This is a genomic window from Chryseobacterium sp. UF-81 (genome assembly GCF_058245105.1).
Window position 1 is genome coordinate 57,672 of the sequence record NZ_JBSIBX010000015.1, and the last position, 57,671, is coordinate 115,342.

54 protein-coding genes and 1 tRNA gene (2 of these 55 cut by a window edge) are annotated in these 57,671 nt (G+C 37.6%); 15 read left to right on the top strand and 40 right to left on the bottom strand.

Going from position 1 to position 57,671, the window contains the following annotated elements:
- The 8 genes from AC4IFE_RS18170 to AC4IFE_RS18205 form a co-directional block, all read right to left on the bottom strand.
- Window positions 1–575, bottom strand: partial view of a glycoside hydrolase family protein gene (locus AC4IFE_RS18170; RefSeq protein ID WP_490758541.1) — the 5' portion only. The gene continues 526 nt to the left of window position 1, outside the view; only the first 575 of its 1,101 coding nucleotides appear in the window; its start codon is at window positions 573–575; its stop codon lies off the left edge, out of view.
- The gene (locus AC4IFE_RS18175; protein WP_490758542.1) at window positions 572–1,945 is read right to left on the bottom strand and encodes a hypothetical protein; all 1,374 of its coding nucleotides are present in this window, start codon (window positions 1,943–1,945) and stop codon (window positions 572–574) included. Before AC4IFE_RS18175 ends, AC4IFE_RS18170 begins: the two co-directional genes overlap by 4 nt.
- A 130-nt stretch (window positions 1,946–2,075) precedes the next feature.
- The gene (locus AC4IFE_RS18180; RefSeq protein WP_490758543.1) at window positions 2,076–3,368 is read right to left on the bottom strand and encodes a nucleotide sugar dehydrogenase; all 1,293 of its coding nucleotides are present in this window, start codon (window positions 3,366–3,368) and stop codon (window positions 2,076–2,078) included.
- Window positions 3,369–3,389: 21 nt separating this feature from the next.
- Window positions 3,390–4,358, bottom strand: a complete 969-nt coding sequence (locus tag AC4IFE_RS18185) for an SDR family oxidoreductase (RefSeq protein ID WP_490758544.1) — start codon at window positions 4,356–4,358, stop codon at window positions 3,390–3,392.
- A gap of 2 nt (window positions 4,359–4,360) precedes the next feature.
- Window positions 4,361–6,697: a GumC family protein gene (locus tag AC4IFE_RS18190; protein WP_490758545.1), complete on the bottom strand. Its 2,337-nt coding sequence runs from the start codon at window positions 6,695–6,697 to the stop codon at window positions 4,361–4,363.
- A 7-nt stretch (window positions 6,698–6,704) separates the two neighbouring features.
- Entirely contained in the window at window positions 6,705–7,412 is a 708-nt protein-coding gene (locus AC4IFE_RS18195) for a polysaccharide biosynthesis/export family protein (RefSeq protein ID WP_490758546.1), read from the bottom strand.
- A 320-nt stretch (window positions 7,413–7,732) separates the two neighbouring features.
- Window positions 7,733–9,652, bottom strand: coding sequence for a polysaccharide biosynthesis protein (locus AC4IFE_RS18200; RefSeq protein WP_490758547.1), 1,920 nt, complete (start codon window positions 9,650–9,652; stop codon window positions 7,733–7,735).
- A gap of 469 nt (window positions 9,653–10,121) precedes the next feature.
- The gene (locus tag AC4IFE_RS18205; protein ID WP_490758548.1) at window positions 10,122–10,571 is read right to left on the bottom strand and encodes an Hsp20/alpha crystallin family protein; all 450 of its coding nucleotides are present in this window, start codon (window positions 10,569–10,571) and stop codon (window positions 10,122–10,124) included.
- Between the two features lie 324 nt (window positions 10,572–10,895).
- Between AC4IFE_RS18205 and AC4IFE_RS18210 the strand changes: the two genes are divergently transcribed.
- Together AC4IFE_RS18210 and AC4IFE_RS18215 are read left to right on the top strand one after the other, a co-directional pair.
- Window positions 10,896–11,189 carry a hypothetical protein gene (locus AC4IFE_RS18210; RefSeq protein ID WP_490758549.1) on the top strand — a complete coding sequence of 98 codons (294 nt, stop codon included), beginning with the start codon at window positions 10,896–10,898 and terminating at the stop codon, window positions 11,187–11,189.
- A gap of 323 nt (window positions 11,190–11,512) precedes the next feature.
- Window positions 11,513–11,584 (top strand) — tRNA-Arg (locus AC4IFE_RS18215).
- Window positions 11,585–11,805: 221 nt separating this feature from the next.
- Here AC4IFE_RS18215 and AC4IFE_RS18220 read toward each other — a convergent pair.
- On the bottom strand, window positions 11,806–13,575 hold the full coding sequence (locus AC4IFE_RS18220) for a TonB-dependent receptor (RefSeq protein WP_490758550.1): 1,770 nt from the start codon (window positions 13,573–13,575) through the stop codon (window positions 11,806–11,808).
- A gap of 81 nt (window positions 13,576–13,656) precedes the next feature.
- Window positions 13,657–16,620, bottom strand: coding sequence for a tetratricopeptide repeat protein (locus tag AC4IFE_RS18225; RefSeq protein ID WP_490758551.1), 2,964 nt, complete (start codon window positions 16,618–16,620; stop codon window positions 13,657–13,659).
- A 237-nt stretch (window positions 16,621–16,857) separates the two neighbouring features.
- On the opposite strand from AC4IFE_RS18225, the gene AC4IFE_RS18230 reads away from it, so the two are divergent.
- The 3 genes from AC4IFE_RS18230 (at window position 16,858) to AC4IFE_RS18240 (ending at window position 21,369) form a co-directional block, all read left to right on the top strand.
- The gene (locus tag AC4IFE_RS18230; RefSeq protein WP_490758552.1) at window positions 16,858–19,098 is read left to right on the top strand and encodes a CocE/NonD family hydrolase; all 2,241 of its coding nucleotides are present in this window, start codon (window positions 16,858–16,860) and stop codon (window positions 19,096–19,098) included.
- Between the two features lie 112 nt (window positions 19,099–19,210).
- Complete coding sequence (locus AC4IFE_RS18235) at window positions 19,211–20,887, top strand: APC family permease (protein WP_490758553.1); 1,677 nt, start codon at window positions 19,211–19,213, stop codon at window positions 20,885–20,887.
- Window positions 20,888–21,015: 128 nt separating this feature from the next.
- A complete protein-coding gene (locus AC4IFE_RS18240) occupies window positions 21,016–21,369 on the top strand; it encodes an Mpo1-like protein (RefSeq protein ID WP_490758554.1) in 354 nt (117 codons plus the stop codon).
- A gap of 100 nt (window positions 21,370–21,469) precedes the next feature.
- On the opposite strand, the gene AC4IFE_RS18245 is transcribed toward AC4IFE_RS18240, so the two are convergent.
- Both AC4IFE_RS18245 and AC4IFE_RS18250 read right to left on the bottom strand, forming a co-directional pair.
- Window positions 21,470–21,925, bottom strand: a complete 456-nt coding sequence (locus AC4IFE_RS18245) for a lipocalin-like domain-containing protein (protein ID WP_490758555.1) — start codon at window positions 21,923–21,925, stop codon at window positions 21,470–21,472.
- A 140-nt stretch (window positions 21,926–22,065) separates the two neighbouring features.
- Window positions 22,066–24,087, bottom strand: coding sequence for a hypothetical protein (locus AC4IFE_RS18250; protein ID WP_490758556.1), 2,022 nt, complete (start codon window positions 24,085–24,087; stop codon window positions 22,066–22,068).
- A gap of 137 nt (window positions 24,088–24,224) precedes the next feature.
- Here AC4IFE_RS18250 and AC4IFE_RS18255 point away from each other — a divergent pair, with 137 nt between their 5' ends.
- Entirely contained in the window at window positions 24,225–24,572 is a 348-nt protein-coding gene (locus AC4IFE_RS18255) for a DUF4377 domain-containing protein (RefSeq protein WP_490758557.1), read from the top strand.
- A 61-nt stretch (window positions 24,573–24,633) separates the two neighbouring features.
- Here AC4IFE_RS18255 and AC4IFE_RS18260 read toward each other — a convergent pair whose 3' ends face one another.
- The gene (locus AC4IFE_RS18260; protein ID WP_490758605.1) at window positions 24,634–25,989 is read right to left on the bottom strand and encodes a deoxyguanosinetriphosphate triphosphohydrolase; all 1,356 of its coding nucleotides are present in this window, start codon (window positions 25,987–25,989) and stop codon (window positions 24,634–24,636) included.
- 70 nt (window positions 25,990–26,059) lie between these two features.
- Between AC4IFE_RS18260 and AC4IFE_RS18265 the strand changes: the two genes are divergently transcribed.
- Window positions 26,060–26,794 carry a DNA-formamidopyrimidine glycosylase family protein gene (locus tag AC4IFE_RS18265; protein ID WP_490758558.1) on the top strand — a complete coding sequence of 245 codons (735 nt, stop codon included), beginning with the start codon at window positions 26,060–26,062 and terminating at the stop codon, window positions 26,792–26,794.
- Window positions 26,795–26,969: 175 nt separating this feature from the next.
- On the top strand, window positions 26,970–27,596 hold the full coding sequence (locus tag AC4IFE_RS18270) for a class I SAM-dependent methyltransferase (protein ID WP_490758559.1): 627 nt from the start codon (window positions 26,970–26,972) through the stop codon (window positions 27,594–27,596).
- Window position 27,597: 1 nt separating this feature from the next.
- Here AC4IFE_RS18270 and AC4IFE_RS18275 read toward each other — a convergent pair whose 3' ends face one another.
- Together AC4IFE_RS18275 and AC4IFE_RS18280 are read right to left on the bottom strand one after the other, a co-directional pair.
- Window positions 27,598–28,323, bottom strand: a complete 726-nt coding sequence (locus AC4IFE_RS18275; RefSeq protein ID WP_490758560.1) for a LytR/AlgR family response regulator transcription factor — start codon at window positions 28,321–28,323, stop codon at window positions 27,598–27,600.
- Window positions 28,320–29,396: a sensor histidine kinase gene (locus AC4IFE_RS18280; RefSeq protein WP_490758561.1), complete on the bottom strand. Its 1,077-nt coding sequence runs from the start codon at window positions 29,394–29,396 to the stop codon at window positions 28,320–28,322. Before AC4IFE_RS18280 ends, AC4IFE_RS18275 begins: the two co-directional genes overlap by 4 nt.
- A gap of 147 nt (window positions 29,397–29,543) precedes the next feature.
- On the opposite strand from AC4IFE_RS18280, the gene AC4IFE_RS18285 reads away from it, so the two are divergent.
- Window positions 29,544–30,017: a hypothetical protein gene (locus AC4IFE_RS18285; protein ID WP_490758562.1), complete on the top strand. Its 474-nt coding sequence runs from the start codon at window positions 29,544–29,546 to the stop codon at window positions 30,015–30,017.
- A 52-nt stretch (window positions 30,018–30,069) separates the two neighbouring features.
- On the opposite strand, the gene AC4IFE_RS18290 is transcribed toward AC4IFE_RS18285, so the two are convergent.
- Window positions 30,070–30,405: a DMT family transporter gene (locus AC4IFE_RS18290; protein WP_490758563.1), complete on the bottom strand. Its 336-nt coding sequence runs from the start codon at window positions 30,403–30,405 to the stop codon at window positions 30,070–30,072.
- Between the two features lie 1,181 nt (window positions 30,406–31,586).
- On the opposite strand from AC4IFE_RS18290, the gene AC4IFE_RS18295 reads away from it, so the two are divergent.
- Window positions 31,587–32,303 carry an AAA family ATPase gene (locus tag AC4IFE_RS18295; RefSeq protein ID WP_490758564.1) on the top strand — a complete coding sequence of 239 codons (717 nt, stop codon included), beginning with the start codon at window positions 31,587–31,589 and terminating at the stop codon, window positions 32,301–32,303.
- A 139-nt stretch (window positions 32,304–32,442) separates the two neighbouring features.
- Window positions 32,443–32,850 (top strand): DUF4440 domain-containing protein, encoded by a 408-nt coding sequence (locus tag AC4IFE_RS18300; protein ID WP_131705330.1) that lies wholly within the window; start codon window positions 32,443–32,445, stop codon window positions 32,848–32,850.
- A 272-nt stretch (window positions 32,851–33,122) separates the two neighbouring features.
- Here AC4IFE_RS18300 and AC4IFE_RS18305 read toward each other — a convergent pair whose 3' ends face one another.
- A complete protein-coding gene (locus AC4IFE_RS18305) occupies window positions 33,123–33,473 on the bottom strand; it encodes a winged helix-turn-helix transcriptional regulator (RefSeq protein WP_490758565.1) in 351 nt (116 codons plus the stop codon).
- A gap of 125 nt (window positions 33,474–33,598) precedes the next feature.
- Here AC4IFE_RS18305 and AC4IFE_RS18310 point away from each other — a divergent pair, with 125 nt between their 5' ends.
- Together AC4IFE_RS18310 and AC4IFE_RS18315 are read left to right on the top strand one after the other, a co-directional pair.
- On the top strand, window positions 33,599–34,393 hold the full coding sequence (locus AC4IFE_RS18310; protein WP_490758566.1) for an SDR family oxidoreductase: 795 nt from the start codon (window positions 33,599–33,601) through the stop codon (window positions 34,391–34,393).
- A 75-nt stretch (window positions 34,394–34,468) separates the two neighbouring features.
- Window positions 34,469–34,786 (top strand): nuclear transport factor 2 family protein, encoded by a 318-nt coding sequence (locus AC4IFE_RS18315; RefSeq protein WP_490758567.1) that lies wholly within the window; start codon window positions 34,469–34,471, stop codon window positions 34,784–34,786.
- 410 nt (window positions 34,787–35,196) lie between these two features.
- On the opposite strand, the gene gcvP is transcribed toward AC4IFE_RS18315, so the two are convergent.
- From gcvP to tpx, 23 genes are all read right to left on the bottom strand, one after another.
- Window positions 35,197–38,055, bottom strand: a complete 2,859-nt coding sequence (gene gcvP / locus AC4IFE_RS18320; RefSeq protein WP_490758568.1) for an aminomethyl-transferring glycine dehydrogenase — start codon at window positions 38,053–38,055, stop codon at window positions 35,197–35,199.
- Window positions 38,056–38,703: 648 nt separating this feature from the next.
- The gene (locus AC4IFE_RS18325) at window positions 38,704–39,351 is read right to left on the bottom strand and encodes a J domain-containing protein (RefSeq protein ID WP_490758569.1); all 648 of its coding nucleotides are present in this window, start codon (window positions 39,349–39,351) and stop codon (window positions 38,704–38,706) included.
- 344 nt (window positions 39,352–39,695) lie between these two features.
- Window positions 39,696–39,962: a hypothetical protein gene (locus AC4IFE_RS18330; protein WP_490758570.1), complete on the bottom strand. Its 267-nt coding sequence runs from the start codon at window positions 39,960–39,962 to the stop codon at window positions 39,696–39,698.
- A 91-nt stretch (window positions 39,963–40,053) separates the two neighbouring features.
- Entirely contained in the window at window positions 40,054–40,395 is a 342-nt protein-coding gene (locus tag AC4IFE_RS18335; RefSeq protein ID WP_490758571.1) for a hypothetical protein, read from the bottom strand.
- 14 nt (window positions 40,396–40,409) lie between these two features.
- Window positions 40,410–40,988 (bottom strand): RNA polymerase sigma factor, encoded by a 579-nt coding sequence (locus tag AC4IFE_RS18340; protein ID WP_490758572.1) that lies wholly within the window; start codon window positions 40,986–40,988, stop codon window positions 40,410–40,412.
- A gap of 358 nt (window positions 40,989–41,346) precedes the next feature.
- On the bottom strand, window positions 41,347–43,353 hold the full coding sequence (locus tag AC4IFE_RS18345; RefSeq protein ID WP_490758573.1) for a S9 family peptidase: 2,007 nt from the start codon (window positions 43,351–43,353) through the stop codon (window positions 41,347–41,349).
- A gap of 143 nt (window positions 43,354–43,496) precedes the next feature.
- A complete protein-coding gene (locus AC4IFE_RS18350; RefSeq protein ID WP_490758574.1) occupies window positions 43,497–43,955 on the bottom strand; it encodes a DoxX family protein in 459 nt (152 codons plus the stop codon).
- 109 nt (window positions 43,956–44,064) lie between these two features.
- Entirely contained in the window at window positions 44,065–44,508 is a 444-nt protein-coding gene (locus AC4IFE_RS18355; RefSeq protein WP_490758575.1) for an SRPBCC family protein, read from the bottom strand.
- A 25-nt stretch (window positions 44,509–44,533) separates the two neighbouring features.
- Window positions 44,534–44,962 (bottom strand): SRPBCC family protein, encoded by a 429-nt coding sequence (locus tag AC4IFE_RS18360; protein ID WP_490758576.1) that lies wholly within the window; start codon window positions 44,960–44,962, stop codon window positions 44,534–44,536.
- A gap of 122 nt (window positions 44,963–45,084) precedes the next feature.
- The gene (locus AC4IFE_RS18365; RefSeq protein WP_490758577.1) at window positions 45,085–45,918 is read right to left on the bottom strand and encodes an SDR family oxidoreductase; all 834 of its coding nucleotides are present in this window, start codon (window positions 45,916–45,918) and stop codon (window positions 45,085–45,087) included.
- A gap of 107 nt (window positions 45,919–46,025) precedes the next feature.
- Window positions 46,026–46,892, bottom strand: coding sequence for a VOC family protein (locus AC4IFE_RS18370; protein WP_490758578.1), 867 nt, complete (start codon window positions 46,890–46,892; stop codon window positions 46,026–46,028).
- Between the two features lie 91 nt (window positions 46,893–46,983).
- Window positions 46,984–47,223 (bottom strand): helix-hairpin-helix domain-containing protein, encoded by a 240-nt coding sequence (locus tag AC4IFE_RS18375; protein ID WP_490758579.1) that lies wholly within the window; start codon window positions 47,221–47,223, stop codon window positions 46,984–46,986.
- A 35-nt stretch (window positions 47,224–47,258) separates the two neighbouring features.
- A complete protein-coding gene (locus AC4IFE_RS18380) occupies window positions 47,259–47,672 on the bottom strand; it encodes an SRPBCC family protein (RefSeq protein ID WP_490758580.1) in 414 nt (137 codons plus the stop codon).
- A 76-nt stretch (window positions 47,673–47,748) separates the two neighbouring features.
- Window positions 47,749–48,180, bottom strand: a complete 432-nt coding sequence (locus tag AC4IFE_RS18385; RefSeq protein WP_490758581.1) for a VOC family protein — start codon at window positions 48,178–48,180, stop codon at window positions 47,749–47,751.
- A 149-nt stretch (window positions 48,181–48,329) separates the two neighbouring features.
- Window positions 48,330–49,106, bottom strand: a complete 777-nt coding sequence (locus tag AC4IFE_RS18390; protein WP_490758582.1) for an alpha/beta fold hydrolase — start codon at window positions 49,104–49,106, stop codon at window positions 48,330–48,332.
- 2 nt (window positions 49,107–49,108) lie between these two features.
- A complete protein-coding gene (locus AC4IFE_RS18395; protein WP_490758583.1) occupies window positions 49,109–49,633 on the bottom strand; it encodes a DinB family protein in 525 nt (174 codons plus the stop codon).
- A 73-nt stretch (window positions 49,634–49,706) separates the two neighbouring features.
- The gene (locus tag AC4IFE_RS18400) at window positions 49,707–50,168 is read right to left on the bottom strand and encodes a hypothetical protein (protein ID WP_490758584.1); all 462 of its coding nucleotides are present in this window, start codon (window positions 50,166–50,168) and stop codon (window positions 49,707–49,709) included.
- 50 nt (window positions 50,169–50,218) lie between these two features.
- The gene (locus tag AC4IFE_RS18405) at window positions 50,219–50,629 is read right to left on the bottom strand and encodes a VOC family protein (protein ID WP_490758585.1); all 411 of its coding nucleotides are present in this window, start codon (window positions 50,627–50,629) and stop codon (window positions 50,219–50,221) included.
- Window positions 50,630–50,707: 78 nt separating this feature from the next.
- A complete protein-coding gene (locus AC4IFE_RS18410) occupies window positions 50,708–51,298 on the bottom strand; it encodes a Crp/Fnr family transcriptional regulator (RefSeq protein WP_490758586.1) in 591 nt (196 codons plus the stop codon).
- A 199-nt stretch (window positions 51,299–51,497) separates the two neighbouring features.
- Window positions 51,498–52,709, bottom strand: coding sequence for a DUF763 domain-containing protein (locus tag AC4IFE_RS18415; protein WP_490758587.1), 1,212 nt, complete (start codon window positions 52,707–52,709; stop codon window positions 51,498–51,500).
- 121 nt (window positions 52,710–52,830) lie between these two features.
- Window positions 52,831–53,238 carry a glyoxalase superfamily protein gene (locus AC4IFE_RS18420; protein ID WP_490758588.1) on the bottom strand — a complete coding sequence of 136 codons (408 nt, stop codon included), beginning with the start codon at window positions 53,236–53,238 and terminating at the stop codon, window positions 52,831–52,833.
- Window positions 53,239–53,249: 11 nt separating this feature from the next.
- A complete protein-coding gene (locus AC4IFE_RS18425; RefSeq protein WP_490758589.1) occupies window positions 53,250–53,597 on the bottom strand; it encodes a VOC family protein in 348 nt (115 codons plus the stop codon).
- Window positions 53,598–53,879: 282 nt separating this feature from the next.
- A complete protein-coding gene (gene tpx, locus AC4IFE_RS18430) occupies window positions 53,880–54,377 on the bottom strand; it encodes a thiol peroxidase (protein WP_490758590.1) in 498 nt (165 codons plus the stop codon).
- A gap of 331 nt (window positions 54,378–54,708) precedes the next feature.
- Between tpx and AC4IFE_RS18435 the strand changes: the two genes are divergently transcribed.
- Window positions 54,709–56,928 carry an NADP-dependent isocitrate dehydrogenase gene (locus tag AC4IFE_RS18435; protein WP_490758591.1) on the top strand — a complete coding sequence of 740 codons (2,220 nt, stop codon included), beginning with the start codon at window positions 54,709–54,711 and terminating at the stop codon, window positions 56,926–56,928.
- 279 nt (window positions 56,929–57,207) lie between these two features.
- Window positions 57,208–57,671 carry the start of a heme-binding domain-containing protein gene (locus tag AC4IFE_RS18440; RefSeq protein ID WP_490758592.1) on the top strand. It continues 517 nt past the right edge of the window, so only the first 464 of its 981 coding nucleotides appear in the window; the start codon lies at window positions 57,208–57,210; its stop codon lies beyond the right edge, outside the window.

Genomic DNA, 57,671 nt, shown 5'->3' on the forward strand with positions numbered 1-57,671 from the left:
AATATGGCATTCTTAATGGTGATATCTGAAGAATTGATATTATTTCTGCTTCCTATGCAAATTCCGTCTCCCCAGCTGCTTTCAATGTAAGAACCGATGATATTGATCTTACTGGAAGACAGTATATAGATTCCCATTCCCCATTCTCCGGTGGTTGACAAATGTTTATGTTTGTCTCCTGTGATATTGGCATAATATATATCTACATTCTGAATATTGAACAAATTAAGCATCCCATTGCGGTCCTTGCTGTTAGGCTTCATGATCAGTTTCGAATTCTGCTGAAAAAGTATTTTCTGATCTGATTTTAATGCCAGTCCGTTTTCATTGATCAAAACAGGAAAATCAGGCATCACAAGAGTGGAATTCTCGTTGATTCCCTTCTGAATATAGGAAGTATAATCTGTGTCTCCGTTTTTAGAATATCCTTTCGGCAGATAAACGGTAAGGTCTTTTGCATTTTTGAAATATTCGCTTTTAACTGTTGCATATCCTGAAAAACGGTCTTTAACATAAGACTGACAGCTTCCCAAAAAATATATGAATACGAAAAATAAGAATATCAGCTTTTTCATTTTGCTAGATTTAATTTGTTAATCATTGTAAAGAATGGTATAAACACAACTAAGTTGATAAATAACGTAGCGGAAAGGGAACCAATATTAATCATCATGGATGTTGAACAGCCAAAAGCTAAAATGATATATAAAAAAAATAAGACGGGGGAATTGGTAGTATAAGCTTTTGTCTCAAATTTAAAGGCTAAGACGGTTAAAACAAATATATAGATATAGAAAAAATACTTTGAGAAATGGTAGAGTCCTGCTACAGATACAGGCACAATCTGATCCCTGGAACGGCCGGCCCCGTAGATCTGATTATTGAATTTAATGTTGGTCTTATAGTTGTCATTGGAAAACTTTGACAACACAGGAATATTCTGGGTAATATCAGAAATAAAATAATAATACTTGTCAAATGGATTTACCATATTCTTCTCATAGGAGTCGTATCCTATTGCATAGTTGGCTACTCCTCCAAAATATGCATTCAGTTCATGAAGGGTGAAAAACCCGCCCACATCAGCTTTTTTTGTATTTCCGGAAAACTTAGCCAGTGAAGCCACCATCAATATAAGCCCAAAGAAAACAGTGGTATAGGTTACCACTTTTTTCCTGTAAGCCGGATAAAAATAAATCAATAAGAGTATTAAAGGAAAAGAAGCGTATACAATACTGAAACGGCTGATCCCTACAATAATGGTCGCATTGATTAATACAACCAGTATCGAAAGCATCAGTTTTGTGCCCTGCTTCAGATTAAATGAATTGATTACTGAAAAGATAAAGAGAGCGATATATGCCCTCATCACAGGGAACATAATACTTACTAACGGAGAAATATTTTCCAGATCCCCGGAAACTTTAAGCTTTAAATAAGTAGCAACATCCCAGACAAAACTTAATTTATGTAAAAAGCTCCTGTTCGTTGCAATAATCAGTACGAATAAAAGGAATAAGCCGGTAGTAATGGTATTTAACGGTAAAAAATTCAGTTTACCGGTTTTCTGTTTTGCTTCTTGTGAATAGGTACAGATATAATAAGCTATTAGGATGAATAACAGCTCAATAAGCATCATAGAAACAGCATAAGCTTCGTTGACTGTAGTGCTGCCAAATCTTAATTTGTCGCCTCCAATAAAAAGAAGAGGAATAACAATATAACGCAAAATCTGCTGAGTCGTTATAATCCAAAAGATAAAATAAGACTTAAGCTTTACAAATATGCTGGAAATAAATAAGGTAAAGAAACCTAAACCTATCGGTAAAAAGTAAACATCCTGATAAGAAGTATTGCTGACTTTCCCATAGATAAAAAAACCTATAGAGAAAAACAGAAAACTTAAAGTGAATAAAACTAATTTATATGATTTATTTCCCTCCATGCTCAATAGGCTGCTTACTTCTCAGTTAAAATAAATAGTATAATACGGTACAAACATCTCAAACCGGAATGAATTCCGGAAAACTGAGAGAAAAAGTAATCTTTACCCTTTCTCCCAGCTCTATTTTTTATTACAGCCTGGAATCACATTCTTCCAGGATTCCTTTTACATCATAGATAATCCCTTCTTCCTTCAGATAATGATTCAGGTTGATATCCATGAATTCTTTGTGAGCAACAGTAAGAATAATTGCATCAAACTTTTCATCCGGAATCTCATTAATCACATTAAGGTCGTACTCATGTTTTACTTCTTCAGGTTTAGCCCATGGATCAAAAGTAGTAACGTGCAAAGCATAATCTTCAAGTCCGCGGATTACATCTACCGCTTTGGTATTACGGACATCCGGGCAGTTCTCTTTAAAGGTAATTCCCAGGTTTAAGACTCTGGCCCCGTTGATCGTGATCTTCTTTTTAATCATCGTTTTCACAAGCTGGGAAGCCACATACTGTCCCATAGAATCGTTAAGGCGGCGTCCGGCAAGGATAATTTCAGGGTGATAACCGTTTTCCTGTGCTTTCTGAGCCAGGTAATACGGATCTACCCCGATGCAGTGACCACCTACCAATCCGGGTTTGAAAGGTAAAAAGTTCCATTTGGTTCCTGCAGCCTCCAATACAGCATGGGTATCAATTTCCAGAAGATTGAAAATTTTCGCCAGCTCATTTACAAAAGCGATGTTAATATCTCTCTGGGAGTTTTCAATAACTTTAGCTGCTTCCGCAATCTTGATAGTCGGAGCCAAATGAGTCCCGGCAATGATCACAGATTTATATAAAGCGTCAACTACTTTTCCAATTTCCGGTGTAGAACCTGAAGTAACCTTCAGGATTTTCTCTACCGTATGCTCTTTATCTCCAGGGTTAATACGCTCCGGGGAATATCCTGCAAAGAAGTCCTGATTGAACTTCAATCCTGAAACTTTTTCCAGAACAGGAATACATTCTTCCTCGGTAGCACCCGGATATACCGTAGATTCATAAATTACAATATCTCCTTTTGACAATACTTTACCCACTGTTTCCGATGATTTGTATAATGGGGTAAGATCGGGACGGTTATGTTTATCAACCGGTGTTGGAACCGTAATAATATAGATGTTTGCATCCTGGATATCGTTGATATCAGCAGAGCAGTACAATCCTTTTTCATTGGAGTGGTGAAAAGGGTTTTCCTCTTTTAATATGGCTTTCAACACTTCGTTTTCCACTTCTAAAGTATTGTCTACACCCGTATTTAATTCCTCAATCCTTTTCTGATTGATATCAAAACCTACAACCGGATACTGGGTTGCAAATAATCGTGCTAAAGGCAGACCTACGTATCCTAATCCGATAACGGCAATTTTATATTGTTTTTCCACAAAAACTCGATTTAAACTTGTTTATTTTAAATTTTCCCAATACCAGCTGATAGCTTCTTTCAATCCTTTTTCTATCGTATGGGTAGGCTGATATCCTAATAATTTTCCTGCTTTTTCAACGGATGCCAGTGAATGCGGGATATCACCGACACGGTTCGGACCGTAAATGACATTAACATCAGCAATTTTTGCATCGAATTCGCTTAAATATTTTTTAAGGTATCCAATCAGGTCATTCAGTGTTGTACGGTCACCTACTGCTGTATTGTAAACTGTATTCACCGCTTCAGGATTCTCTGTAAGCATAGCCAGTTCATTCATCTGAATGACATTATCGATATAAGTAAAATCACGTGAATAATCTCCGGTCCCGTTAATGGTAGGAGATTCGTGGTTGATTAACTGTTTTACAAACAAGGGAATCACAGCAGCGTATGCTCCGTTCGGATCCTGTCTGCGACCAAATACATTGAAATATCTTAAACCGATACACTGCATTCCGTATGTTTTTCCAAACACATCAGCATACAGCTCATTGACATATTTGGTGATGGCATAGGGTGATAAAGGTTTCCCGATCACATCTTCCACTTTAGGCAATGATGCAGAATCACCATAGGTAGATGATGAAGCAGCATATACAAAGCGTTTTACATTGGCATCGCGTGCAGCAATCAGCATATTCAAAAATCCTGAAACATTCACATCGTTACTTGTAGCAGGATCTTTAATTGATCTAGGAACAGAACCTAATGCAGCCTGGTGCAGTATATAATCTACATTTTCTACCGCTTTCCGGCAAGCTTCCAAATCACGGATATCACCTTCAATCAGCTTATAATTTGGGTTGTTAAGGAAAGGCTCGATATTATGTCGGTGTCCTGTTGCAAAATTATCTAAGCAAACAACATAATGCCCTTTATTTAAAAAATATTCCGTTAAGTTGGAACCTATAAAACCCGCTCCTCCTGTAATTAAAATTTTATGCATTTCTATGATTTAAAAATTTTCTTCCACCAGCTGTCTTTCTCCTTGGTCTGGCTGTAGCCATAGCCATAGCTGTAGTTATATCCATAACCTCCTGCCCTTCTGGAAACATCATTAACAACAAAAGATACGTTCTTCAGTTTAGAGTCTCTTACCAGGTCGTTGGCAAAATCTATCAATATATTTTTTGATACTCCGGACCTTACTACATATAATGTTGCATCCGCTGCATCTGCAATACTCAGTGTATCCGAAACCAGCATAAGCGGTGCGGAGTCTATAATAATATAAGCATACTCAGAAGACATCTGCTCAATAAGCTTCTGATATCTTCCATTAGAAAGTAATTCCTGAGGATTGGGAGGAATAGATCCTGCGTAAATCACATCACATGAAGGATTGGTAGTTGATGTATGGATAAGGTCCTCTACATTTACCGAATCATCATATAAATATTCTGTAAGACCCTTTCTTTTTACAGGTTCACTATCATACCTCTGGATCTGAGGATTACGGATATCCGAACCAATCAGAAGGGCTCTCCCGTTTTTATTGGCTATGGTAAGAGCAAGATTAACGGATACCAGGGTATTACCTTCACCTTTTACCGAAGAGGTTACCATAACTACCTTGGCAGAATCTTTTGTTGGCAAAACAAATTTAAGGTTGGAAACCAGAACCCTGAATGCTTCAGCCAGCTCCGAAAAGTCGTTTTTCTGAACCAAATGGTTCTCATTATCTTTAAGTGACGGAATGTCTACCAGCACGCCCAAGCCGGAACGTTCTTTAATATCGTCTCTGTTATAAATTTTGTCATCCAGCATGAACAGTAAATAGAAAACTGCAAAAGGGATCAACATTCCAAGGAAAAGTGCTCCCGGAAAAATAATATCTTTTTTAGGTGATACCGGAGTATCTTCTGTAAATGCAGGGTTTACAATTTTAGCCTTCGGAACTTCTACGGACAGATTGATTGCGTTTTCTTCTCTTTTTTGCAGAAGAAACAAGAAGAGCTGCTCCTTAAGGTTCTGCTGACGTTCTATTCCTCTGTAAACCTTAGACTGTCCCGGAACTTTTTCTATGACATTATTGCTGGTTGCAATTTGGTTTTGAAGCTGGGAGATACCGGTCTGTACCGTTTGTTTCTGTTCATTGATGTTGTCACGAATAATGCTTTTCAGAGAAGCAATTTCCCTGTTCATCTCTATGACAGCAGGGTTTTCATTGGTGGCCTGCTTAAGGGTTTTGTTTCTGCTGATGATAAGCAGGTTATACTGGGAGATAGACTGTTCCAATGAAGGGTTCAGACCCAGATTGGACGGCATAAGCTGATTGTTGCCTTTTAAAGCTTCTGCTGAAAGGGAGTTCAGAAGGTCAAGCTGTGCCTGCTGCTGAAGAAGAGCTTTAGTATTCTCGCTGGTATTCTGCAGGGCCAGTTCTGCCTGTGCCTGCAAATCAACGATACGGTTACGGTTTTGGAAATCTTCTTTCTGGTTTTCCACTCCGGAAAGGTCTTTAGTAATCACTTCCAGTCGTTTATCAATAAACTCCTGGGTATTCTTGGCCTGCAGATTTTTGTCTCTCAGTCCATCCAGATTATACTGTTTGGTTACTTCGTTCAGAACAGCCTCTGATTTTTCCGGAAGAGATCCTATCAGGCTAATTTCCATCAGCATGGCCTTTTCATCCGGAATGTTTACCTGTATAGCTTTTTCAAGCTTTTTTACTTTCTCAATAGGACTCGAAAAAATAATTTTATATTCAGACTTAGGCTTAATATCAGCATTTTTCTGCAATATCACCGTTCCGAATTCCAGATGTAAAGGAATATTGAATTTCCCTGTAATATCCTTTTTTTTCTCACTGTGAAGCGTAAACTGATCTCCTTTTATTTCCGATATGGAGTACTGGGTGGATACAAATTTTTCGTTGGTATAAGTTAATATCTTTGCTGTTATAGGAGCTTTGGAAAACAGCTGTGAATCTTTAATTTCTCCTGCACTGAAATATTCTACATTGAGATTAAGATTTTTCACCACCTGCATGAGTATAGGCCGCGAGTTCACTACTGCCGCCTCACTTTTCAGCTCATCTGCATTGCCAAGCCCTATCCCGAGATTATCAAGATCAGCTAAAGCTGAAGAAAGATCATTTTGTTTTTTATCAAATTTAAGGGTAGTCTTTGACTGATATTTAGGAACGCTGTATCTGAGATAAATATAGGCACCTGCTACAAAGACTAACATAGAAGCAATAAACCATGGCCATTTATACAGGTATTGAGAAATGGTTTTCCTGATATTCAATTTTTCTTGCCTTGCCTGAAATTCTGTCTGCTGCATATGTTTATTATCTTGTTAAAGCAACAATAAGTGTCCCTGCCGTTAATAATGCTCCAATAATCTGGAATGTAAGAGCCCTGTTCGGATTGGTGTTTGCCTGAACCTGCTTGTTTTTATCCGGCTGTACATATAATATGTCGTTTTGCTTCATATAATAGTATGGTGAGCTTACAATATCAGATCTGGAAAGGTCAATATTGACTACCTGGTCTACTCCATCATCCCCTGTACGGATAAGCTTTACGTTCGTGCGGTCTCCATAGTCCGTCATATCACCTGCAAGACCAAGTGCCTGGAACACATTAATTTTCTGGGAAACACTTTCTTTCTGCCCGGGATCTTTCACTTCACCCAAAATACTTACATTGAAATTTTTCAGCGTAATAGACACCATAGGATCGGTAAGATATCTCTTCAGACGCGACTCCAGATCCTGTTTTAGCTGTACCTGTGTCATTCCTTTAGCATACACATTCCCTAATACAGGGAAAGAAATATACCCTTCTTCGTTCACTAGATATTCGCTTGGCTGTACATATTGGTTTATTCCGGTATTGGTATCACTTCCCACCTTATTGGTTGTATTAAGGTTGAAAGGCTTTACAGCAATTTCATCAAGTGCCGACACCAGGATCAGAAGAACATCTCCTTCCTGAATATGCAAGCCCTGAAACTTTGCCCTGCTAACTTCCTCCTCCATATTATGCTTTGACATATACACCATATTCTGTTTGGGCTTACATGATAGCAAAGTAGCCGATAACAGTATTATATATGTAATAATAGTTTTCTTCATATGTTATTTAAGTCTATTCGGATTAATATGCAATTTTTATTAAATATTTCTACAACAAAAGACAGAATTAGTATATTTTATATATTAAATACAATTTCACGTATACGTGAAATGATTTTAAACAAAATATCTTATTTTAAAAGTCAATTCATTCTGTAGCAATTTTCATTCCGATTGGAAATAAAACAATAAAAATATTTGATTATTTTTCACTTATCAGCACCATAATTAAAACTATGTTATTGATAGACTTCACGTTCCGGTGTTTTATCTAAAATTTCAAATTCTGAATTATTACTTATAAATTCCGGCACAATTATTTTCAGAATCCGAACGACCTGCAAACCTTCTTTTTTTATGGCCGACCTCATAATCTGCTTGCACAGGAGTTCTATATCTTCAAATTCCATCAATGGATCTCTTGAAATCATGATTTTCTCATGATGGGTAGGAATAGTTGTAGAATTATCCGTTAAAAGCTCCTCGTACAACTTTTCACCAGGCCTTAATCCTATAAAATCAATTTTAATATCAACATCCGGCGTATATCCTGATAACTTGATCATCCTCCTCGCCAGATCCAGAATTTTAACCGGTTTGCCCATATCAAAAACGTAAATTTCGCCTCCATTTCCCATTGTTCCTGCCTGAAGCACCAGTTCACAGGCCTCAGGTATGGTCATAAAATAACGGATAATATCGGGATGGGTAATGGTAACCGGGCCTCCTTTTTCAATCTGCTTCCTGAAATGCGGTATTACAGAACCGTTAGACCCCAGCACGTTTCCAAAACGGGTTGTAATAAATTTTGTTGTATTATCGGGAGTGTTTTGTAGAGACTGCACAAAAAGTTCGGCAGCTCTTTTAGAGGCACCCATTACATTGGTTGGGTTCACAGCTTTATCGGTAGATACCATTACAAAACGGCTCACATGATATTGTCTGGATAACAAAGCTAAGTTTCTGGTCCCCCCAATATTTACAAAAATAGCTTCATGCGGATTATCTTCTATTAATGGAACATGCTTATATGCTGCCGCATGATACACTATTGAAAAACGGTAATCTTCAAATAATTTTTCAAGTCTGTAGTGGTTCGAAATATCTGCCAATACAAATTTGAACTTCTGGTTCGGAAATCTTTCCAGCAACTCAAGCTTCAGTTCGTGTAAAGGTGATTCGGCCTGATCCACAACTACAATAATTGATGAACCCAACTGAGCAACCTGCCGTACAATTTCACTTCCAATAGACCCGGCGCCTCCGGTCACCAGAATACTTTTATTATAATGACGGCTTTTTACCTCTTCACTTTCTATTTTTATCGGGCTTCGGTCCAGTAAATCTTCAATCTGAAGAAGACTGAAAACTCCTACAATACCATCTTCCTTTATTTTGCTGAGACAAGGCGCTTTCAACACTTTCAATCCCCTATCCAATGCAATCGTCATCCACTCTTCCATTTCTCCCTTCTCCATCGTTCCCCGGATTAGAACCGCATCAAATTGATTAGTCAGACTATGACTTTTGAGAAGTTCTTTTTTATTACAGATTTTGTACCCCAGTAATGTTGCCTTTTTAGAATCCGATCTGGCGCTAAAAAAACCTGCCAGCTGATAAGCGTGTCCCGGATTATGAATAATTGCATTGGCCAATGATACAGATTCGCCTCCCACTCCTACAACAGCAACTCTTATTTTGGATGGAACCGTCTTATACTTATGATCCATAACCATGCTGAAAATCTGTTTGGTAAGCATCCTGAAAAAGAACATCAGAAGAGTGGAAATGAAAAAGAATAAAAAAAGAGCCGGGTATAAATAGAGCGGTCTCCCCAATACCATATCTGACATAAAATTCAGTCCCAGCAATACGATAAAGGTACTGCCCGATGACCACAGAATTCTAAAAAAGTCAAAAAAAGTAGAGTATCTTATTATTCCTGCATACGTTTTGAAAAGGAACATGAATAAAATATTAACTGCAATAATTGTCAAAATTTTTTCATTGAGATACTCAACAAAATAAATTTGTACGTGCAGTTTTTTTAATAACAGATAGATCGTTAAGACAGAAAAGGAAACTATTGAAATATCAATAAAAAAAACTAACCACCTAGGTACATACCTTAACTCTTTGATTTTAAAAACATTCCCCATACTACAAATAAACCTAAAAATATTATATTTTTTTATTTAATTCAACATTTGGTGGTTTTTAATTTTAAACAAATATAATTAATTATTAATACATTATTTAGACTCATATGTTAATTTAACATATTGTTTATTGAAATTATTACCTATTTTAACCATGCAAAACATACAACATTCATATCTCATTGCAACACAGTATTTTTCAAATTTCAAACTAAATATGTTAAAATATCATAATGTTAAAAAAATGAAATTTCTTCATATATGAATGTTTCATTATTATATAAATAAAAAAAGCAAAGCCTTTAAAGTCTTTGCCTGGAACACAGAGCATTAAAAAATTATTTCAAATTCTTTTCAAAAAAACTTTCTAATGTATCAAATGGGATTATATCCACTTTATCGTAATCAAATAAAAAGAAGGCCTGGTTCAGACCTTCTTTCTTACTTTTCATGACAATTGGAATTTATCTTAAGATATTTCAATCAACCGCGGTGGTTTCTGCTTTGCATCCTCTTTCTTAGGAATGGTCAGTAAAAGCAGTCCATTCTCATATTTCGCATTGATATTATCCTGATCGACCACATCCTTTGGAAGCTGCAGACTTCTTTGGAAAGATTGATAGCTGAACTCCCTGCGGGTAAAATTATCCTGCTGACTTTCGCTGCTATCCTGTTTAGAGGATGAAATAGTCAAAAGGTTTCCATCGAGCTTTACCTCGAAATCTTTTTTGTCCATACCCGGCGCAGCAATCTGCACCTCATAAGCATCTTCATTTTCTCTGATATTAACCGAAGGAACCGTTGTACTGGTTGATGAATAATTGTTGTTTCCCCAGTTAAAAAGTTCACGATTAAAAAAATCATCGAAAAGACCAGGCAAGGCTGAATAGCCATTCGGGTTTCTTTTAATAAGATTCATAATAATCCTTTTAAATTAAGTTAAACAATCATTTTATATACATACAGCTGGCCAACTGTACCTGAAAAATATCAAAAAAAATACCACGCAGAAAAATGTGATTTTTTTGCAGAAAAACTGACAAAATTTCACTTTGTACTTTTTCTATTTCAATTAAGGCTTAGCTATTGGCAAAACTTCATTGTCCTGGTTTCTGTGGTAAAGCATCATGCAATTCTCCCCGTTAATGTATTATGATCTCACTCATAGACCTATTGATGAGTAATTATATAATTTTGAATAATTAAAGCATTTAATAGAACACTAACCATCATTATATAACTTATGAAAAATTTATTCTTATCAATTATGGCTATAAGCTTCATCACTTTAGCCTGTAAAAAAAATAACGAAGAAAAAAATACAGCTGCTGCTGATTTAGCCAATACACAAAGTGCCTATTCTAATCCAGATACAGCCGCCACATCACCTTCCGTCTCCGCAGACAGCATGACAGGTAGAGACAGTATCAATACAAAGACTCATATAGGCGGCAGAAAAACAAGCAATAACAATACAGGTAACGGCACCGGTAATGTTAATGCAGCAGTATCAGACAGTGCACACCCCGGCAGATAAACAGTATTTGTAATTCCATGTAAGGTTTTACCCATTAGTTTTGGGCAATACATATTTACTCTAGCTATCCGTTGAAGTGAAACATTGCTTCAACGGTTTTATATTTTGTAATTTAAATTGCAGGACGCCTTATTTTTTAAACAACTGAGCTTTAATTATTTGTCTCTACCTCAGCTGATCCCCTGTTGTAAAAGATATTTTATCTTGCACTGATTTTGGAATTAACCTTTTGCAGACTTTATAAATTGTAAAAAAATCAGTATTTTCGCAGTCGGAAATCATAAGTGATAAGTTTTTTAAGGTTATTCACTGCTGATGAACACGGCTGCATAGTTTAATGGATAGAACTTCGGATTTCGGCTCCGACAGTGAGGGTTCGAATCCTTCTGCGGTCACTTTTAACAAAAAGAGAATTTGTATATTATTGAAAATAAGATAATTGCATTTTCTCTTTTTTCTTTTATGTCAATTATTTATTGGGCATACTCATCTTAAATTTAAATTATAAAGGTCTTTTGAATTTTCAACAGCCACAGAATAAAGTAGTAACTCATAAATAAAAAAGCCTTACATTTTAAAATGCAAGGCTTTTATTGTATTGAATATTTCTTTAGGTTTAGAAGGTAATCTTCACGCCTCCAAGAATCTGTGCCCCTAAGACTTTATATCCTTTGTAGGTCTGGTAATTGGAATTAAGAAGATTGTTTCCGATGGCAAAAACACTGAAATTTTTATGGAATTTGTACTCTGCAGAAAGATTTAAATCTGCATAGCCTCCTACCTTATCGTTTCTGTTTTCCGTAGACTGGTAAACCAGATCCGGATTTGCTACTCCTTCGATGGCAAAAGAATTGGTTGTTCTGTCGCTGGCAAAAATCCCTTTGAATCCTAACAGTAATTTTTTATCCAGCATGGTATATTTTGCACCGATACTGGCATTGACTAAAGGAACGTTGTAAATATCCTCATAATTTTTCAGATCATATTTTGTAAATCTTACTTCCCCATCTAAAATCAGGTTTTCAAGAGGGAAATACTGTACACTTCCCTTGATATCACTTACGTTTCCGTCATCATAAATTGCAGAGAATGTATTTGCAAAATTATAGGCAGAACGGTTCAAAGTATAAACATTGTCGAAAAGGTTGTTACCCTGGAAAAACATAATATCTTTCATCTTTCCATAACCTGCAGAGAAGTCATACTTGAATGTTTCATCGATATCCCCTCTCAGTCCTATATAAAAATGATATTGCGTCTCTGTAGGCTTTAAAAACTGGTCAGAAACAATGAATGGATTAGCCTGTAGGAGATCGGAAAAGGTATTGAGCTTTAAACCTCCGTCTACCCCACCATAAAATTTGAATTCTTTAGCGGCAGCAACCTGAAACTCAGCCTGTGGAAACCAGTACGTTTTATTATTTTTGACTTCACCGCCAAGCCTGTCATTTGAATTCTTGGCATTTAAGAACGAAAATGTAGATCCCAGCATTAAATAAGAATCTCCTTTTCTGAAAGTCACTTTCGGGTCCAGGGTCGTATTAAAGAAGTTGGATGAATTTTTATCTACGATGGCAAATTCCGTTTTTACAGCTTCCAGTCCTACTCCTAAGTCCGCATTTAAATTGATTCCTGATTTTCCGATCTCAACAGCATGCTTGGAAAGATTTGCCAAGATGGAAACCTGATTCTCCTGTGCATCAAAATGATCTTTCAGGAAAGAGGATTTCACCCTTACATCATTTAAAATTTCGTTGGAATAAAAATCGTAATAACCATTCACTTTGAACTGGCTCACTCTCTGCTTCAAATCTACATCTGCAGCCGGTTCCAGCGCATAGATCCCGTAATATCTGTTATTATCCAGTCCATATTGAGCATTCAGATTGAATTTTCCTTTTTCACCATATGAATTCAGGTAAGCTCCGATCGCCGTAGAGCTCTGCTTGGAATCCCAGGCATATTCTTTTTTCAGACCCAGGGTAGAAAGGAAATGGAAATCTGCCCCTACTTCCAGCTTATTATCAAGAGTCTTGGAAACATTGGCATCTGCAAGGATTTTCCCGAAGTTACCCATTCCGAACTGTACATAATTATTCTGAGCTGTTCCTTCGAATTTCGGAGTCACATCCTGTCCCTGAATTGTAGAAGTTTTGAAATCTGAAACCGCTGGCACATCCGTAATCGTATATTTCACAGGGTTCTGGGATTTCTCTTCCGGCGGATAATTCTTGATCGTTTCCACGGAGGTTTTCTTCTTCTCGATCTTCTTCACTTCCGGCTCCCGCTTCTTATTCAGAATCAGTTTTTCCTCCTTGATCTGGGAAAACGCAAACTGCGAAAACCCTAAAAATAATATGGATAATAATTGAATTTTTCTGTTCATTATTTTTTGTATTTAAGTATTTAAGTAAAATGCATTAATGATTTTTACATGAATACATTGTACATTAATACAGTAGTACATTTACTTTTTAATCTGCTTTTTAACCTCTTTTGCTTCCGCTACAATTTCCGGGAAATCTTTATAATTCTCGATGATCTGATCGCAGGTATAGCTTGCCTGGTAATTGTCTTTCAGTCCAACGTAGTTTTTAGCCATAAGAACCAAAGCTTTTGCCCCCCAATAGTCTTCGGATGCATAATTATTGGCCAGCTTAAAGATCGTCTCGTTTGAAGATTTGAATGCCTTTCCTTTATTCTGATAATAAGCTTTGGCATACAATGCTTCTGCCGCCACCGATGTGTTGGATGATTTTTCAAGAGGCGTATAAGCTGACTGCGCATCTTTATCTTTTCCTGAATTCATCAAGCTTCTCGCTTTGATTACTTTCGCAGTTTCAATGATTGCTGCAGAGTTTTTCGTGTTGGCAATTACTGCATCTGCCAGTTTTTCAGCCTGAGAGAAGTTTTTCTCATCCGCATACATCTTCATCAGCTCTACATTTGCATAGTTCTTAATGCTGATATCTGAAGAGTTTTTGAGATTTTCAAGATACTTTTTAGCTTCTGCGGAATTCCCCTGAGCTATAGAGATCTGCGCCAGACGGGTCTGTGCATCATCCTGGTAATCATTCTGAACCGAGGCCACTTCCTGAAGAACAAGAAGCGCTTTCGTAGCATTATTGGTCTGATAATAGCTTTCTCCAAGCTCGTATTTAGCCTGGTAAAGCCCTTCTCCGGTAGGATTCTGTGTTAAGTATTTTTCGTAATAAGAAATAGCATTCTTGTAGTCTTTCTTGGTAAAATACTGTTTCCCCGTAGACAAATTGATCTCATCGATCTCAGAAGCATCTACATTCACCCCGATACTTTTTGCAAAGCTTTCATATCCGGAAACATCTCCGTTTTTCGTGAAAACAGGTTTTGCAGCCTGAACAATTTTCTCGGCATACGCTGTATTTTTATACTGCTCTCCCAAAGATTTAAGTTCAGAAAGCGCCTTATCGCTTTGGTTCTGGTCAATATAGTTCTGCGCTCTGTAAATGGATGCGTTCGCAATAAGGTCTTTATCCGAAGATGTTTTGATCACTTTGGCAAAAGCATCATTGGAGTTGGCAAAATCATCCTGGGCAGCATAAGCCGTTCCCATCTCATACTGAGCATCATCATAATATTCAGAATCCGGATATTTGGATAAAAGATTCTTCAAATTGGTAATCTTTGCCTGCGTGTCGCCTTTAAATCCTAAAGCCATCGCTTTCTGATATAAAGTATAGTCCGTAGCATCTTCATTTTTATCGTAAATCGCAATCGCTTCGTTCAGATCATTGTTGGCATAATGAATATCCGCCAGACGGAGTTCTGCATCATTTTTAAATTCAGGTTTCGGGTTGCTCAGATACTGCTTGAAATAAGTCTGCGCCTGGTCGAATTTTTTAGCCTTGAAATACGCATAGCCCAAATCATAAGGCAGCTGCTGTTTTTCAGGGAAATTTTCGGTAAGAAGTTTCTCATAACGAACAATGGCAGACGGGTAGTTTCCTTTCTGGTAATACACCTGTCCCAGCCAATATAATGCTCTGTTATAAAATTCTTTATTGATATTGAATCCTAAACTTCTCAGAAAATATTTTTCAGCTTCATCATAATTTCCTTTGTTGAATTCCTCCGTTCCCAATAAATAGGAAACCTCCTGATCCACTTTATTGATTTCCGGAGTGGAATCCTGAAGCCTGTCGATCGCATTCAGGGTTTCTTTATAGTTTCCGGAATATAAATAAGATTTCACAAGAAGCGATCTCATTTCCGGAGCATTTGCATCATTCTGATTGTTGTTGATATAATTTTGGATCACCGCGGAAGGGCTTTCAAACGGGTTTCCGATATCGTAGCTTAATTTTGCGTACTGCTCGTGCGCCAATTTCTTCACCTTGGCATCATAATCCATCTGGTAGGAAGAACGGAAAGCCGAAAGAGCTTCCTGCTTTTTGTCTACTGCCAGATAGGCATTTCCCAGCTGATAGTAAGCATTCTGTGCCAGCGCTGAATTGCTGTTGATAAGCTGGTTGTAATACGAAACCGCTTCATCATATTTTTTAAGCTGTGCAGCTACAAACCCCATTTCGTAAAGGTCATTTTCGGAAGGGTTCTGCTGTACGCTCAAATAGTCTTTAAGGTGCGGATATGCTGAAGTATAGTCATTTTTCATGAAATAACTCTCCCCGATGATCTTATGGACCTCCGCTTTATAAGAATCAGAAATATCTTCGTTCAGGAGGGCGGTTCCCTCGGTAATCGCCTGATCATAATTCTTGTCATTATAGTACATCTGTACATAATAAGGACGCACCAGCTTAGAAAACTTAGGCTGGTCTTTTACAGAATCAAAATACTGGAACGCTTTATCACTCTGTCTGTTGGAATAATACAGGTGACCCAGCATATAGGCGATATCTCCTTTCTGAGACTCATCAGCTGTTTTATAGGCTTCTTCCAGGGCATCTGTAGCTCCTTTGGTATCGCCCATCATGAATTTGGCATAGCCCAGCTTCAGAATATACTGTGTATTCTCTTCTTTTGAAAGCTGGTACTGATTCACTTTTTTGAGCGTTTCTAAAGCCTTTTCAAAATCTTTTTTAGCCAGGTAATAATCGGCCAGCGGCAGATTAGCCTGAGCAAAATACGCAGAATTGGGATATTCTTTCATGAAGGCTGTTAATCCTTCCTCTGCATGGTTTTTCTGCAGAATCACCCCGATCACGTTATCAAAAAACTGCGCCGCTTCCTTTCTCGATTTGGACAAATTCTGATTATAGAAGTATTGTCTGGCATATTCGAACTGGGAAGCATTGTATATTTTGGTCTGATAAAGATTTTCTGCGAGGCTGAATCTGTAATTTTCTTTCTGTGTAAAGTACTGTGACTGTTGCGCTTCGGAAGTTCCGAAATAAAGCACGGCAGCTGAGAGAAGGATTTTTTTTGAATTCATTCTTTTTCTGATAAAAAGATTAGTCTATATAAGTTAACGAAAATATTAAAAACTTATTGTTTAAGCAAGTTTTAAAAGGTTTAATAATCCAAAATACCCATTGAATACATTTCACCGTCTGATGATAAAAAAATGATTATTTTAGTATCATCAAAACCGAGTAGATGTTAATGTAGAGTTATTAAAAAATATTTAGATTTAATTCTGATTCTACAGCAGCTAAAAACATACCATATTATGAAAATTAAGATACTTTTAGCATTAATATTTGTCAATCTGATACATGCGCAGAAGTTGTACTTCCCCAAAACAGCAGTCACCGACTCTGTAGTTCTGGAAAAACAAATGCCCATGTTGGCATCAAAACTGATCAATCAGGCTCCAATGCTTAAGCTGAAAAAAACGAATAAACTTGCTTATTTGGACAACTTGCTGCGTTTGGAGCTGGTTGCTAAAGATTATAAAAAATCCAACGCCACTTTAGCAGATTACCGTAAGGAATTTGCAGACCATAATATGGCCGGAAACAAATTTATTGCCTATGAATTTTACAGCCTGGCAAAGCTTATTGAGGAGAAGGAAAAAATAAGTTTTCCTGATGCGCTTCAAAAAGCATTCAATAAAAAATACGAGAGCCTTCCAGACCAATTGATCACCAAAATAGGTATGGCCGTTGATGGGGATATCCCCGCTTCCAGAAAACTCTTAAAAGAGACCCTGAATAAACAGAAAGATAAGGATAGTATAGATTACGCATCGGCTCTTGCTTTATGCAAAAGCTATTTAAATTATAAGATTTTTTCCAGCACTAAACCTCAGATTGTAAAGTTAGTGGAATTAAAAGACCAGGAAAAATTCATTACCGAGACAAAGGATCTGAAAACCAAAAACGGAAATACCCTTACAATCACTATTGTCAGAAAAAAGGCGAACACAACTCCCCTTCCTGTTATTCTTACCAATAATATCTATGCCGGACCTTTTGATGCCTATTTTGGAAAACGGGCAGCCGTTTATAATTATGTAGGAGCTGTTGTCAATACGCGTGGCAAAAGAAACAGCAATGATGAAAACAACCCTTTCGAGCACGAATCGCAGGACATTTACGAAGTGATAGATTGGGTAAGTAAGCAGCCCTGGAGCAACGGTAAAGTAGGAATGATCGGCGGAAGCTATTTAGGTTTCAGCCAGTGGGCAGCGGTAAAAAAACTGCATCCGGCCTTAAAAACCATTGTTCCGCAGGTCGCCGTAGGAATTGGAATAGATTACCCTGCCCAAAACAATATATTCATGAGCTATATGCTGCAGTGGATCAATTATGTGACGAATAATAAGCTTACTGATGAGGCAGATTTTAATAATTTCAAGAAATGGGATTCTATCAATACCGCGTGGTACAAAAGTGGAAGATCATTCAGGGCTTTGGACACCATCAGTGGCAAGCCTAACAGGATATTTCAAAGATGGCTGGATCATCCGGGTTATGATCAGTACTGGCAAAAAATGGTCCCTTACAAAGAAGATTTTGCGAACATCAATATTCCTATCTTAACGACCACAGGGTATTATGATGATGATCAGATTGGCGCCATCTCCTACTTTAAGGCTCATCATCAATATAATAAGAATGCCAATCATTATCTTGTAATGGGCCCATATGATCATGGCGGTGCACAAAGCTTCGGATTTACTTTCGTTAATGGCAGACCAATAGATCCTGCAGCCAGAATAAGCATTGATGACCTGGCCTTTTCATGGTTTGATTATATTCTGAAAAACGGGAAAAAACCGGCTCTTTTAAAAGACAGAATTAACTTTCAGGTAATGAATACCAATACATGGAAACATGCTCCTACTCTTGAAAAAATGCACACTTCAACACTTAAGTTTTACCTTCAGAATCGTAAAGGCAATTCATCCGTTTTTAATCCTCCCGCAGAGAAAAGCTTTATTCAGCAAACGGTTGATTTTAAAAACCGGGATCAAAAAGACACTTATCATGCCGTAAGTAAAACAGACAGTGTAAAAACCACAAATTCGGTGTATTTTGAAAGTGAAGTGTTAGACAAAGACCTTATTATCAGCGGAAATCCGGCCGGATTCTTCAATGTTACCATTAACAAAAAAGATTTTGATACGGATACTTATCTTTACCAGATACAGCCGGATGGCAAAACTTTCCTGCTGTCAACCCATATTGTAAGAGCGAGCTATGCAAAAGACAATGCTTTACGCCAGCTTCTTGAACCCGGTAAAACAGAACAGATTCCTATAAAAAATTCAATATTCATCAGTAAAAAAATAGAAAAAGGAAGCAGACTTGTTCTGTTGGTAGGCGTCAACAAAAGCCCAAGCTGGCAGATCAACTACGGAACAGGAAAAGATGTAAGTGATGAAACGATAAAGGATTCCGGTGAACCCTTGGAAATAAAATGGCACAACGACAGCTATGTGGAAATACCTATTTATCAAGAATAATGGCCTTTAAGGCTTATAACCTCAGCCTTTTCAACGAAATATTATGATTACAGCCAGCACCAAAATAAAAATTCATTACATTTGCTTTTTTTCAAACTCAAATATATATTGAATGAATCAACTTTTTAGAAGGAAAAACTATTCAGAAACAGATACTTCTACAAGCCTTTTAAGGGTTTTAGGTGTTTGGGATATTGTTTTTTTTGGTATTGCGGCCATTATTGGAGCAGGAAGTTTCAGCAGTTTAGGTGAAGCGGTTTTCAGAGGCGGCCCCGGAGTGATTCTACTGTATTTGATTTGTGGTTTTGCCTGTGGCTTTACTGCATTATGCTATGCTGAATTTGCGAGCAGAATTCCTACAGCCGGTTCTGCCTATACGTATGCTTATGCCAGTTTCGGTGAACTGATCGCCTGGGTAATCGGATGGGCTCTGATCATGGAATATTCTTTCGGAAATATTTATGTAGCCTTTTCCTGGTCCGATTATTTTACCAGCTTCCTGGAACGTCTGGGCATGCATATCCCTGATTATCTTACCTGCAGCTATACGGAAGCCCGAAAAGCTTTCCAGAACGGTTCTGAGAATAAAGAACTTTTAAACGCATGGAAGTCTGCCCCACTGATTGGCAGTTTAAAATTCATCGTTGATGTGCCTGCATTAGTGATCAACGGCCTCATTACGTGGCTTTGTTATGTTGGGGTGAAAGAAAGTAAAAACTTCAATAATTCTTTGGTTATTTTAAAACTTGCGGTCATTGTTTTGGTGATCCTTGTAGGCTTTGCTTATATCAACACGGATAACTGGACGCCCGTAAATCCGGAAACCCAGGTAGCCTCCTTCATGCCAAATGGTTTTGCAGGAGTTATGAGTGCAGTTTCAGGAGTTTTCTTTGCCTATATAGGTTTTGATGCATTAAGTGTCCTTTCCGAAGAGACCAAAGATCCCCAGAAAACCCTTCCGAAAGGAATGATCATTTCTCTTGTTCTTTGTACGGTAATTTATATTGCTTTAACACTGGTTTTAACGGGAATGGTTGATTACAGGAAATTTGATGGTATCGGAGATCCGCTTTCATTTATATTCGAAAAATCGAATGCCAATGTCGCCTGGATGGAACTTGTCGTTTCCTTTGTAGCTATTGTTGCCATTACTACTGTATTATTGGTGTTCCAGATGGGACAGCCAAGAATCTGGTATGCGATGAGCCGCGACGGGCTGATGCCTGAAAAATTCAAAACTGTACATCCAAAGTATAAAACCCCTTCATTTGCAACTGTTGTTACAGGTATTGCGGTAGGAGTTCCTATTCTTTTTACAGATAAAACCTTCATTCTCGATTTCACAAGTATCGGAACAATCTTCGCTTTCGTACTGGTATGCGCCGGAGTTTTAATGCTTCCTGCAAAACAGAAGATCAAAGGCAGATTTCATCTTCCTTATATTAACGGTAAATTCATATTCCCGGTTATTTTTATCGGCGGTTTAATAGGCTTCTATATCTGGCAACCTGAATTCTTCAGCAACCTGATGGACTGGAGCAATCCTAAAGAAGGTGAATTCAAAGCTTCTATCTTTGTTTTCATTCTGATCAACCTGGTGCTGTGCATCTTTACCTTTATCAAGAACTTCTCTTTAATTCCGTTAATCGGTTTAAGCTCCTGTTTATACCTTCTTACCGGAATGAGCCATGAGAACTGGTTCTGGTTCGGGCTTTGGTTTGCTCTGGGTCTGGTGATCTATTTCTGCTACGGTTATAAAAACAGTAAGCTCAGAAAGGAAACAGTATAAAAATAATCAACATAAATAAAGTATAATAGAAGGCAAATTCGCAGATCAGCAAATTTGCCTTCTATTTTTTCATCAAATCGGCAGAATTATTGCATATGCTTCAACGGAAATCATAAACTAATTTTGCCATGTCAGAAAGAATAAAAACCTACGGAGAATTTTATCAGTTTTATCTTACCGAACACAGTAAAACGGGAACGAGAATCTTTCATTTCATCGGAACTCTTTTAGTATTTGTGGTGATCTGGTATGTCATCAGTTCAGGGAAAGAAAGGTTTCTATGGTATATTCCGATCTTTGGTTATGGCTTTGCCTGGTTCAGCCATGCAGTCATAGAAAAAAATAAACCCGCTACTTTCAAATACCCGCTTTGGTCATTGATCTCTGATTTCAGGTTGTTTTTTGAGCTATTAATCGGGAAACAGAAATTCAGAGGGATAGTTCCGGCATCAAAGGAAACAGGAGATTCTGAAAGTATTTAAGATTATTTAATTGAACCACGTCAAAAAACTTTTACCACGTGGATTTCTAAATTTACAAATGCACTTTGGTTTTTAAAAAGCAGATATTTTTCACGGTGAATCAATACTGCTTTTCCAGAATATCGTAATGAACTGTATTTATTATTTTCTCTGCTAAAGCATCTCCATCCACCTTAGTGTGTTCCGGCCTGTATGTTGAAAATGTAACGGTTTTGTCTTTATTAAATGTAACGTTTACTTCTTCAAGAATCTGACTTTCAACATAGAACTGAATCCTTTCGTCTACTATCCTCCAGAACGAAAGCCTCGGTTCAGAAGGTGTGCAGTTTCCGGAGCTTCCTTCCACATAATTATAGATGGCAAAACCATCATCCCTTATGGAATAGTTTCTCATTAAACGACAATTGTCAAAATCCTTGATTACTTTTTTCTTATTTTCATAAAAGCCCGATTCTTTCAGTTTCCAGAATCCTGTGATATCTTCTTTTTTTAATTGTTGGGCATTGAGAAAGGAACTGACTGCCAAAGACAGGATTCCTGTGTATATTCTATTCATTATTAATACAATTGTACTTCTTTATTTCAGGATATTTGAGAGTTATTTCTACATTTTCGGCGGCCACCGCCCCCCGAAAATGTAGAAATAACCTTAAACATAAGCTTCATATACTAAATCACAAAGCATTATTTATCAAATCATTTAAACTTTTTCTTAAAGTTAAACTTTAGCATATTCATTAAGCCAGGTTCAATGATATCAATCCCTAATCCAAAATTGCTGTCTGCAATAGTATGATGATCTTCCCGGAATTTTTCAAACTGATCCTGCGGGATTTCAAGGTTTACCAGAGGATGGTATTCTATAAAAACGGTAGCACCATTCTTAGTGATCTTTTTTCGGCTTTTATAATCAAAATACGGATTGCTTATGGTACTTTCCTGAACGGTATATTTTTCCTGAGTGTCAATCTTTTGGTCCGTATACAGATTGATTTCATATTTTTCACTGTCGAAATTATGCCAGAAAGGAAGATCTTTATGCATAAAGTCCCTTGCACTTGTCTTAATTACATTCCGGTCAAAATACATTAAGAAACGGTTTTTCTGGTGATCTACGTAATATGGATTTTCTACTGTAGCCGTATACTGGATCTTGAATTCATTCAGTTTTTTATCATCGCTTACAATATCAATGGTGGCATCTTTAAAAATATCTCTAATATCTGTTCCGTTTCTGTCGCCAGAGTAATTAAGCCCATAAAACAGAAAGCTGTTCCAGCTGTCTACAATTTCCCTTTTGTTGGTCGTCTTAAAATACCTTCTCATCGCATTGGCGCGGTTTCCTTTATATGTTGTGGACAATTTCAACCGCCCTGTCGTATTCTGGACATTAAACTCAACTTTTTCATCAATGCAGTAATATGGAAATTTGTATGATTTTCTTTCCTGCAATACCTGATCAGATTTCACTTCCAGATAATGCATAAAGTAGATAAATCCACGGTTTTCAATCAGCCCGAACTCATCCCGGACCGTAGCATCTACAAAATATTCCTGGCCTTTATAATCTATTTTTACGATTACATGATTAAAGCTCAACAGTGATGGCAGATAATATTTAATATAGTAATCGGTATGGAAATTAACGAGAACCACCGAAGAATCAACTCCGATATAATCTAAAATAACTTTCAGTAAAACGCATTTGGCCTTGCAGTCGCCCTGCTTGTTCTCATAAGTTACAGAAGGTTCCTGCGGCTTGTGTCCGTTCATTTCATCAGCATTGAAAATATAATAAATATGATTCTGGACATATTCTATGGCAAACTGCACCTTTTCATCCAAGCCGGAGATTTCATCCAGCTTTTCTGCAAGATGGGGAGCAAAATCTTTCAGGGAATACTTACTGAAGATTTCTTCATACATGGGGGCAATATAGTTGGACAGATCCTTCCAGCTGTTTTCGGTTGCAAAATCTATAAAAGGAAATATCTCACGACTCGCATCTACATGATTGATGTAATTTACCTCTTCTATAACGAACCTCTCTCCTTTTTTTAAATGATTGATTTCCGGTTCCAAAACATGGCCCTGCTCATCTCTGAAAAAAGTTTTTTTATAGGCAATATCCTGTTCCCGGTCATTGATAAAAGTAAACTTAAAGCTCCCGTACGCCCAGTAATTATCCGGGCTTACCCATACATATTTTGAAAATTCCTTTCTCAGGAAATCACGTTCTGTAAATGCCTTAAACCGCGAATCTTCCAGAATCAGGACATCATAAAGTCTCAGATCCTTAATGGTAATATTAATCTTTTTGTTACTGCTTAAAATTCCGCCACTGCTCTGGTTCTCGCTGTCCAGCACTTTTATTTTGGTGTCCGGAATCTTATCGATCAGCACACCGTCTCTCAAAACGCTGATCCTGTGAATACTGTAAACTTCATTTTCTTCTACAATAACTTCTGAAACAGAAGCCCGTTCCAGATTTCCCGGCTCATTCAGCGTATAGGCCATACAGACATATTCGCTGTTTTCGGTATTGCTTGTATAGTACTTTTTATCAAGAAAATAACAGTAGTCTCTTCCTTCATCAATCTGTTTCCTGGAAAATTCCGAGTCTTTTATTTTATCAATCAGCTCATGATCTTCTATATTTCCAGCCCATGCTTCAGGTTTCTGAATTTTGTAATTTTCAATTTGAATTGGATTATTCATATAATATTTTGGTAATGGTATTCCCTGATTAAACTTTTAGAAGCGCTCAAATTAAAAAATAAAAAAATAAAAAACAATAGAAGAAGTGCGTCAAAAACTTCGGCACAGTAATTGGTCCCAAAATGTAAAATAAGTTTATGAAAATTATCGCAACCATTCTAAAAGGTGCTGTTCCTGCAGTAGCCCTATTCGCAATGACACAATGTAGCACGACGGCTAATACTGCCGGAGCAGATGAGAAAACATTCATCGTAGGACCTGAAACTGCAGACTGTACAGGAGTAGCCCCGATGAAATGCCTGCAGGTAAAAGAAAAACCGTCAGAAAGCTGGACCAATTTCTACACGAATATTGAAGGATTTACTTATGAGCCGGGATATGAATATGTTTTGAGAGTAAAAACCGAAAAAATCGCCAATCCTCCAGCCGATGGCTCTTCCATAAAGTACACCCTGATAAAAGAGGTTTCCAAAACCAAGAAATAGTGCACAAAACTCCCGGAGATTTCCGGGAGTTTTTTATTTTGTTGTTTATTAATTGCCTGGATTAAACCGTCATTCCTATATCAATCCCTTTAATTTTCCTGTAAAGATCGGTGGCGAAATTATCGGTCATTCCTGAAACAAAATCTACTACACCCAGCACTTTCTGGTAATCTGTTCCTTCTTCATACATAAATTGTCTCGGAAGCAGCTTCAATGCTTTTTTATCGTAAGATTTCCTTTCGTCTTCAGCTTTAAGAATAGAGGGAATAAAATGATCCAGAAGCTCATACATTACATTGTAGCCGGCATTTTCAATTTCCACCACTGCTTTATGATTGTAGATTTTTTCAATCGAAAATGATTCAATGTCCTGCAGGGCCCGGTTCTCCGCTTTATAAATATCAAGAAGCCCGTTATCCAGATTTCCATGAAGAATATTATCAAAATTATGCTTGTAAATCTCAAGGGATTTATTGATCAGGGCATTTATTGCTTTTGCTCTCAGGTAAGAAATCTTTTCGTTTTCATTGGAAATGGAAGCCAGCTTGTTTTTAACTTTTTCCGTATCATTGCTTTCAGACTTTATGAGTTCAAAAAACAGGTTTTCACAGTCTGAAGTGGATACAATCCCCAATCGGTGAGCATCTTCCATATCAATAATATTGTAACAGATATCGTCTGCTGCTTCCACAAGCCATACAAAGGGATGTCTTTTGAATATATAGGGCTCTTCATTTTCTAAAATTAAATTTGTAGCCTTTGCTATTTCCAGGAAAATATCTTTCTCATTCTGGAAAAATCCGAATTTCTTTCTGTGAATGATCCCTTTTTTCCTGGCTACGGCTTCACACGGATATTTTGCAATGCTCGCCAAAGTAGAAAAAGTAAGCTGAATTCCTCCGTCATCTTTTCCCTGCTGACGTTGGGCCAGGACCCTTATGGCATTGGCATTCCCTTCAAAATTGACAAGATCTGCCCACTCTTTTTCATTAAATTTCAGCTTCAGGTCCTTTTCATTTCTTTCAAAATAACTCGCAATCGCATCTTCTCCCGAATGTCCGAAAGCCGGATTTCCTACATCATGACACAGACAGGCAGCTGCAATTACATTTCCTAAATTATGAAGATAGAAATTCTTTGAATCTTCCGTAAGGTCATTTTTATAGGTTTCAAAGATAAATTCGCCAATAATGCTTCCCAAACTTCTGCCTACCGAAGAAACTTCCAGTGAGTGCGTCAGTCTGTTGTGCACAAAAACACTTCCGGGAAGCGGAAAAACCTGGGTCTTATTCTGTAGCCTTCTGAAAGCAGAAGAGAAGATAATTCTGTCGAAATCTCTCTGAAAATCAGTTCTCGAAGCTTTAGTATGCGGATTGTTTCCCGTACGCTGATTCGTGAAAATCTGGTTTAAATTCATCATTTTTCAAAATTACTCCAAATTTTATTTTTACGGAATAGTATTTGAACTTTTGTTGAAAAGTAAAACCATGCCTGAAGGACCATCCATAATTTTAATGAAAGAAAGCCTGCAGCCGTTTACCGGAAATAAAGTAACGGAAGCTTCAGGCAATGCTAAATTCGAGAAAGAACCGCTGATTGGCCAAACCCTTCGTGAGATCCGTACATTCGGAAAACAGACGTACCTGGTCTTAGATAATACAGCCATTCGTATTCATCTGCTGATGTTCGGATCCTACAGTGTTGATGAACAGACAAAACCGGATAAAAGTCTGCGCCTGTCACTTCATTTCAAAACCGGAAGCATGTATTTTTACACCTGCTCCGTCAAATCTGTAGATTTAGACTTCTTATCCGGGATAGACTGGGAAGCCGACATTATGAGTGATATCTGGAACCCTGAAAAAGCGGAAAAGAAACTGAAATCCAAACCAGAAATGATGGCCTGTGATGCTTTGATGGATCAGGATATTTTTTCCGGCTTGGGAAATATTATCAAAAATGAGGTTCTGTTCAGAACTGGTGTTCAGCCGGAAAGCAAAATAGGAAATCTGCCTGCGAAAAAGCTCAGGGAACTTATTGCTGAAGCCAGAAATTACAGTTTTGAATTCCTGGAATGGAAACGTGAGTTTGTTTTAAAGAAACACTGGCTGGTTCATACCAAAACAATATGTCCGAAATGCGGACAGAAACTGGTAAAAAAACAGACAGGACTTGGAAAAAGGCGAAGCTTTTACTGTGAAAAGGATCAGAAGCTCTATTAAAGATGTCACTGATCTTCAGTTTAAGAAATCTTATTTACAAAATCTATTTTGACCAATGTTTTTTCCATTCGCAGAAGCGGCCGGAAACATCCTATATTTGGGGTGTTCAATGCATCTGGCTTTAATGGTGCCAGATAAACAGTAATAAACCAACTCATATTAAAAACTAATAAAAATGACAGACGATACTTGGCTGGACAGATGGAACGACAGGTACAGCAGTGAAGAATTCGCTTACGGAACGGAACCCAACAATTATTTAAAAGAACAGTTAGAAAAATTAGAGCCCGGCTCTATTTTGTTTCCTGCAGAAGGTGAAGGCCGGAACGCCGTTTTTGCAGCGGTGAAAGGATGGAATGTTTCCGCTTTTGACATCAGCAGTGAAGGAAAAAGCAAGGCATTACAGCTTGCTGAAAGCCACAATGTGGTTATCGATTATCAGGTTGGTGAACTTCAGATCCTGAATTTTCAGAAGGAGCAGTTTGATGCAGTTGCTCTTATCTATGCCCATTTTCCGGCTGATATCAAATCCTCCGTTCATCAGATGCTGGATCAGTATCTGCGTAAAGGAGGCATTATTATTTTCGAAGCCTTCAGCAAAAACCATCTTGATTATGTAACAAAAAATGAGAAGGTTGGCGGTCCTAAAGATATCGGGTCATTATTTTCAACAGATGAGATCAAAGCTGATTTTCCCAATTACGATATTATACAGCTGGAAGAAACGGAAATAGAGCTTAATGAAGGCTTATTTCACAATGGAACAGGTTCTGTGATCCGCTTTGTGGGACGAAAGCTGTAGTCTACCCTTCCGAATTCAGAGTTCCGCCGGCATATTTTGTAAAAAAATCGGATCGGTAGACTTCACCTATGGGAATTTCGAATTCATCAATATAAATATTATGATTGTCAAATGAATCAATAAAATCGAGATTAACCACATACGATTTGCTTACCCGGAGAAAGGTTTCCCGGGAGATTTTCTGGTGAATCGTTTTGAGGTTCATAGCTGTAATAAGCTTTTGCTGCCGGGTGTGGATGACCACATAATCTTTCAGTCCTTCTATAAATTTAATATCTGAAAAACTGATCTTGTAGAATCTCCGGTCTGCCTTGATGAATAAAAAGTCTGCCGTATTGGACTCTACTGTATTTTTCACTGTGTCTTTAGACAAAAGTTCCGTATAAAGAATAGCTTTTTCTATGGCTTTTTCCAATCTTTGGGCATCTATCGGTTTCAGAAGGTAATCTACAGCTTCCAGTTCATAGCTTTTTAAGGCATATTGGGAATAGGCTGTGGTAAAAACGATCAGTGATTTTTTAGGCAGCATTTCAGCAAATTCCAATCCGGTTACCATTGGCATTTCAATATCCAGAAAAATAAGATCTACCTCGTTGGTTTTAAGGAAATCCAGCGCTGAAGGAGCATTGGAAAACTCCCCCAGGATTTCGGCCTTTGAGGTTTCATTGATCAGTGAACGCATTTCGGCTCTTGCCAATGGTTCATCATCTACTATAATACAGTTCATACAGGAATTTTTAAATTGACGGTATATTCTTTTTCTCCGGAAGTGATTTCAAGGCTGAAAGTATTTCCATAGAGAAGCTCGAGCCTTCTTTTAATATTGGCAAGTCCCAGTCCGCTGTAGTTTGCATTGGATACAGTTAGACTCGGATTCATCGAATTGGTGCAGGTAAAATGAAGGATTTTGTTTTCAACGCTTATATCTATTTTCACATAGCACATTTTGCTGCTAATATCGAGGCTGTGCTTTACTGCATTTTCAACAAAAGTGGTAAATAAATTAGGCGGAATAAAAGTACTTTTTATGGTTCTGCTTTCTGTTGCTGCATTGATATCAAAGGAAAAATTTTCTCTGCGTATTTTTTCAAGGTTAAGGAAATTGGACAAAAAATCGATCTCCGAAATAAGCAGAGTTTTTTCTTCTCCGTTTTCATACAGCTGATATCTTAAGAATTCCGAAAGCTTAACAATAACTGCAGATGCTTTTTCAGGATCTGTTCTTGTAAGGGCTTTCACATTATTGAGCATATTGAAAAGAAAATGCGGGTTGATCTGGTTACGGAGTTCATTCAGTTCCATTTGCAAGGTAAGATTATTGAGTTCCGTTATTCTTTTGGTATCTGTGATCCATTTTTGCAGGAGTTTTACGGTAGTTGTTGTCAAGATAATCGGAATGCACATCAATATACCTTCATAGAGATTGGCTTTTTCACTTTCCTTCTTAATATTCTCTACCCTGAAATCCCCGAAGAAGTATTTAAAACCATAGCTTATCATATTCAGTCCGGCAACTCCCATAATGACCAGCAGAATGAGATAAGTGATATACCTTGTTTTAAAGAAGAACTTTGGCACCAGCACATATATATTGATGTATACCATCGTAATCAGGACAGCATATACAAAAAACAAAACATAGTATTGATAAAGTCCGGAATACCAATGCCAGAACCTGGCGCTGTACATCAGGAAGAAAAAGAAAACCAGGAATAACAAGTGTCTGCGGACTTTGAACCGGTCTTCAACCAGAAAATCCATGACAAGTGTCTCTTTAAATCTTGAGGGTCCGTATTTCATAGTATTCCGGGTCTTAATTAAAAACAAAAATAGAGAATAACGCGGTAAATCCTTATAATATTATACAAACCCTGTCATTTTTTATACCAATTTTAACCGGGCTGGATTTCGTATAAAATAAAAGCGGTTTCGTATAAAAAAACTTTCATGCCATGGTATTATTCCTTTCTTTGCCCTGAATTTTTAATGCTTATGGAATTAGCCGTTTTTCAGGAACTTACACAGGAAATAACCACAGAATGTTTTTATATGACAGAATCCCAGCAAGAAGAAAAGGTGATACAGATGATTGATCTGCACCATTTCGTGGAGTGTTATCAGTCACAGATCAGTATTTTAAATTACATTCAGCATCCCATTAACATTGTTGAAGAAAATGGTGTTAAAAAAGGAATTCTATTCTATAACCTTAAGCATTCCACTCCGTACGACTGGAATGGTTTTGAAGAATTTAAAAGACAGAAACAGCTTAAGGAAATCTGGTTTGTTTTTGTGGAAGAAGACCGTGTTGCCAATACGTTCCGTCATAATAATTTTATTACCGAGAACAGCATTGAGATATTTTACGACAGAATATTCCTGTTCAATTTCTTCCAATCCACTATCCGCATTTTAAAATAGGTTATAAAACATAAAACTGGTATGGGGTTTTTGAACTTTTAATTAAAAAAAATCAATGCGTCCCCATCTTTGAAAAAACATTAATAACAATCACCCCGATCACTATCAGGGCAATTCCGATGATAGCAGGCAGATCCGGAACCTGCTTAAAAGCGATGATCCCAATGATGGTTATAAAAACAATTCCTACTCCGGACCATATGGCATATGTAATTCCGACAGGAATCTGGCGCAGTGTAATACTCAGGAAATAAAATGCGGCAGCATATCCTATCACAGTAATCACAGAAGGCCACAGCTTCGAAAATTCTTCAGATTTTTTCAGAAAAGTGGTAGCGATGATCTCGAATATGATGGCTAAGGCAAGAAAGATATAACTGCGTCCCATAAAGCTTATTTTTACAAAAATACGAAAAGCCACTTCTTTTTCACAGAAAACCAGCTGATAAAACTGATATGATATTCCATTTTTCTATCAGATTTAACCTTATATTCTCGTCGGATATTCTCTCCAAAGTTATCGACAGGATAACAAAAATAAAATCCGGCAAAAGGCCTGACTTATTATCCCTTACGAGTGAAATTATTTCAAAAAAATTATAATAAAAAACTACAAAAAGAAAAAATTATTTACTTAAGAATGTGTGCCATCAATTGTTCCAACCCTGTCAGTATTTCCAGTACATGTGACAAAATTTTCAAATTGCTGACATAAATTCTGTCAGATTTTTAAAATTAAGGGATAAAATTCAGGTCCGAAAAATAAGTTTTCTTAACATAATAATTCTTTCACCACCCAAAATCTGACGTTCAAAAATAAAACCACAAGTAAATACTATGCGCTGCATTTTTATTTTTTTGTTTTATCAAGTCCAATATAGAAGCACTTAAACAGTTGCCAATTTTTTATTTTTTTACAGATAAGACAATAAATATATTAATAATTTCATAATAACACATTAATTTTTTGTAAACAAACACTTACATAAAATTAACAGTAAACACACATAACACACTGATATACATCATGATTATTTGCTTTGGCACGTGATTTGAAAATAGTAATATTGTAATTAGAAAATTGATAAAATAAAGTCAAATAATTAAATAAAACAAAAAATGATAACTTACATCGGTATCGCAACATGTGTAGTAGTATTCGCTTCTTACTTTATGACAGTAAAAAGAGAGGAAAGAAACTAAGTTCTATTGAGAAAGCCTATAGAACATCTATATTAATTGTATTGTTTATGTTTTTTAATCTGAATACTCAGATTCTGCTCTTTTACTCACTGGAGTAAAAGAGCCCAAAAAACATATTCCTTTAACTGAAATTTCATAGCAAATTTTATATATCCCAAATAGTCAAGCCGAACAAACAGTTCGGCTTTTCTTGTTGATTACCTGGCGAATTAAAGTTTCGGGCTGAAGCCAGATGAAGGTTTGTTTTTTTGTAAACGGGCTAAAGCACGTTCCTATTGAATATATTTAAACGGTTTATGGTTTATCCGGACTTCATTCAATAAAGCCTTATCTTTGTACAGATAAGAATCACTTTTTAGTTTTAACATGAATCTGTATAATCTCATCATTCAGGACAAGGAGGAAGTAAGCCTTAACGATGTATTTCTCGACAGCCACAACAGGGATCAACTGGTACAACTTATCAAAGAGCACACCTACGTGAAGGAGCTGCAGGAATACGGGCTTCCGGTCAATAACAAAATCCTCCTGCAGGGAAATTCCGGATGTGGAAAAACAATGACCGCCAAAGCTGTAGCCAATGCATTAGGTAAAAATATCCTGATCCTTAATCTCAGTAATATTGTTTCTTCGCGTATCGGAGAGACTTCACAAAATATAAAAATGATCTTCGACAAAGCTGCAAGAGAAAGATCTGTTCTTTTCCTGGATGAACTGGACCAGATCGGTAAAGCGAGAGGCAGCGACGACAAGGATGTGGGCGAAATGAGAAGACTTGTGAATACCCTGATCCAGCTTATTGATTATTATCCCGAGAACGCACTTCTAATGTGCGCTACCAATCACGCAGAAATTATAGATACCGCTTTGTTGAGGCGCTTCCAATTAAAAATTAATTATGAAATGCCTTCCCGGGAATTCCTGGATCAATTTTATGACAGCCTATTGTCTAAATTTCCGGAAGACCTGAGGAATATTGAACGTAAATACGGAATTTCTTTTGCAGAAGCGAAAGATTATGCGTTTACGGTGGTGAAGAATGCTATAATAAAGGAACTGGAAGCAAAAATAGTTGAGAATTGATATAAATACATTAATCGTTAAATTATATACATCCGTCTTCCCAGAAACGGATTTTTTCTTTACCATTTAGTAAGTATTGAAGCAAAACCTATTTTGAATTTGAAAATTTATTAATTTTAAAACATTAGAATACATACAAATGGACGATCAATTTTTGCTCAATCAACTAACTAAATCATTTTTTAATTTGTTTTCCAATACGAATGGGAAAAAGCCGGGCTTCGAAAGTATTAATGATATTTGTTTAAGTGAAACGATCATCATCAAAAAGGATAAAGGCAATGAAGAAATTTATAACCTTGACAGTTTTATTACTCCAAGAAAAAGAATTTTAACAGACGGAACGCTTACAGAATTTGAAGAATATGAAGTGGAAGAGGAAACAAAAATAGTTAATAATATTGCCCAACGCTCTTCTAAGTACCAAAAGCGTGGATACCTTAATGGTAATTATTTTGAAGGAAACGGCACTAAATTTTTTCAGTACATTAAAACTGCCAATGGCTGGAAAATAAATTCGGTTATTTGGGAAGACGAAAATATTTAGAATAAGACAAAAAGGAATATGGAGCATAAATATGGGATTTCTTTTGCCGAGGCGAAAGACTATGCTTTAACATCGGTAAAATCTGCCTTAATCAAAAAACTGGAAGCCGAAAAAATAATACAGCCATGAAAGAAGATACCCCCACAGAGTAAGGAAAGCATGTGAAAAGCGGACAGAAATCAATGAAGAAAAACAGTAATCAACTTTATTCCAGTTCCCTGACGAATAATGGGAAAACTCAATCCTTACTTAAAAACGCTGTTCCGGCACTCTTATCTCTTCAAAATAACCCTCCGCAACCGCTCTTCGTTCTGATCTCCCCAATTTCCCAATGCAGAAATAACAGGAATGAGTGTCTTTCCAAAATCTGTAAGATAATACTCTACTTTGGGCGGAAGCTGAGCATAAATAATTTTTGAAACCAGCTCATGTTCCTCCAGTTCTTTCAGCTGAATATTCAGGACCCGTCTTGAAGCATCGGGAATTTTGCGCTGCAGTTCACTCGGACGTTGATACCCTTCATTAATAAACCACAGCAAACGGATCTTCCATTTTCCGTAGAGCACTTCACCGATCAGGTCAAGGCCGCAATTTAAGTTCAAAGGAATTTTTCTTTCATACATACTGTAAAATTAGCCCAATGTTCTAAAATGTACAATAGGGGAAAAATTAATCCCTATGCAATTCGATTTTCCCTTATTGCCGGAAATGAAGTTACTTCTGAAATTTGTACCAAAGAATTTAACACATGAAAGAACAGTTTAATTTCAACAACGAACTGAAAGACAAAACAGCTTTGGTCACAGGAGGGACCAAAGGAGCAGGAAGAGCCATCGCAGAAAGACTATTGAGCGCAGGAGCTACAGTTATTATTGTTGCAAGAAACCCACCCGAAGAGAAAAACCCGGACCTGCATTTTATTTCAGCAGATCTCAGCACCTCTCAGGGAACTCAAAAAGTAGTGGAAGAAGTTGTACAGAAATTCGGGAAACTCGATATTTTAGTCAACAATCTTGGAGGCTCAGAGACCAAAGGCGGAGGCTTCGCCGTTTTGACCGACGAGGACTGGCTGCACTCGCTGCAGACCAATCTTTTATCACCGGTACGCCTGGACAGAGGTTTCTTACCACAAATGATCGAGAGGAAAACCGGTGTCATTATTCATATTGCCTCTATTCAGGCAAGATTACCATTATACGACAGCACATTGCCCTATGCCGCTGCAAAGGCCGGCTTACTGAATTACAGCAAAAGCTTATCCAACGAAGTTGCTTCAAAAGGTGTGCGGGTTTTAACCGTTTCACCAGGCTGGATCATGACCACAGCTTCTACAAGAATGATGGAACGGATCGCTGAAAGCAATAAAAGCACCGTAGAACAAGCTACACAAAGTGTAATGGATGCACTGGGAGGAATTCCTTTCGGAAGACCGGCAAAACCAGAAGAAATAGCTGAACTTGTAGGCTTCCTGGTGTCACCAAGAGCTAATTATCTCACAGGAACCGAATACATCATTGACGGAGGAACGATACCAACCATTTGATAATTGATAATTGATAATTGATAATTGATAATTGATAATTGATAATTGATAATTGATAATTTAAAACAAAATAAAATGAATTTACCTAACATCATTTCAAAATTAGTGAAAGCACAAAATGAATTTGACAGCCATGCCTATGCTGATTGTTTTACCAACACCGCAGTCGTATTTGACGAAGGCAAAACACACAACGGAAAAACAGAAATACAAAACTGGATTGACGCCGCCAACAAAGAATACAAAGCCATTATGAAACCTTTAGACTACAGTGAAAGAGACAATGTTTTATCAGCTGAAATTTCAGGCACATTTCCCGGAAGTCCGTTAATTTTGAAATATCATTTCGAATTAAACGGGGGATTTATTGAATCACTGAAAATTACAACCTAGGTTCAATAGTACAATCATCCGTATTTCTCCCGCTTTATATGGATACAATACATCTTATATTACTATTTATCACATACAGAATTATCATTCAAATAGGTTAGTTGGTATCTTTTTTGATCATAAAATATTCAAAACCAAACAAATACAACTTATGATTAAAAAATTATTCTCGAGCTGTCTATTCATGACAGTAATATTCCTGTCTTCGTGTGATAAGGATCACAGTAGATCACAGGTAAACGATAGTGAAGTATCAATTAAAACAGTTTCAATGGTAACTTTTGGTACCATGGCTGTAGCACTTCTTGTAGCCTACAGCTCACGAAGAAGATAGCATGATAAAACAGATACAATTAAAAAGCACCCGTTTGGAAATCAAACGGGTGCTTTATCTTTACTATAATGATTAATTACATATAGGCTTCAATCGGTTCACAAGTACAAACCAGGTTTCTGTCTCCATATGCTTCATCCACTCTGGATACAGAAGCGAAGAATTTGTGGTCTCTTACCCATTCCAGCGGATAAGCTGCCTTTTCTCTGCTGTATGGTTTATCCCATGAATCTGAGATCACCAGCTGTTCTGTGTGAGGGGCGTTTTTAAGGACATTGTTGGCCTGATCTGCCTCTCCGTTGGCAATCTCATCAATCTCTTTTTTGATTGAAATTAATGCCTCAGCAAAACGGTCGATTTCAGACTTGCTTTCAGATTCTGTAGGTTCGATCATTAATGTTCCTGCTACCGGGAAAGAAACCGTAGGTGCATGGAATCCGTAGTCCATCAGTCTCTTCGCCACATCAGCTACTTCAATGCCTAAAGATTTGAACTGGCGGAAATCTACGATACACTCGTGAGCCACTCTTCCACTTCTGTTTGAGTACAGGATCGGGAAATGTTCGGCCAATATCGCTTTAAGGTAATTGGCATTCAGGATCGCATGTCCTGTTGCTTTTTTCAGTCCATCCGTTCCTAACATCTTAATGTAAGAATAAGAAATGTTAAGGATCAGACCCGAACCGTAAGGTGCTGCAGAAATCCCTTCGATCGCTTCTTTAGCCCCGATTTTGATATTCGCATTGGAAGGAAGGAAAGGAACCAGGTGCTTAGCCACACAAATAGGACCAACTCCAGGACCTCCTCCTCCGTGAGGAATAGCAAATGTTTTATGTAAGTTCAGGTGGCATACATCTGCTCCGATGTTTCCTGGACTTGTGAATCCTACCTGAGCGTTCATATTGGCACCGTCCATATATACCTGCCCGCCATGTTGGTGAATCAGGCTTGTAATTTCTTTAATATTGTCATCAAAGAATCCGTAAGTGGAAGGATACGTGATCATTACACAAGATAAATTCTCAGAATTCTGCTCTGTTTTAGCTTTTAAATCTTCGAAATCGATTTCTCCGCTTTCAAGATTTTTCACGACTACGATTTTCATTCCTGCCATTGCTGCAGAAGCCGGGTTGGTTCCGTGTGCAGACTGAGGGATCAATACTACATTTCTGTGGCCTTCACCTCTTGAAATGTGATATTCTCTGATCACCATTAATCCTGCATATTCTCCCTGAGCTCCTGAGTTCGGCTGTAGAGAAGTTCCTGCAAAGCCTGTGATTTCAGCAAGGTCTTTTTCAAGTTCTTTGATCATTTCCTGGTAACCTCCGGCCTGGTCTACCGGTACAAACGGGTGAACAGCTCCCCAATTATCCCACGAAAGTGGCAACATCTGAGTAGCCGCGTTCAGTTTCATTGTACAAGAACCAAGAGAGATCATTGAATGGGTCAATGATAAATCTTTTCTTTCCAAACGTTTGATGTAACGCATCAATTCCGTTTCAGTATGGTATTTGTTGAATACGCTTTCCGTAAGAATCTCGTCTTTTCTTAAGTTCTCTTCAGGGATGCTGTATCCTTCTTTAATTTCTAATTTGAAAGTCTGCTTATCTTTAAACTGAGCGAAAGAAGCCATCAGGATATTTAATTTATCCAATGTAGTACTTTCATTGATTGCAATGCTTACAACACCTTCTGTGAAATAATTTAGATTGATTTTATGATCAAGCATCATCCTTGACAATCTTCCTTTCTCGTCTTCGTTCATTGTGATTTTCACCGTATCAAAGATAGGCTCTTCAACAACCTGATATCCTAACGCTTTAAGACCATTTTTCAAAGCGTTTGCTTTAAAGTGGATCTGATCAGCAATATAGTTTAATCCTTTAGGACCGTGATACACCGCATACATCCCTGCCATTACCGCAAGAAGTACCTGTGCTGTACATATATTGGAAGTTGCTCTTTCTCTTTTGATGTGCTGCTCTCTGGTCTGAAGCGCCATTCTCAGTGCACGTTTTCCGTACATATCCTGAGAAACCCCGATGATTCTTCCCGGAATATCTCTTTTGTAATCTTCCCTGCAAGAGAAAAATGCTGCGTGAGGACCTCCGTACCCCAATGGAATACCGAATCTCTGTGAAGTTCCAACGGCACAGTCAGCGCCCATAGAAGCCGGTGATTTCAATTTAACCAAAGCCATCGGATCACAAGCTACAACTACCTGTAAATCTAATTTTTTATAGTTTACGATATCTTCTGTGTAATCTAAAACAATCCCGTTCTTACCCGGATATTGCAATAAGACACCGTAATACGTTTCGTCAAGCTGGTGAGTTTTGTGATCACCTTCCACGATTTCGATGGCTAAACCTTCTGCTTTGGTTTTTAAAACAGAAATTGTCTGAGGTAAAACAAGGTCGGAAACGAAGAATTTGTTGGCATTAGCTTTCTTCTGATCCTTCGTTCTGTTGTTAAAGAACATGTGCATCGCCTCGGCAGCAGCTGTAGATTCATCTAAAAGTGAAGCATTAGCCAGGTCAAAGCCTGTAAGATCACACACTACAGTCTGGAAATTAAGAAGTGCTTCCAGTCTTCCCTGGGCAATTTCCGCCTGATAAGGAGTATACGCCGTGTACCAGCTTGGGTTTTCAAAGATATTTCTCTGAATAGCTGATGGCAAAAGGGTATTGTGATATCCAAAACCAATGTAGCTCGTATAATCAGTATTCTTCGATGCCAAATCTTTCGAATGGTTCAGCATTTCGTATTCTGAAAGCGGTGCCGAGATCTCAAGATCTTTCTCTAAACGGATAGAAGAAGGAATGGTCTGAGAAATTAGTTCTTCAATACTTGAAACGCCCAATTTTTCCAACATCGCCTGTTTATCGGCTTCATTAAGGGAAATGTGACGGCTCACAAACTGTTCTGTATTCATTTTTATTTATTAGATTTTGTTCGTAAAAAAGATTCGTAAAATTACAATTTTTTAAACGACTGTACAAGAGTACAAAATTGCCGAAACGTTAGCGAAAAACTTATACCTGTTTTAAAAAGAATAAAGTAACATCTGTTTATTATAGAAAATTTAACAGCCAAACTTTTCATCTCTCAATATATTGTTTTGCTAAATTGACAGGACAATTTATAATTTACAGGCATAATCTGTAAAACCACGATGATCGATTTGAAATTCTTCACCAGGTAAAGCTTTACCGATTTAAATGCTCTTCTGTGTTAAGTTTATTCAGTCTAAATTTTAAACTTTCTGCTCCGGATGCCTATCATTTCAGGGAAACCTGTCAAATATAAAATGTGTATTTCAGCTTGAAAACCTGATAATGAATTCAAGTTAAACACACTGATATACAGATGTTATAACATTTATGAAATTTTATTAATTATATTTATTCTAAATTAATATATTTGCAACATGAATATGATTACCCCATTTAAAGTACCGCCTTTATCTCCAGTGTATGCATTCAATAATGAAGACATGTTTTGTGAAAAGAAATCATGTTGTAAGAAATTCAAAAAAGGGAAAAGATGCAAAAAGTGTCCGGGAAGAAAAAAAATGGCCTAACTAACCGAAGTTTCTGAGCAGGAAATATATCGCTGCCGCCAAAATAAGAATTCCCCAGATCAGCATCATGATCTTTGGCTGTCCGGACCTGTTGATCGGTGTTCTGGGCTGAGGCTTAAACATTTCTTCCACACTGTTTTTGAACTGAGCAGCATCATTTTCAAAAACTTCCGTAATCGTAATTCCCTGTACCGCAGTTTTGTGAAGCTGAGAATTTGTAGCATGCAGCAGCAGCTGGAATTTCCCGTCTTTAAATTCTGTGATCTTAAATATCCGTTCTCCAAAAGGCTTTTCAAGACCGAAAGGCAGTATTTTTACCACATCGGCATTATTCGTCTGCCAGTTAATGATAATCTCCTCTCCTTTTTTTGCATGAATTTTATTGGACGTAAATGTTTTAATGGAAGGCGGAATATTGTACCTGAAACTTTTCTGATGACTCTCTAAATTCTGATCGTAAGTGCGTCTCTTTGCTGAATCACTCAATATTTCATATGCTTCCTGAATTTCACGGAAGCGCCCGGCAAAGAAATCATCGTTATCGTTTTTGTCCGGATGGTATTTTAAAGATAATTTTCTATAAGCCTTTTTGATGTCTTCTTCTGAAGCATCCGGAGAAATCCCGAGAAAATAGTAGTAGTCTTTCATTGAACTATACAAAAATAGGAATTTATTTTTTTTATCATTATTCTGCAGGATAAAATGTGGCCTTATTTTGAGGATAAATTCTGCTTCTTAGTATTTCAGCTATAGCATCGGTGGCTTCGAGAACCTCAGCCACCTATAACTTACAACCAATCGTTTAAATTTATGATACATTCATTGTTCCTATTTCGCAAGGTTGCAATGTTGGTGGCTGAGGCTCTCGAAGCCACCATTATTGAGATTGCTTCGCTACGCTCGCAATGACAATGGTCTATACAAAAAAATTCCGGTGCGGGAAGCTTTGCTTCCCGCACCGGAATTAACAATTTCAATTTAGTTATTACTGCTTATGCTTCTGCAGTATTGTCCTTATTTCCTGTTCTGCAGCATCTTGAAGCAAATTCTTTTTTGAATTTTCCTTTCAGTTCCTGATACTGTTCTTCATTCATTTCTCTGATCTTATCTGCAAGACCGAAAGGTGATTTTTCTTTGATTCCGTATTCATTGAAGATACCTTTCATAAATCTTTTTCTCTGTGCTATTTTTTTAGCAGCCAATGCTACCCCAACAACAGCTAATGCTCCAAGAGCTCCTTTTAATGCTGAATTTTTCATTTTTTAAAAATTTTAAATTTTACTACTTCTTGTTTTTTATATAGACGAATGAATTTTAAATTTACTTTACTACTTCTTAAAAATTTTCAAATTATTCGTTGGTTTTATTGTTCCTGTTAAAGAATCCGCCTGCACATTTTTCTCTCCAGACTTCTTTAAATTTTTCTCTTTCTTCAGGAGACAGATGCTGCATTTTTTCTCTCATCTTTCTTTCCTTAAAATCTCTCATCCCCTTTCCGAAATGGAAGCCTCCAAAAAGAATTTTACTTAAAATCAGAATTCCCATTGCCTGCCAGAATGTAATAGATTTCACACCCAGGATTTCGGGAAGCAGGCAGTTCCAAAGAGACATGACGATCCATGTAACTCCCAGTAAAATCAACGGTGGACATAGAAATAAAAAAATCCACCCTTTTTTATGTTTATGATTCATATCTTTCTTTTTTACTAACTATTTAAATCTTCGTATAATTTTCTCAATCTGTTTCTCAAATGCTTTACAGCATAGTTTTTCCGACTGATAATTGTTTTTATATTTTCTCCCTGCTCGTTGGCGATTTCTTGGAGCGTTTTGTCGTTAAGTTCATTTTCAACGTAGACGAGCCTTTGTTTTTCAGGTAATTCATCGAGCGCTTCAAAAAGTTTTTTCCAGATTTCATCCTGAAACATTTTCACTTCCGGCCCTGCACTTTCGTCCAGCAACAAGATATCTTTGATGGAAAAACTTCCGTCTTCATCTTCATAGACGAAGTCTTCAAGATTTTCGGTTTTCTTTTTGCGGTAACGGTCTGTTATTTTATTTGCTGTTACCCTGTACAGCCAGCCGCCTACATTCACAATCTCAGAAAGATTGGTCAGACTGCTGAACTGAAACCACACTTCCTGCAGAATATCTTCCGCATCTTCTGTGTTTTTCACTTTCGGACGAATATAAGACATCAGCTTTCCTCCGTACTTTGAAACGGTTTGTGAGATGATACTTGCTTTCTCCTCCTGTGGCATTGTTATTTCTTCGACAACCTCCATATTGCTATGACGATCTGCCTTTTGGTTTTACTTTAATAAATTTAAAAAAAATTATTGACTGTTGAGATTTTGTTTCTGGATGCGGGTTTGGGAGTAAGAGAGTTTTAGAGTAGGAGATGAAAGAAAGATGGAAGGAATATGATCCGAGATTCCTGTTGCGAGTTAATGGATTATTACTTTTGAGTATTTGAATTGTAAATAATCACTCCTCAATCTCAATCTTACTTAAACTTCAGCCTCAATCTCATGTCTGAAATCTGACATCTGGCATCTTGACTCTTGGCTCTTGGTTCTTGACTCTATCCAAAAAAAACGGAAAGCATTACACCCTCCGTCTCTATCATTATAAAAATGAATATTATTTTTTGTTGAAATTCTCAGCAAAGAAGCCCAGCATATATTTGTACAGCTCCAATCTGTTCGGTTCTTTTCCGAATCCATGTCCTTCATCATATTTTACCAAGTATGGAACTTCAAAGCCTTTTGCACGCATTGCTTTTACAATCTGGTCGGATTCATTGATATTGACTCTTGGATCATTGGCTCCCTGCACTACAAATAAAGGTTTTTTGATTTTATCAATCTGGAAAACCGGAGAAACTTCTTTGGCTATTTTTGCTTCTTCAGGGTTGTCAAGATCATACCAGATCTGCTTTACCATTTCTTTGTAAGGCTTCCAGTATTCAGGGAAGGAATCGAAGAAGGTGAAAATATTGGATACTCCCACATAATCCACACCACAGGCATAAAGATCCGGAGTTTTGATTAATCCCATCAGGGTAGCATACCCACCGTGGCTTCCGCCATAGATTGCAATTTTATCTTTATCTACCCAACCCTGCTCTATGACATATTTTACACCATCTTCCACATCATCCATTGCTTTTCTTCCGATCTGCTTATACCCTGCTTTCTGGAATTCTTTTCCATATCCTCCGGAAATTCTGAAGTTCACCTGAAGCGTCGCATATCCCCTGCTTGCAAAAAGCTGTGTTTCCGGGTTGAATCCCCATTCATCACGGATTCCCTGCGGACCGCCGTGAGGGTTAACAATCAAAGGCACCTTTTTGCCTTCAAGAGCGGCTTTAGGAAGGGTGATGTATCCGCGGATGGTTAATCCGTCCCTGCTTTTGAATTCGATAGGCCTCATCTCTGCCATATCTTCTTCTTTCAGCTGAGGCATCAGGTTATAAAGAAGATTTATCTTTTTGCTTTTTGTATCGTATTCATAATATGCTCCATAGAATTTGTCGCTTCCCACATACACCAAAAGTTTATCATTATTGTCATCTGAAGAAACAATAGAAAACTGTTTGTCTTTAAATTCAGATTTCAGCCTGGCATCAATTTCTTTATAGAACTGGCTTACCGGAACGGTTTCACTTTTGATCCCGTCATAGCTCACGTAATCGAGCTCATAGTTCCTGTTTTTACCGGCAACACTTATGGAGCTTACATCAAAGACAGGATTGGCATATACTTCTTTAATTACAGCATTCTTCTTCAGATCATAAAGTACAATTCTGGATTTGTCACTGTCCAGATTGGTAACAACATACGCCTCATCTTTATTTTTGGAATTATCATTAAGTCCTATGATACTGAAAGTGTCTTTCCAGTCTGTAGATTTAAGCAGGTTAAATTTCCCGGTCTGCAGGTCTTTATAATAAGTCTTGGTGGTCAATCCGTTCTCAAGAACAGTATATCCTCTGAGATTGCCTTCTTTATCAAAAATATAATCATCAATAGGACTGTTGACATCTTTATTTTCGTAAAGCTGGGTTATTTCTCCCGTATTGAAATTGATTTTATAAGGCTCAAAGATCTGCTTGTTGTTTTTATTCATGGTCACCACAACAAATTCCGTATCTTTTATCAGCTTAACAGTTCCCAGTGTAATCCCGTCAAAAGGAGTCAGATCTTTAAGATTTTTCCCGTCGATATCTGCTGCGTAAAGATGGATATTTTCATTACCTCCTTTATCCTGAGTAAAGAAAAGACGTTTTTTATCAAGCCAGCCATAGCTCTTGATAAGGTCGTCCTTTTCTACAATCGCTTTGGTGATTTTGCCTGTTTTCAATTCTTTTACATAGACATGGTTCTTCTTGTCCTTATCTTTTTCTTTGTAGGAAAGATACTGTCCATCCGGAGATATTTTAAACTGTGAAGCATTGGGTCTTGCAAAGTAATCTTCTACTTTATATTTGAAGTTCCTTTTATCGTAAGAAATCAGTTTCTCAAGATTTGCTTTAGTGGATGGGAGCGTAGGATCGCCCGGCAGTTTTGCCGTTGAAGTCTGTGCATTAATCATAATTGCTGACAGTACGACCTGAGCCGCACCAAAAATTTTAGTATTAATATTCATAATTCATATTTTGGATGGTTAAATAATCTATCACTGATTTTAAAATTAATTAAAACCTTCTCTATAATATGACATCTTAACCCTCAAAATGTTACATAGATTAAGAAATTTTATGAAAAAGAAGTAACAATAATAGTTTGTCTCTAATTCAGGTAAATTCCAAAATACCAGGTCCATGCAATCAGGATAAGCTGCATTGGGATTCTTTCTTTAAAAAGATAATTCATACCCGGCCCGGTATAATCTCCTTTGAAAATATTGATGTTTTTTCTGGAAGAATTGATATTGGCGATAAAAACCAAAATATAAAAGATGATGAGCAGTATGGCCGTTGTTTCTCTTATTGAAGGAATCATCAGCCCTATTCCCGCAGCAATCTCAAGCACCCCTGTAAAATACACCCAAAACATTTTTCCGGGAACAAAATCAGGGATCATCATGGCCATTCCTTTCTGAAACCTAAAATGGGAAAATCCTGTAAATACAATGAACACAGCCATACCCAGATTTCCTGAAAATAAAAAGTCCGGCTTCCCCTGAAATATATAAGTTCCTACCAGAGCAAGAATAAATGTTGCGAAAAGAATTGTTAATAATTTCATATTATGTTCGTATTTACTGTTATAGAAAGATAGTATAAATTTTGTACAAATAACCCTTACAGGTTTAGAAACTGTAAGGGTCTTGTTATTTTTAAATAAATTTATTTTGTTATGCTTTTTCAGCTAGGTTTTTGACCACTTCCAGCCCTTGCTTAAATCCTTTATCCATGTGATCCTCCCATTCTTTATCGACCTGTACTTCAACATGAAGCTTTGTTTTCCCTTCCAGATCAATAAGAATGTATTTTTCGAAACAGCCGCTCCATTCTATAACTTCTTTGCTTTGCGTGTCTTCATTCCCTTCGTTATCTACCATTCCCAGATGTTTAAAAATAATCTGGTTAGGTTCATCCAGGCTGTCAATGGTTGATACCATTCCTGCACCTTCTGCGTTCACGAAGTAGGTTTTTCCGCCCACTTTCCAGTCGGATTTCATTTGGGATCCGGAACCGAAAAATTTTGTCCATTCGGTATAGGTATCCGGATTCCATAGGACGTTCCAGACTTTCTGTAATGAAGCGTCGATGATAATTTCATAGGATAGGGTTTCCATATTTTATATTTTTGTGGTTGTTTTTTTACAATTGATTTTCTGAAAGATTTTTCACGATTCCCAAAGCGACTGGGAATTTTTCTTCAAAAAAGCTTTTAAATTCTTCGGGGGTCTGAATTTCAATCTTAAGTATCGTCCCTATTGGTGTCTCTTCTAAAATATAGCCTTCCGTGGCTTCACCCCAATCCTGTTCACTTTCTACACCTCCATAAATTTCGCCAAGGTGCAGAAATTTCATTTCTTTATGGGGTATATTTTTTTCAACCCGGCTGTACATTCCGTTATTATTCGGATCAAAAAATTTCATAATACTTCCTTCTTCAAAAGTTCCCATATAGAAAGAACCTTCTGTAAATGCTGTTGTCCACTGTCTGTATGTCATATCACTCCAAAGCACATCCCAAACTTTTTCAGGAGGTGCATCGATTTGGATCTCAAAAAATAATTTCTGCATTGTTTTTTTATTTAGATATTAGATGGTTAGAAGTTAGTTTTTAAACATTAGATTTTAGATCATAGATGTCGCATTTTTCTAACTTCTAACTTCTAACTTCTAATTTCTTGTTTCTATTTCAATCAGCCTCCTACAAAATCTCCTCCATTGATATGGATCACTTCTCCTGTAATATAATCTGCATCTTTAGAGGCAAGAAAAACATAAGCCGGAGCTACTTCTGATGGCTGTCCTGCCCGTTTAAGGGGTGTATCTTTTCCAAATGTTGACAGATCATCAAAGGTTTCTTTTACCAGAGGCGTCCATATAGGCCCGGGAGCAATTCCGTTGACCAGAATTTTCTTTTCTGCAAGATTGGTTGAAAGGGAACGGATAAAAGACAGAATAGCTCCTTTGGTAGCTGCATAATCAATCAGGTGATCACTTCCTCTATATGCCGTCACGGATGTTGTGCAGATGATCCGGCCACCTTCACCTATCAGGGGTAAAAAATCTCTCGTAAAAGAGATCATGGAGATAATGTTGGTATTAAAAGTTTCCTGAATCTGCTCATCAGAAATCTTTTCCAGACTGTTTTTTGAAGTGTGGATCCCTGCATTATTGACCAGAATATCCAGATCCTTCCAGTCCTTTTTTATCTTTTCCACACATTTTGTCCTGAACGCTTTTTTTGTGAGATCACCCTTTATGAGAATGCATTGCCGGCCTTCTTCTTCAACCAGTCGTTTTGTTTCTTTGGCATCGTCATCACTTTCTTTGTAAATAATGGCGACATCTGCACCTTCTCTTGCGAAATGAACGGCTACAGCCTGGCCTATTCCGCTGTCTCCACCTGAAATAACAGCCTTTTTTCCTTTGAGTTTTTCACTTCCCCGGTAATCATTACGGATAATTTCCGGAAATAGTCCTTCCTTGGGAACTTTTGATTTAGATTGTGATCTGTTCTGTGTTTTCATAAGCAAATCTTTTTATAAATCACATCAAACAGCAAGCCGAAAACTGAAATTTAAAAGAGTGGTACAGGAAAAAATAAATACAAAAACAGGCAAATCCGTTGTTTATTTTACGAATTATAAGCTTCTTCCAGGTCCTTTATGATAATCTTCTGCATTTTCATCATCGCCTGTACTACTTTTTGTGATTTTGACTGATCTGAATCGTTCATCAGCTGAATAAGCCTTTTCGGAACAATCTGCCAGCTGAGCCCATATCTGTCTTTCAGCCATCCGCACATGCTTTCCCGTCCGCCATCTGAAATAAGGATATTCCAAAGATGATCAGTCTGTTCCTGGTCGTCCGTCATGATCACAATAGAGATACCTTCATTAAAATCAAACGGATGATCATAAGAATTATCCATGCAGAAGAAGCTGTAACCATCAATGGTAAAATGGGCATGCTGTATGTTTTCAGACGGTTCGGATATAGGATGTCCTTCTCCACCTTCGCCGTACTTCAGGATATTTCCAATGCTCGAATTGGGAAATGTACTGGTATAAAACTCCATGGCTTCCCTTGCTTTTCCATTATTCTGATGAATAAACATCAAGGTAGGAATGATTTTCTGAGTCTCCGGTTTATCGCCTAAAAACAGCTGCCAGGTAACGCCATATTTGTCCTGCACCCAGCCATATTTCTGGCTCCAGGAATAGGAATCGAGAGGCATGAGGGCAATTCCTCCTTCCACAAGTTTGTCCCAATATTGCTGTACTTCGTCTTCTGTTTTACAGATAACCATGAAGGAAACTGAAGCATTCTTTTTAAAATGAGGACCGCCGTTCAGCAGCATCAATTTCTGCCCGAACAGATCAATGTTCATAACTACGGGAGTATCTGCGGTAACCTTTCCGCCAAAGACCTCGCAATAGAATTCTGCTGCCTCTTTCGACTCTCCGTCAAACCAGAGACATGGAAAAATATCGTTATTCATACTATTTAATTTAGGGGTGAAAAATATAGTTTATTATCATCGCTGAAAAAGTATCATGCAATGATGAGGGTATCCGGTATTTTTATAATAATTAGTTCCTGAAAGAAACCTGGTGCTCTTCCATATGGTTTTTCAGTCTTTCCATAGCATTTCTTCCGAAACCATGAAGGTTCATGATCTCTTCTTCGGAATAGTCCGAAAGTTTTTCAAGAGAATCAATTTTTTCTCTTTCCAAAGCTCTTCTTGCCGGTACCGCAATAATGCCAGACAGGAAATTATTATTTTTAACAACATGATTGACAGCACAAATGGAGCTTAAACATTTTGCCATTATAACCAGATTTATCATGACTGAAGCTGAGTATTTTAGTGTTTTTCAACATACTTGTGAAAATTATTGAGAATAGCATACCAGCCATCCCGCTGCATTTCCACAGAATTTTGTTTTTCAGGGTCAAAAATTTCGGTAACCTTTGTAGTGTTTTCGTCTATCTTATCAAAAATGACTTCAACTTTCCGGCCGTCTTCAAGGTGGTATTTAATGGTGGAATTCGTGACTACTTCATCATAAATTCCTTCGAATTCAAAACCGAAGCTTTTATCTTTTGCTTCCATTCTGGTTTTAAACTTCCCACCCACTCTTAGATCATTCTCTGAACTGGGACAGTGCCAGGATTCATCGGCAAAATTCCATTTTGTGATATGTTGGGGGTCATTAAAATAATTCCAAACCTTTTCTACCGGCGCTAAAATTGTGATATCTATCTTAATTGGGTTCATCGTTCTATTTTTAATGTTAAAATAAGAAGGCAGTCCGGGTTTGAACTGCCCTCAATAAATTTAGTTAAATATAAGATTATTTTGCAGATTCTTCATTATAGTTCACCATCCAATGAACTCCATATTTATCCTGGAAGCTTCCGAAGTAGTCTCCCCAGAACTGGTCTTCAATCGGCATTTCTATATTCCCACCTTCAGAAAGCCCTTTGAAGAGTCTATCCGCTTCTTCTTTGGATTCCGGGAAAATGGATACATAATTATTATTCCCTACGTTAAGGGTCTGCCCGAAGCTTGGAACAATATCCGAAGCCATAAGCAGGTCATCTCCTATTGGCAGGGCAATATGCATCACCCTGTTTTTCTCTTCGTCTGTTAAGTTTTCGGTTCCGGGAGCATTGCCCATTTTGAAAACTTCTCCACGGAATTCTCCTCCGAAAACAGATTTATAAAAGTTGAAAGCTTCTTCTGCTTTCCCGTCAAAATTTAAGTACGGATTTAATTTAGCCATGATTTCTTATTTTTAAATGTTATTGTTAATTAGTTTAATGTAAGTTTTATAGTGAACCATTAAGGTTTATTTTAAGCTGTTAAGAATATTAAGATCGTTGCGTTCAACTTAAAGATATATCCTAACTAAACTTAAAATCTTCATATGTCTTAATGATTTAAAAATTTTGCAACCTCACTTACTGTAAAGTTTATAAGATCGGAATCTGTGTTTCCTTCAAAGTCTGCCATCATATAGGAACCATGGCCTGCCGGAAGGATCATCAGCCGGGATTCGGGGACGAGACGCCACATTTCCACTACATGTTCAGGTTTCATCACATCTTTGTCTCCGCTTATAAATAAGGCAGGAGCCTTTATGGATGTTAAAACTTTCTCATCCCAGTCTTGAAAGGTCTGCATCCTTTTGCTGTCTTTATCGAAGAGGTTTTCAAGTTTTGAAAAATCAGGATTCAGGTTGAGGAAATTGACCTTAAGAGGTTCAGGCATTGATTCCAGGGTGGCTTCTGCCATGCTTTCGAAAAAGCCGTCCATCATTCCGTTTCTTTTATAGAATGCAGATGCAATGATGATCTTTTCTGTTATTTCTGGGTAAAGATGCGCAATCTGCATCACTGTGCTTCCACCGTTACTGAACCCCCAGAATAAAGCTTTCCCGATATGAAGCTCCTTCAAAAGAGCCGCTACGTCACGGGCATCCTGCTCAAAAGTTTCGGGAATATCGCGGTGATCGGTGAGACCGTGGTTCTGCAGATCAATACCTATGAGCTGAAACTGATTTTCAAGCCTGGAAATGATTTCTTTAAAATCAAACCGGATGGAAGACCCTCCGCCATGAATAAGTACCAGAGGCTTTCCTGAACCGTAGATCTCGTAGTACATCCGGATTCCGTTGACCTGTTTGTGGCCTTTTTCTTTAGGTTCCATACTTAATACTTTAGATTTTCATCTACATCATATTTCATTCCCGGATACTCCAGAATTCGTCTCATAAGACCTATCTGCCCGCATAAATAATCTTCGCGGCCGATACACATTCCTACGAAATTGAGTTTGGTTTCAGGAACAAAAGGAATATTCATCCCGATTTCAAAGATTTCATCCAGCTCTTCATCTGTAACTTCCAAGAGCTTCTGGTATACTTTCGGCGAAATGTCATGGAAATTTTTCTCCAGCTCATCCAAGCCCGGATAGTTGAAACTTTCGTCCAGGGCCTTTCCCTGAAAGAAAAGGTCACTGTGCGGATCTTCATCCCTGAGTCCTAAAACCCAGCCCAGGCCATAACGCATATTGACAAAGTTTCCTGCCATCCAGACGATATGGTTGGTTTTTCCTTCAATTCTTTTCAAAGCATCTTCTTCCGAAATACCGTCCAAAACATTGAGAAAGTTTTGAGAGTGCATTCTGTATGCGGGAATAACGAGCTCTATTTTTTTTGATTTTGGTGTGTCCATTATTTAATTTTTAGTAATTGGTGTGTTTGCAGGAAGGTGAAGTCCTTCTACGGTTTTTAAATTTTAAGCGTGGTTATTTTATAGCACCGGGTTTTCCTAAGATTCTCCTGAGATAGCCCAGCTGTCCGCTATGATAAATTTCGTGAAGACAAAAGATAGCAAAATCATTAATGGCTTCAGGGTTAAACTTTTCCATACTGATAAGTTTTGCTTCGAGCCTGTCCTGAGACTTTTGAAGGTAAGATTTTAGTTCTCCAAAATTGATCAGTTCATCTTTTCTTTCCAGTGGAATCTCTCCTCTGTTGTAGCAGGAAAATTTATCGTTGTCCCAGACAGATTCTTCACCAAGGGCATTCAGAAATGCATTTCTTATGTAAATTAAATGTCCCAGAATCCAGTTCAGGCAATTAGCTTCATCATTTGGGAAGATCATAGATTCTTCGTGGGTAATGCCTTCGGTATTCATTGAAATGACTTTGTAGTTGCTGAATACCTGAACTTTCACTATTTCAATATCGTTTGATTTTGTTTCCATAACGGTAGATTTTATTGTGGTTCCACAAATTATGCAGACAGGTTATTATTTTATTCAGCAGGCATTTGGGAAACATCGGCAAATGTGATATTCCAGCCATGTCCGTCTAAATCCCAAAAGGAGTTTTGATACATCCATCCGTAATCCTGAGGTTCTTCGTGTTGTGAAGCTCCATTTTCTACGGCTGTATTCACTACCTGATCAACCTCTTCACGGCTGCTCAGAGCAATGGCAACAAGAACCTGTGTTGTATCGCCTTTCGGAACAGGTCTTTCTGAAAAAGTCTGGAAGTATTCTTCTGTGAGGAACATTACGTAAATATTGTCTTCCTTCATCACAACGCAAACCGCTTTATCATCTGAAAACTGTTCATTAATTGAAAATCCGAGCTTAGTCCAGAATTCTCTTGTTTTCTGTACGTCTTTTACGGGAAGGTTGACATAAATTTGATTGGCTTTCATAACTGTAATTTTTTTGTGTTAAACTTTTAACCAAAATTACCAAGCCTTAATGAAAATCAACTTGCCATAAGACAAGATTTAATTTTTCTTCGAATGGGATACGATTTCTTTACGGATACGGCTTAAAGAAGTGTCTGTAACTCCCAGATAAGATGCAATCTGTTTGAGGGGTGCAAACTGTACCACCTGAGGTTTCTGCTCCAAAAGATTAAGATAACGCCTGGTGGCGGAAAGGGTAAACATTTCTACAGAGCGCTGCTTATAGACAAAAAGCTCTTTTGACATCCATGCTCTGCCCCATTCTCTGAGGTTGGGTATTTTATGAAAAAGCTCCTGGAACATTTCATAATCAAATCTCCAGCATTCGCAGTCTGTGATACAAATGATATTTTCCTGGGATGGAATTCTCTGAAAAAGCGACAATACTTCAATAATAATCTCGTTATCGGCGAAAAAATGCGTGGTTACTTCATTTCCGCTGAAGTCATTCACATATGAACGGGCAAGGCCTTTTTCCAGAATATAATATTCATTGGCCGTCTTTCCTTCTTCCAGAATACTGTCTCCTTTCTGGAAGGAAACTTTTTCGTGAGCCTTAAATATTTGGTCAAGCTCCTCCTGAAGAAAAAACGGGAAGTCGTAACAGATTTCTAAAGCTTTGCTTATCATTGAGTTGTTGCTTTTAAGGCTTTAAAAATATAATTTTTAATTGAATCCGGAATAAAAAAATTAAACAGTTTTTTATGCACCCTTCAAAGCTGTATTTTTCCACTATTTCAAAGGAGGGCATGAATAGGTCGTAAGGACCTAATAGATTATTATTATTAAAAATTTAAGGATTAAAATTTCCGGGCGCTCCTTCTTTACATCAGAATAAGGAAAGCTGAATAGGTTTCGGATTTTTAGGCGGCTGTGCGTCACCGAATACCGTCTTTCCACCGAAGCGCCATGAATTCTGTCTTTCTTCCTCAATAACCTGTTGGATATCAAAATCGGGAGTGAAATCTCTTTCGGTGTCGGCAACAATCTGGTGCAGCTTATGTAGAGTTTTCAGTTTATCAGAATTTCCAAGCTTTGATTTTTCAATTCCTTTTCTGAGAATGCTGATGCTTTCATCATAGGTTTTGGTAGGAACCGGAAAAGGATGCCCGTCCTTTCCGCCATGGGCAAAGGAAAACCTTGCCGGATCGGCGAATCTTGAGGGTGCTCCGTGGATAACTTCACTCACTAATGCTAAGGACTGCATGGTCCTGGGTCCCACTCCTTCCAGCATTAAAAGGTCTTCAAAATTCTGAGGCTGCTGCTCCCGGGTCATATATAAAAGAGCTCCGAGACGTTTCAAATCAACATCTGAAGCCTGTACATCATGATGAGCCGGAAGAATTAACCTTGAAAAATCCTTCATTACATCAATAGAATCGGTATGGGAAATGTCCAGAATTCCTTTCCGGTTTTCCGAGGCTTCAGCATCCGTGAGATTAAGGATTCTTCCTCTTGAAATACCATTGATTCCTGTGTGAGGTTCTTCTATGAATGATTTAATATTTCCTGAATGCCAGTGATACCGTCTTGCAGTACCATCGGTCTCATGCATTCCCTGCTGCACTACGCTCCAGCTTCCATTATCTGCCAAGATGAAATTATGCAGATAGAGCTGGTAACCATCATGAATGGCAGTATTATCCACTTTTGCGGAAAGTTTGCTGGCTCGTACAAGTTCATGACCGTTCAGGCCTGTTTTATCAGCAATCTGAAGGAGCTCTGACGGGGTTTCTCTTGAGAATTTGCCCTTTCCTCCACAAATATAAAGCCCCAGTGATTTTGAATTGGGATTTATAGACCGTTTCAAAGCACCCATCACAGAAGTTGTGATTCCTGAGGAATGCCAGTCCATACCCATCACAGCCCCAAAACTCTGGAACCAGAAGGGATCTGCAAGCCTGCGGAGCACCTCATCTTTTCCGTAATCCATAAGGATCACTTCAATCATGGAAAGCCCGAGCACAGACATACGCTCGTACAGCCACGGCGGTACTTTTCCGTAGTGTAAAGGCAGATCTGCTGTTCCTGAACGTTTCATTGTATTTTAAAGTGTAAAGATAACTATTATACGGTTTATTTTTAATGATTTGAATCACCAGTTCTGAGATAATAGTTTTGGATTAAGCCTTTAGGCTGCTTTTATAAAGTCCGTAAATAAATTAATGAATAGAGAAAAAGTCAAGATCTTTATGTTTTTCTTCAATGTATTTCTCATTGAAAGTAATGGTATTTCCGAACGGATCATTCACCGTGAAAGATACAGCACCATAAAATGTTTTCTCGAGTCCCGGACGGTTGTATTTATATTTTTTATCAATCAATTCTCTGCGGTATTCAGGAATTCCTTCGCCCCAGATCATGATTCTGGTTCCGGGTGTTCCGTCTCCGTGATGTTCACTTAAATGAAAAACTATATCCCCTTTTTTCACTTCCATGTAAACCGGGGTATTTTCTTCAAAATAGTGTTCCCACACTACTTCAAAACCCAACCAGTCCACATAAAACTGTATAGTTTTTTCATAGTCAAAGATTCTCAGAATAGGAATGATCTGTGTTGCTTTCATCATAAAATTTTTATTTACTGATGCGAAAGTATATTGATTAAGTTTCCAAACGGATCTTTTACAAAGAACCTTCTTACTCCCCAGTCTTCATCGGCAATGCCGTAAGTGATTTCAAAACCGGCCTGCTGTATTTTTTGGTAGAGCTCATCCACATGGTCTACTTCCATTGAAAGCAGAGGAACTTCTGTATCGTTTCCGCCCTGAGTGGCAAAACTTACCTGAACCGCCGCTTTTTCATGATTCCCGAAAGTTTTGATCCAGCCGTGGTCCATCAGGATTTCAAGACCCAGAATATCTTTATAAAAACGATCTGCTTCCTCTAAATGATCTGTTTTTATATTGGCTACAATTCTTTTTACCATTTTATACAAATTGAGAGTTTACAGTATCAATCACTGCTAATAATAAGTTCTTACAATTTTCTGTAAAAGCAGAAGCGTTGAGAAGCTTGAGCAGTAAATTCTTCTGTTAAATTTAATCATTTTCATGCCATTAACTGTTCTAATGTGATAAAAAGTAACCCAGGAACTCAATTATTATTCAACCATGGTTTAGAATTACTGTAACTCGTTTATATTTTTCAGAGTCAAAAAAAGCCTTGTGAATGAGCTTTCCACAAGGCTTTATACGATCTTATTATGATATTACTTCAATGCGTCAATTGCTGCGCTGTAATTAGGTTCTGTGGTGATTTCCGGAACCTGCTCTGTATAGACTATCTTGTTATTTTCGTCTGTAACAATCACAGCACGGCTTAGTAATCCTTTCATAGGTGAATCCGTAATGGTTACTCCATAATCATCTCCAAAGCTGCTTCTGAAATCCGAAAGTGTTTCTACATTGTTTAAGCCTTCAGCTGCACAGAATCTACCTAATGCAAAAGGAAGATCTTTGGAAACATTAATCACTACTGTATTATCAAGCTTTGAAGCTTCTTCATTGAATTTTCTTGCAGAAGCGGCGCAAATCCCTGTATCAATGCTCGGGAAAACATTAAATACTTTCTTTTTTCCATCAAAATCTGAAAGAAGCTTCACATTCAGACCAGAATCTACCAATGCAAAATCGTTTACGGTTGTTCCAACTGACGGAAGAGTTCCTATTGTATTCACTTCGTTTCCTTTAAGGGTAATCGTTGACATAATTTTATTTTTTTAGTTTTTCAAATTTACTTAAAATAGAAAGTTTCCGGAGTCTAATAAAGGTTAAATAATTCTTAAAGTGGAAATAAATATCCTTAAACATAAGCTATTCTTTAAGCTAAAGTTCCGGTAACCGGAAAACTGGCTGGCAACACTATTCTATTTTTATTTTCAGGTTTAAAGATAAAATTTCGGCTACAAAGTAAAATCAGAGATAACAAATGTTTAAAAATAGATGCCGGCTTGTTTTTTTATGCAAAATAACTCTATAAAACAATCATATTTAGTAAATTTGTGATTCTTAAAAATCAAATAATAAATACACAGTATAATGTCAGACAAATCAAAAATCTATTACACCCTTACGGATGAGGCTCCAATGTTGGCAACACACTCGTTTTTACCCATTGTAAAAGCTTTTACAAAATCAGCAAACATTGAAATTGCAGTTCCGGATATTTCTTTGGCTGGAAGAATTTTGGCTAACTTCCCTGAGTTTTTGAAAGACGACCAGAAAATCGGTGATGCTTTGGCTGAGCTGGGTCAGTTGGCAACTCAACCGGATGCAAACATTATCAAATTACCCAATATTTCGGCTTCAGCTCCTCAGCTTGATGAGGCTATCGCTGAATTACAGTCTAAAGGTTTCGCAGTACCCAATTATCCTGCAGAGCCTAAGAATGATGAAGAAAAAGCAATCAAAGCTAAATATGCCAAAGTTTTAGGAAGTGCTGTAAACCCGGTGTTAAGAGAAGGAAATTCTGACAGACGTGCGCCAAAAGCGGTTAAAAACTATGCAAAAGCCAATCCTCACAGAATGGGAGACTGGGCTTCTGACAGCAAAACAGACGTTGCTCACATGGCAGGAGGAGATTTCTACGGAACTGAAACTTCAACCACTGTAGAAAACGCTACAAAATTCAAAATTACATTCAAAGGGAATGACGGTGCTGAAACTTTACTAAAGGATTTCGCAGGTCTTCAGGCCGGAGAGGTAATTGATTCTTCTGTAATGAATTTAAACTCATTAAAAGCATTTGTGCAGCAGGCTATTGATGAGGCTAAAAACAAAAATGTACTTCTTTCTGCCCACCTGAAAGCTACGATGATGAAGATCTCTGATCCTATTATTTTCGGAGCTATCGTTGAAACTTATTTCAAAGATGTTTTCATTAAATATGCAGAGACATTCAAGTCATTAGATGTTAACCCAAATAACGGTCTTGCCGATCTTTTTGAAAAAATCAAAGGAAATGCCCAGGAAGCTGAGATTAAAGCTGACATTGAAGCTGCTTTAGCCAACGGACCAAGAGTGGCTATGGTAAATTCCGACAAAGGTATTACCAACTTCCACGTTCCTTCTGACATCATTGTTGACGCATCTATGGCGGCACTGGTAAGAGGAGGCGGTAAAATGTGGAACAAGGATGGGAACGAGGAAGATACAGTATGCATCATCCCTGACCGTTCTTATGCAGGTTTCTATCAGGCTGTTATTGATGATATGAAAGCCCACGGAAAACTGGATCCTACGACTATGGGTTCTGTTCCGAACGTAGGTTTGATGGCTCAAAAAGCTGAAGAATATGGTTCTCACGACAAAACTTTCCAGGCAACAGCAGACGGAACTATTGAAGTTCAGGATGAGGCAGGAAACGTTCTTCTTTCTCAAAAAGTTGAAAAAGGAGATATCTTCAGAATGTGTCAGACTAAAGATGCTCCTATCCAGGACTGGGTGAAACTGGCTGTAAACAGATCAAGACTTTCTGATACACCTGCTATTTTCTGGTTAGATAAAGGAAGAGCACACGACAGAGAGATCATCAAAAAAGTAGAGAAATATCTTAAGGATCATGATACAGCAGGTCTTGACATCAGAATTCTTGATGTAAAAGATGCGATGACTGAGACGCTTAAAAGAGCAAGAGAAGGAAAAGATACGATTTCTGTTTCAGGAAACGTATTAAGAGATTATTTAACTGACCTTTTCCCTATCCTTGAATTGGGTACTTCAGCTAAAATGCTTTCTATTGTTCCATTAATGAACGGAGGAGGTTTATTTGAAACAGGTGCCGGAGGTTCTGCTCCAAAGCACATTGAGCAGTTCTTAGAAGAAGGTTACCTTAGATGGGATTCCTTAGGTGAATTCTTAGCGCTTCAGGCTTCTTTAGAGCATTTGGCACAGACTCAGGGAAATACTAAATCTCAGGTTCTGGCTGATGCATTGGATGAAGCCAACGCTAAATTCTTAGCTACTGATAAATCCCCTGCGAGAAAAGTAGGCCAGATTGATAACAGAGGTTCTCACTTCTATTTAGCAATGTACTGGGCAGAAGCTTTAGCTAACCAGACAGCAGACGCTGAATTGGCAGCTCATTTTGCTCCGGTTGCAGCAGCTCTTCAGGAAAGTGAAGCAGTGATTAACGAAGAATTAATCAGCGCTCAGGGTAAACCTCAGAACATTGACGGTTACTACAAAACTGATACGTACAAAACGTATGCAGCAATGAGACCTAGTACTGTTTTAAATGAAATTATTGACGGAATTTAATTTCTGAATTGATACAAATGAAAGCTCCTTTTTTAAGGAGCTTTTTTATTTTAAATACTTTTTTAAACAGATCATACAATTTTTCAAAGGTCTTCTGTGATCTCCCGATCGATCATTTAAACAATAATTTTCCCGGATGTCCTGCACTATTCCGTAGGTTCAGTTTCTTCTTTGCCTTTAAAAATTCCATTTTCACCTTTTGATTTGTCCGGTTCGCCCACCTTTACATTTCAAAATTTCCTTTAAGCCTATACTTTTGAGCCATAAAAATAAATCATTATGGACTCAGTAAAGAAAAAAAGGAATGTAAAACCCATTGCCATAGTATTTCTGGCAGTACTAGGGATCTTTGCAGTATTGCAGTTTACCAATCAACCTTTGGAAGGACAGCCTGTTTCTAAAAAGATCGAGGCACCACGCGAAGTTCTTGCCATTTTGGAAAACTCTTGTTTTAATTGTCATTCCAATCAGCAGAATTTAAGCTGGTACGACAAAATTGCTCCGATTTCCTGGGCGGTAAACAAAGATGTGAAAAGAGCCAGAGAAGTTTTGAACTTTTCAGAATGGAATTATTCACCGGCTGAACATCAAGGGAAGATGTATGCCATTTTGAATATGATGCAAAGCGGAAAAATGCCTCTTCATGAGTATACACTGCTCCATCCATCAGCAAAAATCACGGAAAAAGATATTGAAGCGGTTAAAAAATATACTTTTTCATTATCCGCCCTATCTCCTGTAAA

Excerpts from the sequence above, each read along its gene's own strand:
- AC4IFE_RS18175 (WP_490758542.1), bottom strand. The coding sequence starts at position 1,945 with ATGGAGGGAAATAAATCATATAAATTAGTTTTATTCACTTTAAGTTTT.
- AC4IFE_RS18185 (WP_490758544.1), bottom strand. The coding sequence starts at position 4,358 with ATGCATAAAATTTTAATTACAGGAGGAGCGGGTTTTATAGGTTCCAAC.
- AC4IFE_RS18190 (WP_490758545.1), bottom strand. The coding sequence starts at position 6,697 with ATGCAGCAGACAGAATTTCAGGCAAGGCAAGAAAAATTGAATATCAGG.
- AC4IFE_RS18195 (WP_490758546.1), bottom strand. The coding sequence starts at position 7,412 with ATGTCAAAGCATAATATGGAGGAGGAAGTTAGCAGGGCAAAGTTTCAG.
- AC4IFE_RS18200 (WP_490758547.1), bottom strand. The coding sequence starts at position 9,652 with ATGGGGAATGTTTTTAAAATCAAAGAGTTAAGGTATGTACCTAGGTGG.
- AC4IFE_RS18205 (WP_490758548.1), bottom strand. The coding sequence starts at position 10,571 with ATGAATCTTATTAAAAGAAACCCGAATGGCTATTCAGCCTTGCCTGGT.
- AC4IFE_RS18210 (WP_490758549.1), top strand. The coding sequence starts at position 10,896 with ATGAAAAATTTATTCTTATCAATTATGGCTATAAGCTTCATCACTTTA.
- AC4IFE_RS18220 (WP_490758550.1), bottom strand. The coding sequence starts at position 13,575 with ATGAACAGAAAAATTCAATTATTATCCATATTATTTTTAGGGTTTTCG.
- AC4IFE_RS18225 (WP_490758551.1), bottom strand. The coding sequence starts at position 16,620 with ATGAATTCAAAAAAAATCCTTCTCTCAGCTGCCGTGCTTTATTTCGGA.
- AC4IFE_RS18230 (WP_490758552.1), top strand. The coding sequence starts at position 16,858 with ATGAAAATTAAGATACTTTTAGCATTAATATTTGTCAATCTGATACAT.
- AC4IFE_RS18235 (WP_490758553.1), top strand. The coding sequence starts at position 19,211 with ATGAATCAACTTTTTAGAAGGAAAAACTATTCAGAAACAGATACTTCT.
- AC4IFE_RS18240 (WP_490758554.1), top strand. The coding sequence starts at position 21,016 with ATGTCAGAAAGAATAAAAACCTACGGAGAATTTTATCAGTTTTATCTT.
- AC4IFE_RS18245 (WP_490758555.1), bottom strand. The coding sequence starts at position 21,925 with ATGAATAGAATATACACAGGAATCCTGTCTTTGGCAGTCAGTTCCTTT.
- AC4IFE_RS18250 (WP_490758556.1), bottom strand. The coding sequence starts at position 24,087 with ATGAATAATCCAATTCAAATTGAAAATTACAAAATTCAGAAACCTGAA.
- AC4IFE_RS18255 (WP_490758557.1), top strand. The coding sequence starts at position 24,225 with ATGAAAATTATCGCAACCATTCTAAAAGGTGCTGTTCCTGCAGTAGCC.
- AC4IFE_RS18260 (WP_490758605.1), bottom strand. The coding sequence starts at position 25,989 with ATGAATTTAAACCAGATTTTCACGAATCAGCGTACGGGAAACAATCCG.
- AC4IFE_RS18265 (WP_490758558.1), top strand. The coding sequence starts at position 26,060 with ATGCCTGAAGGACCATCCATAATTTTAATGAAAGAAAGCCTGCAGCCG.
- AC4IFE_RS18270 (WP_490758559.1), top strand. The coding sequence starts at position 26,970 with ATGACAGACGATACTTGGCTGGACAGATGGAACGACAGGTACAGCAGT.
- AC4IFE_RS18275 (WP_490758560.1), bottom strand. The coding sequence starts at position 28,323 with ATGAACTGTATTATAGTAGATGATGAACCATTGGCAAGAGCCGAAATG.
- AC4IFE_RS18280 (WP_490758561.1), bottom strand. The coding sequence starts at position 29,396 with ATGAAATACGGACCCTCAAGATTTAAAGAGACACTTGTCATGGATTTT.
- AC4IFE_RS18285 (WP_490758562.1), top strand. The coding sequence starts at position 29,544 with ATGCCATGGTATTATTCCTTTCTTTGCCCTGAATTTTTAATGCTTATG.
- AC4IFE_RS18290 (WP_490758563.1), bottom strand. The coding sequence starts at position 30,405 with ATGGGACGCAGTTATATCTTTCTTGCCTTAGCCATCATATTCGAGATC.
- AC4IFE_RS18295 (WP_490758564.1), top strand. The coding sequence starts at position 31,587 with ATGAATCTGTATAATCTCATCATTCAGGACAAGGAGGAAGTAAGCCTT.
- AC4IFE_RS18300 (WP_131705330.1), top strand. The coding sequence starts at position 32,443 with ATGGACGATCAATTTTTGCTCAATCAACTAACTAAATCATTTTTTAAT.
- AC4IFE_RS18305 (WP_490758565.1), bottom strand. The coding sequence starts at position 33,473 with ATGTATGAAAGAAAAATTCCTTTGAACTTAAATTGCGGCCTTGACCTG.
- AC4IFE_RS18310 (WP_490758566.1), top strand. The coding sequence starts at position 33,599 with ATGAAAGAACAGTTTAATTTCAACAACGAACTGAAAGACAAAACAGCT.
- AC4IFE_RS18315 (WP_490758567.1), top strand. The coding sequence starts at position 34,469 with ATGAATTTACCTAACATCATTTCAAAATTAGTGAAAGCACAAAATGAA.
- gcvP (WP_490758568.1), bottom strand. The coding sequence starts at position 38,055 with ATGAATACAGAACAGTTTGTGAGCCGTCACATTTCCCTTAATGAAGCC.
- AC4IFE_RS18325 (WP_490758569.1), bottom strand. The coding sequence starts at position 39,351 with ATGAAAGACTACTACTATTTTCTCGGGATTTCTCCGGATGCTTCAGAA.
- AC4IFE_RS18330 (WP_490758570.1), bottom strand. The coding sequence starts at position 39,962 with ATGAAAAATTCAGCATTAAAAGGAGCTCTTGGAGCATTAGCTGTTGTT.
- AC4IFE_RS18335 (WP_490758571.1), bottom strand. The coding sequence starts at position 40,395 with ATGAATCATAAACATAAAAAAGGGTGGATTTTTTTATTTCTATGTCCA.
- AC4IFE_RS18340 (WP_490758572.1), bottom strand. The coding sequence starts at position 40,988 with ATGGAGGTTGTCGAAGAAATAACAATGCCACAGGAGGAGAAAGCAAGT.
- AC4IFE_RS18345 (WP_490758573.1), bottom strand. The coding sequence starts at position 43,353 with ATGAATATTAATACTAAAATTTTTGGTGCGGCTCAGGTCGTACTGTCA.
- AC4IFE_RS18350 (WP_490758574.1), bottom strand. The coding sequence starts at position 43,955 with ATGAAATTATTAACAATTCTTTTCGCAACATTTATTCTTGCTCTGGTA.
- AC4IFE_RS18355 (WP_490758575.1), bottom strand. The coding sequence starts at position 44,508 with ATGGAAACCCTATCCTATGAAATTATCATCGACGCTTCATTACAGAAA.
- AC4IFE_RS18360 (WP_490758576.1), bottom strand. The coding sequence starts at position 44,962 with ATGCAGAAATTATTTTTTGAGATCCAAATCGATGCACCTCCTGAAAAA.
- AC4IFE_RS18365 (WP_490758577.1), bottom strand. The coding sequence starts at position 45,918 with ATGAAAACACAGAACAGATCACAATCTAAATCAAAAGTTCCCAAGGAA.
- AC4IFE_RS18370 (WP_490758578.1), bottom strand. The coding sequence starts at position 46,892 with ATGAATAACGATATTTTTCCATGTCTCTGGTTTGACGGAGAGTCGAAA.
- AC4IFE_RS18375 (WP_490758579.1), bottom strand. The coding sequence starts at position 47,223 with ATGGCAAAATGTTTAAGCTCCATTTGTGCTGTCAATCATGTTGTTAAA.
- AC4IFE_RS18380 (WP_490758580.1), bottom strand. The coding sequence starts at position 47,672 with ATGAACCCAATTAAGATAGATATCACAATTTTAGCGCCGGTAGAAAAG.
- AC4IFE_RS18385 (WP_490758581.1), bottom strand. The coding sequence starts at position 48,180 with ATGGCTAAATTAAATCCGTACTTAAATTTTGACGGGAAAGCAGAAGAA.
- AC4IFE_RS18390 (WP_490758582.1), bottom strand. The coding sequence starts at position 49,106 with ATGGAACCTAAAGAAAAAGGCCACAAACAGGTCAACGGAATCCGGATG.
- AC4IFE_RS18395 (WP_490758583.1), bottom strand. The coding sequence starts at position 49,633 with ATGGACACACCAAAATCAAAAAAAATAGAGCTCGTTATTCCCGCATAC.
- AC4IFE_RS18400 (WP_490758584.1), bottom strand. The coding sequence starts at position 50,168 with ATGGAAACAAAATCAAACGATATTGAAATAGTGAAAGTTCAGGTATTC.
- AC4IFE_RS18405 (WP_490758585.1), bottom strand. The coding sequence starts at position 50,629 with ATGAAAGCCAATCAAATTTATGTCAACCTTCCCGTAAAAGACGTACAG.
- AC4IFE_RS18410 (WP_490758586.1), bottom strand. The coding sequence starts at position 51,298 with ATGATAAGCAAAGCTTTAGAAATCTGTTACGACTTCCCGTTTTTTCTT.
- AC4IFE_RS18415 (WP_490758587.1), bottom strand. The coding sequence starts at position 52,709 with ATGAAACGTTCAGGAACAGCAGATCTGCCTTTACACTACGGAAAAGTA.
- AC4IFE_RS18420 (WP_490758588.1), bottom strand. The coding sequence starts at position 53,238 with ATGATGAAAGCAACACAGATCATTCCTATTCTGAGAATCTTTGACTAT.
- AC4IFE_RS18425 (WP_490758589.1), bottom strand. The coding sequence starts at position 53,597 with ATGGTAAAAAGAATTGTAGCCAATATAAAAACAGATCATTTAGAGGAA.
- tpx (WP_490758590.1), bottom strand. The coding sequence starts at position 54,377 with ATGTCAACGATTACCCTTAAAGGAAACGAAGTGAATACAATAGGAACT.
- AC4IFE_RS18435 (WP_490758591.1), top strand. The coding sequence starts at position 54,709 with ATGTCAGACAAATCAAAAATCTATTACACCCTTACGGATGAGGCTCCA.